Annotated in this window: 48 protein-coding genes and 1 riboswitch; of the genes, 25 read left to right on the top strand and 23 right to left on the bottom strand. The window is 63.1% G+C overall.

Features of this window, described 5'->3' with window-relative positions; translation table 11 throughout:
• Positions 1-130 precede the first annotated feature (130 nt).
• Both betT and CQ019_RS15545 read right to left on the bottom strand, forming a co-directional pair.
• Entirely contained in the window at positions 131-2,296 is a 2,166-nt protein-coding gene (gene betT, locus CQ019_RS15550) for a choline BCCT transporter BetT (RefSeq protein WP_105554136.1), read from the bottom strand.
• A gap of 219 nt (positions 2,297-2,515) precedes the next feature.
• On the bottom strand, positions 2,516-3,628 hold the full coding sequence (locus CQ019_RS15545; RefSeq protein WP_105570080.1) for a mannose-1-phosphate guanylyltransferase: 1,113 nt from the start codon (positions 3,626-3,628) through the stop codon (positions 2,516-2,518).
• A gap of 247 nt (positions 3,629-3,875) precedes the next feature.
• Here CQ019_RS15545 and sdhC point away from each other — a divergent pair, with 247 nt between their 5' ends.
• From sdhC to CQ019_RS15520, 6 genes are all read left to right on the top strand, one after another.
• Positions 3,876-4,289 (top strand): succinate dehydrogenase, cytochrome b556 subunit, encoded by a 414-nt coding sequence (gene sdhC, locus CQ019_RS15540; protein WP_170947871.1) that lies wholly within the window; start codon positions 3,876-3,878, stop codon positions 4,287-4,289.
• 3 nt (positions 4,290-4,292) lie between these two features.
• Positions 4,293-4,736: a succinate dehydrogenase hydrophobic membrane anchor subunit gene (locus CQ019_RS15535; RefSeq protein ID WP_096288996.1), complete on the top strand. Its 444-nt coding sequence runs from the start codon at positions 4,293-4,295 to the stop codon at positions 4,734-4,736.
• 48 nt (positions 4,737-4,784) lie between these two features.
• Positions 4,785-6,572 carry a succinate dehydrogenase flavoprotein subunit gene (gene sdhA / locus CQ019_RS15530; protein WP_105554137.1) on the top strand — a complete coding sequence of 596 codons (1,788 nt, stop codon included), beginning with the start codon at positions 4,785-4,787 and terminating at the stop codon, positions 6,570-6,572.
• On the top strand, positions 6,572-7,354 hold the full coding sequence (locus CQ019_RS15525) for a succinate dehydrogenase iron-sulfur subunit (RefSeq protein ID WP_096289000.1): 783 nt from the start codon (positions 6,572-6,574) through the stop codon (positions 7,352-7,354). Before sdhA ends, CQ019_RS15525 begins: the two co-directional genes overlap by 1 nt.
• Before the next feature lie 120 nt (positions 7,355-7,474).
• Complete coding sequence (locus CQ019_RS18590; RefSeq protein ID WP_176484302.1) at positions 7,475-7,636, top strand: hypothetical protein; 162 nt, start codon at positions 7,475-7,477, stop codon at positions 7,634-7,636.
• Positions 7,637-7,657: 21 nt separating this feature from the next.
• Positions 7,658-9,124 (top strand): catalase, encoded by a 1,467-nt coding sequence (locus CQ019_RS15520; protein ID WP_096289002.1) that lies wholly within the window; start codon positions 7,658-7,660, stop codon positions 9,122-9,124.
• A gap of 97 nt (positions 9,125-9,221) precedes the next feature.
• Here CQ019_RS15520 and dctA read toward each other — a convergent pair whose 3' ends face one another.
• The 8 genes from dctA to CQ019_RS15480 all read right to left on the bottom strand — a co-directional run bounded on the left by dctA (position 9,222) and on the right by CQ019_RS15480 (position 17,048).
• Positions 9,222-10,664: a C4-dicarboxylate transporter DctA gene (dctA, locus tag CQ019_RS15515; RefSeq protein WP_096289004.1), complete on the bottom strand. Its 1,443-nt coding sequence runs from the start codon at positions 10,662-10,664 to the stop codon at positions 9,222-9,224.
• A gap of 165 nt (positions 10,665-10,829) precedes the next feature.
• On the bottom strand, positions 10,830-11,927 hold the full coding sequence (locus CQ019_RS15510; protein ID WP_096289006.1) for a tartrate dehydrogenase: 1,098 nt from the start codon (positions 11,925-11,927) through the stop codon (positions 10,830-10,832).
• Positions 11,928-12,042: 115 nt separating this feature from the next.
• Complete coding sequence (locus tag CQ019_RS15505; RefSeq protein WP_096289008.1) at positions 12,043-12,948, bottom strand: LysR family transcriptional regulator; 906 nt, start codon at positions 12,946-12,948, stop codon at positions 12,043-12,045.
• Between the two features lie 192 nt (positions 12,949-13,140).
• On the bottom strand, positions 13,141-13,617 hold the full coding sequence (locus CQ019_RS15500) for a 2'-5' RNA ligase family protein (RefSeq protein WP_176484303.1): 477 nt from the start codon (positions 13,615-13,617) through the stop codon (positions 13,141-13,143).
• Between the two features lie 62 nt (positions 13,618-13,679).
• Positions 13,680-14,717 carry a tryptophan--tRNA ligase gene (trpS, locus tag CQ019_RS15495; protein WP_176484304.1) on the bottom strand — a complete coding sequence of 346 codons (1,038 nt, stop codon included), beginning with the start codon at positions 14,715-14,717 and terminating at the stop codon, positions 13,680-13,682.
• A gap of 16 nt (positions 14,718-14,733) precedes the next feature.
• Positions 14,734-15,579, bottom strand: a complete 846-nt coding sequence (locus tag CQ019_RS15490; protein WP_181148545.1) for an exodeoxyribonuclease III — start codon at positions 15,577-15,579, stop codon at positions 14,734-14,736.
• A gap of 68 nt (positions 15,580-15,647) precedes the next feature.
• Positions 15,648-16,151, bottom strand: coding sequence for a hypothetical protein (locus CQ019_RS15485; protein ID WP_105554139.1), 504 nt, complete (start codon positions 16,149-16,151; stop codon positions 15,648-15,650).
• A 78-nt stretch (positions 16,152-16,229) separates the two neighbouring features.
• The gene (locus tag CQ019_RS15480) at positions 16,230-17,048 is read right to left on the bottom strand and encodes a GAP family protein (RefSeq protein ID WP_105570072.1); all 819 of its coding nucleotides are present in this window, start codon (positions 17,046-17,048) and stop codon (positions 16,230-16,232) included.
• 109 nt (positions 17,049-17,157) lie between these two features.
• On the opposite strand from CQ019_RS15480, the gene CQ019_RS15475 reads away from it, so the two are divergent.
• Entirely contained in the window at positions 17,158-18,396 is a 1,239-nt protein-coding gene (locus tag CQ019_RS15475; RefSeq protein WP_146113383.1) for a sensor histidine kinase, read from the top strand.
• On the top strand, positions 18,393-19,034 hold the full coding sequence (locus tag CQ019_RS15470; RefSeq protein ID WP_105570070.1) for a response regulator transcription factor: 642 nt from the start codon (positions 18,393-18,395) through the stop codon (positions 19,032-19,034). Before CQ019_RS15475 ends, CQ019_RS15470 begins: the two co-directional genes overlap by 4 nt.
• A gap of 16 nt (positions 19,035-19,050) precedes the next feature.
• Here the strand turns inward: CQ019_RS15470 and CQ019_RS15465 are convergent, their stop codons facing one another.
• Both CQ019_RS15465 and CQ019_RS15460 read right to left on the bottom strand, forming a co-directional pair.
• Positions 19,051-19,407 carry a VOC family protein gene (locus CQ019_RS15465; RefSeq protein ID WP_096289022.1) on the bottom strand — a complete coding sequence of 119 codons (357 nt, stop codon included), beginning with the start codon at positions 19,405-19,407 and terminating at the stop codon, positions 19,051-19,053.
• A 156-nt stretch (positions 19,408-19,563) separates the two neighbouring features.
• Entirely contained in the window at positions 19,564-20,514 is a 951-nt protein-coding gene (locus CQ019_RS15460) for a LysR substrate-binding domain-containing protein (RefSeq protein ID WP_105570069.1), read from the bottom strand.
• Positions 20,515-20,647: 133 nt separating this feature from the next.
• Here CQ019_RS15460 and CQ019_RS15455 point away from each other — a divergent pair, with 133 nt between their 5' ends.
• Complete coding sequence (locus CQ019_RS15455) at positions 20,648-22,048, top strand: MFS transporter (protein WP_105554144.1); 1,401 nt, start codon at positions 20,648-20,650, stop codon at positions 22,046-22,048.
• Positions 22,049-22,126: 78 nt separating this feature from the next.
• Here CQ019_RS15455 and CQ019_RS15450 read toward each other — a convergent pair whose 3' ends face one another.
• Positions 22,127-23,023, bottom strand: a complete 897-nt coding sequence (locus tag CQ019_RS15450) for a LysR substrate-binding domain-containing protein (RefSeq protein WP_181148543.1) — start codon at positions 23,021-23,023, stop codon at positions 22,127-22,129.
• Between the two features lie 114 nt (positions 23,024-23,137).
• Here CQ019_RS15450 and CQ019_RS15445 point away from each other — a divergent pair, with 114 nt between their 5' ends.
• The 4 genes from CQ019_RS15445 to CQ019_RS15430 all read left to right on the top strand — a co-directional run bounded on the left by CQ019_RS15445 (position 23,138) and on the right by CQ019_RS15430 (position 27,499).
• On the top strand, positions 23,138-24,415 hold the full coding sequence (locus CQ019_RS15445; RefSeq protein ID WP_105554146.1) for a cytochrome P450: 1,278 nt from the start codon (positions 23,138-23,140) through the stop codon (positions 24,413-24,415).
• Positions 24,416-24,471: 56 nt separating this feature from the next.
• On the top strand, positions 24,472-24,795 hold the full coding sequence (locus tag CQ019_RS15440) for a 2Fe-2S iron-sulfur cluster-binding protein (RefSeq protein WP_258134029.1): 324 nt from the start codon (positions 24,472-24,474) through the stop codon (positions 24,793-24,795).
• 5 nt (positions 24,796-24,800) lie between these two features.
• Complete coding sequence (locus CQ019_RS15435) at positions 24,801-26,048, top strand: NAD(P)/FAD-dependent oxidoreductase (RefSeq protein WP_105570066.1); 1,248 nt, start codon at positions 24,801-24,803, stop codon at positions 26,046-26,048.
• Between the two features lie 119 nt (positions 26,049-26,167).
• Positions 26,168-27,499, top strand: a complete 1,332-nt coding sequence (locus CQ019_RS15430) for an MFS transporter (RefSeq protein WP_105570065.1) — start codon at positions 26,168-26,170, stop codon at positions 27,497-27,499.
• A 161-nt stretch (positions 27,500-27,660) separates the two neighbouring features.
• Here the strand turns inward: CQ019_RS15430 and CQ019_RS15425 are convergent, their stop codons facing one another.
• On the bottom strand, positions 27,661-28,545 hold the full coding sequence (locus CQ019_RS15425; protein ID WP_105570064.1) for a bifunctional methylenetetrahydrofolate dehydrogenase/methenyltetrahydrofolate cyclohydrolase: 885 nt from the start codon (positions 28,543-28,545) through the stop codon (positions 27,661-27,663).
• Positions 28,546-28,766: 221 nt separating this feature from the next.
• Here CQ019_RS15425 and CQ019_RS15420 point away from each other — a divergent pair, with 221 nt between their 5' ends.
• The 4 genes from CQ019_RS15420 (at position 28,767) to CQ019_RS15405 (ending at position 32,595) form a co-directional block, all read left to right on the top strand.
• Positions 28,767-29,987 (top strand): NAD(P)/FAD-dependent oxidoreductase, encoded by a 1,221-nt coding sequence (locus CQ019_RS15420; RefSeq protein WP_258134028.1) that lies wholly within the window; start codon positions 28,767-28,769, stop codon positions 29,985-29,987.
• Between the two features lie 61 nt (positions 29,988-30,048).
• Positions 30,049-30,894, top strand: coding sequence for a formyltetrahydrofolate deformylase (gene purU / locus CQ019_RS15415; RefSeq protein ID WP_096289032.1), 846 nt, complete (start codon positions 30,049-30,051; stop codon positions 30,892-30,894).
• A 78-nt stretch (positions 30,895-30,972) separates the two neighbouring features.
• Positions 30,973-31,494: a gamma carbonic anhydrase family protein gene (locus CQ019_RS15410; protein ID WP_105570062.1), complete on the top strand. Its 522-nt coding sequence runs from the start codon at positions 30,973-30,975 to the stop codon at positions 31,492-31,494.
• A 42-nt stretch (positions 31,495-31,536) separates the two neighbouring features.
• The gene (locus CQ019_RS15405; RefSeq protein WP_105570061.1) at positions 31,537-32,595 is read left to right on the top strand and encodes a Gfo/Idh/MocA family protein; all 1,059 of its coding nucleotides are present in this window, start codon (positions 31,537-31,539) and stop codon (positions 32,593-32,595) included.
• 96 nt (positions 32,596-32,691) lie between these two features.
• On the opposite strand, the gene CQ019_RS15400 is transcribed toward CQ019_RS15405, so the two are convergent.
• The 5 genes from CQ019_RS15400 to CQ019_RS15380 all read right to left on the bottom strand — a co-directional run bounded on the left by CQ019_RS15400 (position 32,692) and on the right by CQ019_RS15380 (position 39,616).
• A complete protein-coding gene (locus CQ019_RS15400; protein ID WP_105570060.1) occupies positions 32,692-33,693 on the bottom strand; it encodes a bile acid:sodium symporter family protein in 1,002 nt (333 codons plus the stop codon).
• Positions 33,694-33,760: 67 nt separating this feature from the next.
• Positions 33,761-35,677 carry an HNH endonuclease gene (locus tag CQ019_RS15395; RefSeq protein WP_105570059.1) on the bottom strand — a complete coding sequence of 639 codons (1,917 nt, stop codon included), beginning with the start codon at positions 35,675-35,677 and terminating at the stop codon, positions 33,761-33,763.
• Between the two features lie 20 nt (positions 35,678-35,697).
• Positions 35,698-36,918, bottom strand: coding sequence for a cystathionine gamma-synthase (locus tag CQ019_RS15390; protein ID WP_105570058.1), 1,221 nt, complete (start codon positions 36,916-36,918; stop codon positions 35,698-35,700).
• Positions 36,915-38,225, bottom strand: a complete 1,311-nt coding sequence (locus tag CQ019_RS15385; protein ID WP_105570057.1) for an O-acetylhomoserine aminocarboxypropyltransferase/cysteine synthase family protein — start codon at positions 38,223-38,225, stop codon at positions 36,915-36,917. The genes CQ019_RS15390 and CQ019_RS15385 overlap by 4 nt, the downstream gene beginning before the upstream one ends.
• A 120-nt stretch (positions 38,226-38,345) precedes the next feature.
• A riboswitch (SAM riboswitch) is annotated at positions 38,346-38,436 on the bottom strand.
• Between the two features lie 238 nt (positions 38,437-38,674).
• A complete protein-coding gene (locus tag CQ019_RS15380) occupies positions 38,675-39,616 on the bottom strand; it encodes a LysR family transcriptional regulator (RefSeq protein WP_105554158.1) in 942 nt (313 codons plus the stop codon).
• Between the two features lie 122 nt (positions 39,617-39,738).
• On the opposite strand from CQ019_RS15380, the gene CQ019_RS15375 reads away from it, so the two are divergent.
• From CQ019_RS15375 to CQ019_RS18645, 4 genes are all read left to right on the top strand, one after another.
• The gene (locus tag CQ019_RS15375) at positions 39,739-40,731 is read left to right on the top strand and encodes a DUF1852 domain-containing protein (protein WP_096289048.1); all 993 of its coding nucleotides are present in this window, start codon (positions 39,739-39,741) and stop codon (positions 40,729-40,731) included.
• A gap of 17 nt (positions 40,732-40,748) precedes the next feature.
• On the top strand, positions 40,749-41,789 hold the full coding sequence (locus tag CQ019_RS15370; protein WP_096289050.1) for a methionine synthase: 1,041 nt from the start codon (positions 40,749-40,751) through the stop codon (positions 41,787-41,789).
• Between the two features lie 297 nt (positions 41,790-42,086).
• Positions 42,087-42,659: a YdeI family protein gene (locus CQ019_RS15365; protein WP_096289052.1), complete on the top strand. Its 573-nt coding sequence runs from the start codon at positions 42,087-42,089 to the stop codon at positions 42,657-42,659.
• A gap of 186 nt (positions 42,660-42,845) precedes the next feature.
• Complete coding sequence (locus CQ019_RS18645) at positions 42,846-43,790, top strand: hypothetical protein (protein ID WP_219844267.1); 945 nt, start codon at positions 42,846-42,848, stop codon at positions 43,788-43,790.
• A gap of 106 nt (positions 43,791-43,896) precedes the next feature.
• Here CQ019_RS18645 and CQ019_RS15355 read toward each other — a convergent pair whose 3' ends face one another.
• Entirely contained in the window at positions 43,897-44,106 is a 210-nt protein-coding gene (locus tag CQ019_RS15355; protein WP_105570056.1) for a hypothetical protein, read from the bottom strand.
• A gap of 181 nt (positions 44,107-44,287) precedes the next feature.
• Between CQ019_RS15355 and CQ019_RS15350 the strand changes: the two genes are divergently transcribed.
• Together CQ019_RS15350 and CQ019_RS15345 are read left to right on the top strand one after the other, a co-directional pair.
• Entirely contained in the window at positions 44,288-45,223 is a 936-nt protein-coding gene (locus CQ019_RS15350; RefSeq protein ID WP_141393619.1) for a 2-hydroxyacid dehydrogenase, read from the top strand.
• A gap of 63 nt (positions 45,224-45,286) precedes the next feature.
• The gene (locus CQ019_RS15345; protein ID WP_105554163.1) at positions 45,287-46,819 is read left to right on the top strand and encodes a deoxyguanosinetriphosphate triphosphohydrolase family protein; all 1,533 of its coding nucleotides are present in this window, start codon (positions 45,287-45,289) and stop codon (positions 46,817-46,819) included.
• A 21-nt stretch (positions 46,820-46,840) separates the two neighbouring features.
• On the opposite strand, the gene CQ019_RS15340 is transcribed toward CQ019_RS15345, so the two are convergent.
• The gene (locus tag CQ019_RS15340; RefSeq protein WP_105570055.1) at positions 46,841-47,452 is read right to left on the bottom strand and encodes a maleylpyruvate isomerase family mycothiol-dependent enzyme; all 612 of its coding nucleotides are present in this window, start codon (positions 47,450-47,452) and stop codon (positions 46,841-46,843) included.
• Between the two features lie 283 nt (positions 47,453-47,735).
• On the opposite strand from CQ019_RS15340, the gene CQ019_RS15335 reads away from it, so the two are divergent.
• The gene (locus tag CQ019_RS15335) at positions 47,736-48,164 is read left to right on the top strand and encodes a hypothetical protein (RefSeq protein WP_146113382.1); all 429 of its coding nucleotides are present in this window, start codon (positions 47,736-47,738) and stop codon (positions 48,162-48,164) included.
• Positions 48,165-48,260: 96 nt separating this feature from the next.
• Here CQ019_RS15335 and CQ019_RS15330 read toward each other — a convergent pair whose 3' ends face one another.
• Both CQ019_RS15330 and CQ019_RS15325 read right to left on the bottom strand, forming a co-directional pair.
• Positions 48,261-50,483, bottom strand: a complete 2,223-nt coding sequence (locus tag CQ019_RS15330) for an NADP-dependent isocitrate dehydrogenase (RefSeq protein WP_096289064.1) — start codon at positions 50,481-50,483, stop codon at positions 48,261-48,263.
• A gap of 206 nt (positions 50,484-50,689) precedes the next feature.
• On the bottom strand, positions 50,690-51,301 hold the full coding sequence (locus CQ019_RS15325; protein WP_096289066.1) for a TetR/AcrR family transcriptional regulator: 612 nt from the start codon (positions 51,299-51,301) through the stop codon (positions 50,690-50,692).
• 150 nt (positions 51,302-51,451) lie between these two features.
• On the opposite strand from CQ019_RS15325, the gene CQ019_RS15320 reads away from it, so the two are divergent.
• Complete coding sequence (locus CQ019_RS15320; protein ID WP_258134025.1) at positions 51,452-52,909, top strand: MDR family MFS transporter; 1,458 nt, start codon at positions 51,452-51,454, stop codon at positions 52,907-52,909.
• The last annotated feature ends 119 nt before the right edge of the window (positions 52,910-53,028 follow it).

Below are 53,028 nucleotides of genomic sequence, written 5' to 3'. Positions count from 1 at the left end.
AGGGCTACCGGCTGACCATTGGCCGGGCAGAAGATCTGCCTGGTCGCGGCCGAGCTGGCCGGGCCAAAGCTGCCGTCAATATAAATCGTCGCGGCATTGAGCAGTAGCTCGTTTTGGTTCTGCGGAAAACTCATGACTCGTCCTTCGTCTTAGTTATCAGGGGAATAGAGGAAGTTTCAAAGTCCGACTCCCAGTCAGACTTTCCGGCTCCCGCCGCGTTGATCTGGCTGGGTCCATCGGATTCGATCTGTGCGTTCAGGAAGGTGAGGTGCGCTTCGTACTGGTCCAGCACATCGCAGATGAGCTGCTCTTTGCTCAGCCCCATCAGGTCGTATCCGTGGCTGCCTTCTTGGGAGAAGACTTCGATGCGGTAATAGATGTCGTCGCCCGCGGAGACTCTCGCGTAGCTCGGTACCGGAAGCTGGACCGGGTACACCTGGTATTTGAAGGGACGTTCCTGCCCGTTGCCGACTACCAGGTCCAGGGAGTCGAGGTTCAGGTTATGCACCGCTTCGGTCTCCAGCTGAACAGCTGCGCCGCGGGCGGTGAACTCCTCGCTCACCTCGCGCAGTGCAGGCTCGGCCACCTCAGCGAGGTAACGCTGCACCGCCCGGTGCCCGGGATAATTCATCGCCCGGGACAGGCGCTGCTTCCAGCTGCGCCGTTCGGAGCTGGGACCCATCCGGCTGCTCAGCACCTTGTGCATGGCCCCTTGATAGCTATCGGCCAGCGCAGATTCAACCCGCAGCGATTTAAACAGTCCCAGCATGATGAAGAGCAGCACGAAGGAGAAGGGAAGACCCATGATGACGGTCGCGCCTTGCAGGGTGGGCACGCCATCGACGAAGAGCATGCCCAAGGTCAGCAGGCCCGTGGCCAGCGACCAGAACAGGCGCACCGGCTTCGAACCGTCCGATTGCGCATCCTTCAGATGCGAGGTGAAGTTCGCCATCACCAGGGCACCGGAGTCGGCGCTGGTGACGTAGAACAGCAGGCCGGTGAAGGTGGCGATCGCCGCGGTGATGGGGGTACCCGGGTACTGCTCGAGCAGCGAATAGAAGGCCCGCTCGGGGGTGTTCATGGCGACCTCGCCGAAGGCCTCATTTCCGCCGCGCACCAGCGCCAGCGCGCTGTTGCCGAAGATCGAGATCCACAACAGGATGAAGGCGAAAGGAACTACCAGAACGCCGGTGACAAACTGGCGAATGGTTCGCCCACGCGAAATGCGGGCGAGGAACAGTCCGACGAAGGGCGCCCAGGCAATCCACCACGCCCAGAAGAAGAGCGTCCAGCCATTGAGCCACTCATCGGGTCGGTCATAGGCGAAGGTATCCAGCGCCATGCCAGGGAAGTTCGCGAGGCTGTCGCCGATGTTGATGATGATGCCGTCGAAGAGGTAGGCGGTACCGCCGACGATCAGCACAAAGAGCATCAGCGCAATGCACAGCAACACGTTGAGTTCGGATAGCCGGCGAATGCCTTTTTCCACACCGGTCAGTACCGAGATCGTGGCCATGAAGACGGCCGAGACGATCAGCACGATCTGCCAGCTCATGTTCTCGGGAATTCCGAACATGAAATTCAACCCATAGTTCAGCTGGGCCACGCCGATGCCCAGCGAGGTCGCGATGCCGAAAATCGTACCCAGCATGGCCGCGATATCCACGGAGTGGCCGATCCAGCCATTGATCCGGCGGCCCAGCAGCGGGTAGAGGGCGGAGCGGATCGACAGCGGAAGATTGTGCCGGTAGGCAAAATAGCCCAGCGCCAGTCCGATCAGCGCGTAGAGCCCCCATCCCAGCAGTCCGTAGTGGAAGAGCGTCCAGACCACCGCTTGGCGGGCCGCCTCAACGGTTGAGCCCTCTCCGGTAGGTGGCGCCAGGTACTGCGTGATCGGTTCGGCCACCGAGAAGAACATCAGGTCGATGCCGATGCCGGCCGCGAAAAGCATCGAAGCCCAGGTGAAAACGTTGAAGGTCGGCCGTGAATGATCCGGCCCCAGCCGGGTCTTGCCGACCTTCGAAATGGCGATGCTGATGACGAAGACGAGCACGGAGACGACGATGAGCGTGTAGTACCAGCCGAAGTTCTTGCCGATCCAGGCGACCGTGGCTCCGATCACCGCGTCGGCAGACTCCCTATCGAGAATGGCCCACAGGGCGATGCCGAGCACCAGCGAGGCCGAACCGAAAAAGACAACTCGATTGATTCGAGTTTCTTTCTGGACCGGTTCGGGCACCTTGGCTTGGTCGTTGGGTTTGCTTGGCGGTTCGGAATCATTCTTAGCCGTTGACATGCGTTCAAACCTACTCAAATTCGTGTCGAAAAGCACCCGAAACCGTGAATCCGAGGCACCGCGAGCATCCGAATTTGTGCCGCCGGGTCTAGTTATACCGGCTTGCTGGCGCGCCTGGCCGCCTTCGCCATCCGCTGCTTCGAGATAGTCCTCACAACCAACAAAAACGCCCGTGACCTATCCTTTCGAGTCGGCCGCGGGCGTCGGAAACTGCGTGCGCTAGAGCACGTCGGTAGCTCCGGAGGCCTTGAGCTTCTCCACCGTCTGCTTGACCTTCTGCGCGTGCTCCTTGGTCGTGACGAGCAAGGCGTCGGCCGTATCCACGACGATCACATCGTCGATTCCGATCAGCGCAACCACCCGGGGGCGATCCCCATAGACCACGCCGGTGGCATTATCCGAATACACCCGAACGTTCTCCCCCAGGGAGATCACCCCGGTGTCCTCGCTGGCCTTGTTCAGCCGACCGATGGCGGCGAAGTCCCCGACGTCATCCCAGTTGAAAACGCCGGGAATCACCGCGACGTCGCCGGCGGCCGCGGCGGGCTCGGCCACCGCGTAGTCGATCGCGATCTTGGGCAGGTCGGTCCAGACCTCGTTCATGACGGCTTCGCGCTCGTCGGTATCCCACGCCTCGGCGATGCGCATCAGGCCGGCATGCAGATCTGGCTCGTTCGACTTGAGGTGCTCGAGCATCAGCCCCACGGGGGCGACGAACATTCCGGCATTCCAGAGGAATCCGCCGCCGGCCAGGTAGCCGCGGGCCGTATCCTCATCCGGCTTCTCCACGAATTCCACGACGGCGCGGGCGGTGGGCGCGTTGGCAACTTTTAGCAAATCGCCGGCCTTGATGTAGCCAAAGGCCGTCGAGGCATGAGTCGGATGGATGCCGATCGTCACGATCTTGCCCGTGGCCGCGGTATGGATCGCTTCGCTCAGCGCCTTCTGGAAGATGTCCACCGGGCCAATGACCTGGTCGGCGGCGAAAGAACCCATGATGATATTCGGGTCACGGCGATACAGGATGGCTGCGGCGAGTCCGATCGCGGCCGCCGAATCACGTGGCTCGGGTTCGAGCACCAGGTTCTCGTCACACAGTTCGGGGAGCTGGTCCATGACCGCGCCGCGGTGGGCACGACCGGTGACGACCATAATCCGCTCACCGGCCAATGGCACCAACCTGTCGTACGTCGCACGGATCAGGGTAGAACCCGAGCCGGTGAGATCGTGCAGGAATTTGGGAGCCGAGGCTCGGGAGAGGGGCCACAGTCGGGTTCCGACGCCACCGGCCGGAATCACGCCATGGAATCGCGCTAAAAGGTCTGCATTCACGAGCACAACACTAATTCATTCGGTGGGCAAACCCGGTCATTGAAGCTCTCGGGCGATCAATAAATACGAAACGTGTCTATGCGTTATTACGCGCGTATTTCCGGCCTTCTGGCGCATATTTGCCACTATTCGGTGAACATACTCACAAGGGCGAGACTCAAGATAGAACCGAGGCTCATATGTGGTTTAGACTCGCACAAGGAACGCTCGCACAAGTGCGTCAAATCTCATTGTGTGCAATATACACATGCGCCGTTGCGAGCCTTGGAGGTTTAGTTCAGTGTCGAAGACTTCGTCAGGCACCCTATACCGCGGCCGTGAAGGCATGTGGTCCTGGGTGGGACACCGGGTCACCGGTGTCGTTATTTTCCTTTTTCTTTTAGTGCACGTGCTTGATACAGCACTTGTACGCGTCGATGCCAGTGCATACGACGCAGTGATTGCCACGTACAAAAACCCCCTGATGGCACTCGGTGAAACCGCTTTGGTCGCCGCCATCCTCTTCCACGCATTCAATGGACTGCGTCTGATCTTGGTTGACTTCTGGAAGCAGGGCACCAAGTACCAGCGCCAGCTGTTGTGGGGCGTCATCGGCGTTTGGGTCGTTGTATTCGCCGGCTTCGCAATCCGCCACCTCTCGCTTGCATTCGGAGGACACTAAACCATGAGCGCAGAAATTGCTGCCCCCCGTAGCCAGCGTATAGACCCGAAGTATGTTCGCGGACCAAAGTCCCGCAGCAGCTTCGAGATGCTCGCATGGCTGTTCATGCGCCTATCCGGCGTAGTACTGGTCGTTCTGATCTTCGGTCACCTGATCGCCAACCTGCTGACCGGCACGGGCATTAACGCCCTGTCCTTCGGCTTCGTTGCCGGCAAGTGGGCCTCACCAATCTGGCAGTTCTGGGATTTGGCGCTGCTTTGGTTGGCGATGCTGCACGGCACCAACGGTGTGCGTACCATCATCAACGACTACGCCGAGAAGCACGCAACCCGTGCCTGGCTCAAGGGCGTCCTCTATGTGTCGACGATCTTCATCATCGTGCTTGGCTCCCTGGTGATCTTCACCTTCGATCCTTGCGTTGTGAACAGCCCGTTGCCACAGTGCTAAAACCCCTTTTTTAGCCACACAGATTTTTCAGAAAAGAGAGCATCAAGAATGCAGGTACACAAGTACGACGTAGTCATCGTCGGTGCCGGTGGTGCAGGTATGCGTGCCGCGATCGAGTCCGGTCAGCGCGCGCACACCGCAGTGCTTACCAAGCTTTACCCAACCCGTTCGCACACCGGTGCGGCCCAGGGCGGCATGTGCGCAGCACTTGCCAACGTCGAGGAAGACAACTGGGAGTGGCACACCTTCGACACCGTCAAGGGTGGCGACTACCTGGTGGACCAGGACGCAGCGGAGGTCATGGCGAAGGAAGCCATCGACGCCGTGCTCGACCTGGAAAAAATGGGTCTTCCGTTCAACCGCACCCCGGATGGCAAGATCGATCAGCGCCGCTTCGGCGGCCACACTCGTGACCACGGCAAGGCCGCCGTGCGTCGCGCCTGCTACGCAGCTGACCGCACCGGTCACATGATTCTGCAGACCCTGTACCAAAACTGCGTCAAGCACAACGTTGAGTTCTACAACGAGTACTACGTGCTGGATATGCTCATGGTTGAGGAGGATGCCTACCGCGAGGACGGCACCGCCTACAAGCAGAAGCGCGTTGCCGGCGTCGTTTCCTACGATCTGGCTACCGGCGAGCTGCACATCTTCCAGGCCAAGTCGGTTGTCTTCGCAACCGGCGGCGCGGGCAAGGTCTTCAAGACCACCTCGAACGCACACACCCTGACCGGCGACGGCATGGGCATCGCCTTCCGCAAGGGCATCCCGCTGGAAGACATGGAATTCGTGCAGTTCCACCCGACCGGCCTGGCCGGCTTGGGCATCCTGCTTTCCGAAGCGGCCCGTGGCGAAGGCGCGATCCTGCGCAACTCCGAGGGTGAGCGCTTCATGGAGCGTTATGCTCCGACCATTAAGGACCTCGCTCCGCGTGACATCGTCGCACGTTCGATGGCCAATGAGGTGCGTGAAGGCCGCGGCTGCGGCCCGAACAAGGACTACGTGCTGCTCGACCTGACCCACCTGGAACCGGCGCATATCGATGCGAAGCTTCCAGACATCACCGAGTTCGCCCGCACCTACCTGGGCGTTGAGCCGTACACCGAGCCAGTTCCGGTCTTCCCGACCGCGCACTACGTGATGGGCGGCGTGCCAACCAACATCGAGGCCGAGGTCCTGCAGGACAACGACACCGTGATCCCGGGCCTCTTCGCCGCCGGCGAAGTTGCTTGCGTTTCGGTCCACGGCTCGAACCGTCTGGGCACCAACTCGCTGCTGGACATCAACGTGTTCGGCAAGCGCGCTGGCCTCTCCGCGGCCAAGTACGCGGCCACCGCGGACTTCGTGGAACTTCCGGAAGATCCAGAGAAGTTCACCAGCTCCCAGATCGACTCCATGCTGAACTCCACCGGCACCGAGCGCGTTTCGGTACTGCGCAAGGAACTTCAGGACATCATGGATGCGAACGTCCAGGTGTTCCGCGACAAGGATTCGCTGGATCGTGCACTGGTAGTCATCGAAGAACTGCGCGAGCGCTACAAGAATGTTTCGGTCCAGGACAAGGGCAAGCGTTTCAACCTTGACCTGCTTGAGGCCATCGAGCTCGGCTTCCTGCTGGACATGGCAGAGGTCATGACCGCTGCAGCCATGCACCGCAAGGAATCACGCGGCGGACACTACCGCGAAGATTACCCGAACCGCGACGACGAGAACTTCATGAAGCACTCGATGTCGTACCGCGACGCAACGGCTACCACCGAGGGCATTTCCGGCATTCGCATGGAAACCAAGCCCGTAATCTTCACCCGTTACCAGCCGATGGAGCGTAAGTACTAATGAGCACGGAACTTCCGGAACCAGCATCAAAGATTGAACTCAAGCCAGGTGTCGGCGGCGGCGGAGAGATCCCTACCTTCGACATCACCTTGCGTGTTCGCCGGTACACCCCGGAGAGCACCGCTGACGCTTACTGGGAAGACTTCAAGCTGACCATGTACGGCACGGACCGCGTGCTGGACGCCCTGCACAAGATCAAGTGGGAGCACGACGGTTCGCTGTCCTTCCGCCGCTCTTGCGCCCACGGCGTCTGCGGTTCCGATGCGATGCGCATCAACGGCCGCAACCGCCTGGCCTGCAAGTCCCTGCTCAAGGATCTGGACACCTCCAAGCCGATCACCGTTGAAGCCATCAAGGGCCTGCCCCTTGAAAAGGATCTCATCGTTGACATGGAACCGTTCTTCCAGTCCTACCGCGAGGTCATGCCGTTCCTGATCAACGAAGGCCATGAGCCTTCCGGCGAGCGTTACCAGTCGGCAGAAGACCACGCCAAGTTCGAGGACACTACCAAGTGCATTCTTTGCGCCGCGTGCACCTCGTCTTGCCCGGTCTTCTGGACCGACGGCCAGTACTTCGGCCCGGCAGCCATCGTCAACGCGCACCGCTTCATCTTCGACTCGCGCGATGATGCAGGCGACATGCGTCTGGAGATCCTGAACGACAAGGAAGGCGTGTGGCGTTGCCGCACCACCTTCAACTGCTCCGAAGCTTGCCCACGTGGCATCCAGGTGACCAAGGCTATCGCCGAGGTCAAGCAGGCGATCCTGTCGCGCACCATCTAAGGATTCATCCTTAACCCGCCAAGGGGCTCGAACCATCCGGTTCGGGCCCCTTCGCGTTAACTGCTGGCAACCAGCGGAGGAATTCCCTCCAGCGTATTTTGACCGATTCTGATTTGTGGCATGATGAGCAACAAGGGAGCTGGCGGCGACGCCAGCAGCCCTAAAAATTTCACAGACTTCCACGCACGCCACCCGTCCGTGGTTGAGGCCCATGCACAGGGCGTCCGCGTCGCAGCTGCCCGCGGAGCGCACGGGGTAAACCCGTTCCTGGCAAACATGTAATTTCCACGCAAAGGAGAAACAATGGCTGAGAACAAGAACGTGAACCCCTCTGGTTCGACCACCCAGGCTGGCATTCCGACGGTCAGCGATCGCAACTCGCTCACCGTAGGCGCCGACGGGCCAATCGTCCTGCACGACCACCACCTGGTCGAAACCCTGCAGCACTTCAACCGGATGAACGTTCCGGAACGCCGCCCGCATGCCAAGGGCTCCGGCGCTTTCGGCGAATTCGAAACCACCGAAGACGTTTCGCAGTACACCAAGGCGGCCCTGTTCCAGCCCGGCGTCAAAACCGAAACCCTGATGCGCTTCTCCACCGTCGCTGGCGAGCTCGGCTCCCCGGACACCTGGCGCGATGTGCGCGGCTTCTCGATGAAGTTCTACACCACCGAAGGCAACTTCGATCTGGTCGGCAACAACACCCCGGTATTCTTCGTGCGCGACCCGATGAAGTTCCCGCACTTCATCCGCTCGCAGAAGCGCCTGCCCGACTCTGGGCTGCGCGACGGCACCATGCAGTGGGACTTCTGGACGCAGAACCCCGAATCAGCCCACCAGGTCACCTACATCATGGGCCAGCGCGGCCTGCCGAAGACCTGGCGCGAAATGAACGGCTACGGATCGCACACCTACATGTGGGTCAACGCCAATGGCGAGAAGTTCTGGGTGAAGTACCACTTCCTGAACCAGCAGTCCGAGAAGTTCGAAACCATGGGCGGGGAGAGGGCCGAATCGCTGGCCGGCTCCGATGCCGAATTCCACCGCCGCGACCTGTTCGAGAACATCAAGGCCGGCAACTTCCCGAAGTGGGACCTGTACATCCAGGTCATGCCGTACGACGAGGCCAAGACCTACCGCTACAACCCATTCGATCTGACCAAGGTCTGGTCGAAGAAGGACTACCCGCGCATCAAGGTCGGCACGATGACGTTGAACCGCAACCCGGAGAACTTCTTCGCGCAGATCGAACAGGCGGCTTTCTCCCCGGGCAATATGGTTCCCGGCATGGGCATGAGCCCGGACAAGATGCTGCTGGGCCGCAACTTCGCCTACGCGGATGCCCAGCGCTACCGCATCGGCACCAACTTCCAGCAGCTGCCGGTGAACAAGCCGAAATGCCCGGTCACCTCGTACAACTTCGAGGGAAGCATGACCTACGAGCACACCTCGGATCGCAGCGTCTACGCCCCGAACTCCTTCGGCGACAGCTACAGCGACCAGACCGGTCCGGCGGAGAACTCCTTCGAGTCCGATGGCGAGCTGGTCCGCTCGGCCTACACCCTGCGTGAGGACGATGGCGACTTCGTCCAGCCAGGCATCCTGGTGCGCGAGGTGATGGACGACGCCCAGCGCGCCGAACTCGTGGAAACCGTCACCGGCGCGCTGGGCGGAGTGATCGAACCGGTGCTCACCAACGCCATCGAATACTGGAAGAATATCGACCCGGACGTCGGAGCCAAGATCGAAGCCAACGTGCGCGCCCAGTAGGCATTGCGCGGCGCTCTTCCGGGTGCAGGAGAGTGAGCTGAAACAGGTTGGTCCCCGCGAACATTCGCGGGGACCAACCTGTTTTTTTGCTTAACCGTTAGCGTGCTGTAGCTCCCGTTAGCGATTCTGACTGATTTTCGGGTTCATCGCACTTATGCGGATCGGGTTCCGATTCCAGGACTGCTTCCGTTTCATGCTCCGGGGAGACTTGCTCCCGGTTTGTGCCCGTTGCTCCAAGGGCGGGAACGTCTTCCCCGTTGAAAACCCGGCGGACCCGGTCGATATCCAGGGATTTGTCCCACCAGGCGATGAACAACGTAGCCACCGCATTGCCGCAGAAGTTCACCAGAGCACGGCACTCGGACATGAATTTGTCGATGCCGAAGATCAGCATAATGCCCGCTGCCGGAATGGTGCCCAATGTGCTCAGCGTTGCCGTCAGTGCGATGAATCCACCGCCGGCCACGCCTGCCGCGCCCTTCGAGGTCAGCAGCATCACCGCAAGCATTCCAATCTGCTGACCGACGGTAAGGTCCGTGTTGGTGGCCTGGGCTATATACACGGCAGCCAGCGACAGGTAGATCGCCGCCCCATCGAGGTTGAAGCTGTAGCCGGTAGGGACCACCAGGCCCACGGTTTCCTTCTTCACTCCTGCATGTTCCAGCTTCTTCATCAGCCCCGGAAGAGCCGGTTCGGCCGTTGAGGTACCCAGGATCAGCAGCAGTTCTTCGCGGAAGTGCTTAAACATCTTGAAAATGTTCAGTCCCAAGAAGGCCATGATTCCGCCAAGGAAGAAGACGACGAAGACGATAGAAGTGCCATAGAAGAGCAGGATCAGCCAGCCCAAGCTTGAGAGCGTTTCCACCCCGTATTTGCCCACGGCGAAGGCCATGGCGCCAAAGGCGCCCAGCGGGGCTGCTTTCATGATGAAGTTCAACACCTTGAAGATGACCGTTGTCAGACGCTGAACCATCTCCAGCACCGGGGCACCTATTTTACCGACCGCGTTGATCGCGATACCGAACACCACAGCCATGAAAATGATCTGCAGGATGTCGCCCTCGACGAATGGCGAAGCGACGGATCCCGGGATGATATGGGTGAGGAATTCCCACCACTGCTGGTTCTCGCCCTTGTCTATGAGTTCGGCCGCCTGGCCGGTGGTTTCGATCTTGCTCGCATCGGCGTTCACACCGTCACCCAAGCGGAAGATGTTGATCGCTACTAGTCCCAGGAGCATTGCGCAGATGGTGCCGATCTGGAAGTAGCCTAATGCCTTTAGCCCCGTGGCTCCGACCTTCTTCAGGTCGGCAACGCTGGCGATGCCGCCAACAATGGTCAAAAAGACGATGGGACCGATGAGCATTTTCATCGCTTCGACAAATGTCGTACCGATCGGTTGCATGGCTTGACCGGTCTTCGGCGCGAGCCAGCCCAGAATGATGCCGGCGACGATGGCGATCAGCACCCAGAAGTACAATTGCCGGTACCAGCGCTTGCGTACGGGAGGGTTGCTTTCGCTGTGCATGGTATTGCCCATGATTCCTACCTCAGTGTTGGAATAAGTCTTACTCCGTGGATCTCAGGCGTGCTTAGGAGCGAGACTAGAAAATATGTGGGGGGTCGAAGACTAAGTCGCTCCGTGGGCGGAGTGCGGACTCTCGGGTCGGGTCGAGCACCCGACCCGAGAGCGCCGTGGCGCAGCTTAGACGGCTGCCAGGGTGCTGCTCAGCGCGTGGACGATGGCTTCGGTGACTGCTTCCGTGTCGGCGTTGCCGCCGATGTCCCGGGTCAGGTTTCCGGAGCCGGTGGCGACCTCGATGGCCGCCTCCACTCGGCGCGCCTCCTGCTCAAGGCCAAAGTGCTCGAGCATCAGCGCGGCGCTGGCGATCGCACCAATCGGATTGCAGATCCCCTGGCCAGCGATATCCGGAGCGGTGCCGTGGACCGGTTCGAACATCGAGGGGAAACGGCGTTCCGGATTCAGGTTCGCGCTGGCCGCCAGGCCCAGGCTGCCGGCGAGAGCCGATCCGAGATCCGAAAGGATGTCCGCATTGAGATTTGAGGCCACGACCACCGAGAGTTCTTCCGGATTCAGGATGAACTTCGCGCTCATCGCGTCGACGAGCACGCTTTCAGTGCGCACCTCCGGGTAATCCAGGGCCACCCGGTTGAAGACCTCGTCCCAGAGCACCATGCCGTACTGCTGGGCATTCGATTTGGTGACTGAGGAGACCTTCTTCACCGTGCGAGTGCGAGCCAGATCGAAGGCGAAGCGGATGATGCGTTCGCAGCCCTTCTCGCTGAACAACGCGGTCTGCAACGCGATTTCGTTGCCCGGTCCACGGCCCGATAGGTTGCGCCCGCCCAGTCCCGCGTACTCGCCCTCGCTATTCTCGCGCACGACGATCCAATCAAGTTCGGTGTCGTCGGCCTTGCGCAGCGGCGAGGTGACACCGGGCAGGAACTTCACTGGTCGGATGTTGGCCCACTGGTCGAAGTTCTGCGTGATGTTCAGGCGCAGACCCCACAGGCTGACATGGTCGGGGACGTTTTCCCAACCGACGGCACCGAAATAGATCGAGTCGAAGTCCTTCAACGTTTCCAGTCCGTTCGGATCCATCATGACCCCGTGCTGGGCGTAGTATTCACAGCCCCAAGGAAATTCGGTCCAGTCGAAGGCGAATTTGCCCGAGGATTGCTCGGCGATGGTGTCAAGCACGCGGCGCCCCGCCGCAACAACTTCCTTGCCGACGCCGTCGGCCGGGATTGAAGCGATCTTGAATACCTTGGTCTGGCTCATAGCGTTCTCCTCTGGAGTGAAAGTGTTCCGCGTCACATGCGAACTTAGTTTCAATTAGACCGGCTCCGCTGAATTGCGTCCAAGACTGAAATTGCATATTCCGAATAGGAAAAACCTATGAGTGGTGGCCAAGACTCGACGCGGCATACGCTTCGGCGACGCTCAGAAACGCCCGGGCTGCCGGCGTCAGGTTCGACTGCCTGCTGATAATCGCCACATGCAATTCGGCCACAGGCTCCAGCCGCGTCACGCGAAGTCCCGAACGGCGCGCCAGCGGCGCCCACGAGACGGGGAGGATCGCGTGCCCCACGCCGGCCAACACCAGCGGAAGTATCGAGGTGCGATGTGCAACCTCCGCCACGATCTCAATGTTGACGCCACCGGCGAGAAGGTCGTCAACCAGGGCGCGCATCAGTGAGCCCCGCTGCGAGATGATGACGCGTTCCCCACCGAGATCCTGGCCACTGAGCACCTCGCGTGCCCCAAAATTATCGGCCGTCGGATTGATGATCAGCATCAGCGGCTGGCGTTCGAGTTGCACCACGTCGACCCCGGGGGCGGTGATGGGCCGATCCGCGCCAAGCAGTCCTATTTCATTGCTGCCGTTACGCACCGAGGAAACCACATCGTCGACGGTAAACGCCGCGGCGGTGCTCACGGAGATCTGCGGATAGCGTTCGGTGTAGCCGGCTATCAGCGTGGTCAGCGGTTCGATTGCGGGCGAGGGCATGGCGATCAGCTCCAGGCGCCCGCGGCGCACCCCCTTCAACGCTGACATGGCCGAATGCGCGGCATCCAGGTCCCGGACCACCAGTCGCGCGGGTCCCACAAGCTCCTTGCCGGCCTCGCTGAGCACGGCCCTGCGCCCGACCCTGTGGAATAGCGGCAGCCCGATTTCCCGTTCAAGGCTTTTGATAGTTTGCGACAGCGATGGTTGTGCGATCAGCAAATGCTCGGCCGCCCGATTGAACCCCTCATGGTCGACCACCGCTAGAAAATACCTCAGCTGCCGAACATCCATGTCTCTCCTCCGCCGCGTTGCCCTGGCCATCACCGTGGCCCACTGACTATTATGTGATGCACCCCACGGGTCGCGTCACATCGTGAGTCAGTATGTGTAGCGCTGTTGGGGTTCCGTGCAGCTGGCCGGACAGAGAAAAACCCCGTGGAACATTTTTGTTCCACGGGGTTTTTGCTTTCCGTTCGGTTAACGCTAGCATCGCAGCGCGAGTTCCTCGCTGAGATTCCACGCCCCGCCGCGGGTGTCGAACAGCTGCAAAGTCCGCACCTCGAAGCTCAGCTCCACCTCGCGCAGCTGTTCCTGCGCGGCATCCAGGTCCGCACTGGGCACGTTCTGCGCGATCGTCAGGTGCGGGTGGTACTCGAATTGCGATTCGTGGCGCAACTGGTCGGCCAGCAGCTGCCGATGCAGCTCCCAGCACCGCTCGGCCCCCGCCGCCAGCGGCAGGTAGACCACCTCGCTGGCCGGGCGGAAGGAGCCGACCGAGGCGAGCCGCACCTCAAAGCACGCACTGCCCTGGGCAACTCGGCGCACCTGCCTGGCCGCCTGCTCCCAGGACTCGCCGTAGGACCCGGAAATCAAGGTGATATGCGGGGCGATCGGCTCGGTCGCCGCTCCCCCATAAACCCGCCGCCATTCGCGCAGCACGCTGCGCTGTGGTTCGGGCACGGGAATGACGACCCCCAGCGTGAAGCGGGGCTCGAGCATTCCGGCCTGCGGCTCGATCACGGTTAGCCGTGGCTTCCCAGCGGCGGCAGGAAGCCGACCTTCTCGTAGACATCGGTTATCGTCGCCGAGGCCACCGTGCGCGCCTTGGCGGCCCCGGCCAGCAGCAGCCGGTCCAGTTCCGCCGGGTCATCGAGCAACGCCAGGGTGCGCTCGCGGATCGGGGTGAGCCGTTCCACCACGGCCTCGGCCACGGCCACCTTCAGGTGCCCGTACATCTTGCCCTCGAATTCGGCGACCAGCTCGGTCACCTGGCGCCCGGTCATCGCCGCCAGGATGTCCAGCAGGTTCGAGACCCCGGGCTGCTCCTGCCGGTCGTAGGCGACGACGCTGCCCGCATCGGTGACCGCGGACTTGATCCGCTTGGCGATCAGCTTCGGCTCGTCGAGCACGTTGATCAGCCCGGCCGGGGACTCTGCGGACTTGGACATCTTGGAGGTCGGGTTCGCCAGGTCGTAGATGCGCGCCCCTTCCTTCGGGATGAAGGCCTCGGGCACCACAAAGGTCTCGCCGAAGCGGTGGTTGAAGCGCTTGGCCAGGTCGCGGGCCAGCTCCACATGCTGGCGCTGGTCATCGCCCACCGGCACGCCTTGGGGCTGGTAGAGCAGGATGTCCGCGGCCATCAGCATCGGGTAGGTGAACAGCCCGACGCTGGACTGGTCGGACCCGCCCTTGGAGCTCTTGTCCTTGAACTGGGTCATCCGGCTCGCCTCGCCGAAACCGGTGAGGCAGTTCAGCACCCAGGCCAGCTGCGCGTGCTCGGGGACCTGGGACTGGACGAACAGCGTGGATTTCTCCAGATCGATGCCGCCGGCGATGTACTGGGCCGCGGTCACCCGGGTGCGCTTGCGCAGCTCGGCCGGGTCCTGCGGCACGGTGATCGCGTGCATATCGGGGATGAAGAAGAACGCCTCGTAGTCGTCCTGGGCCTTGACCCAGTTGACCAGCGCGCCGAGGTAGTTGCCCAGGTGCAGCGAGTCGGCCGAGGGCTGCATGCCCGACAGGACGCGGGGACGGGTGGTGGTGGCGAATGTTTCGCTCATGGGATGAAGTGGTCCTTTAGAACTGGTAGTCGACGACCAGCGGTGCATGGTCGGAGAAGCGCAGATCGTAGGCCGAGGCACGGTCTACGTGGGATTTGATGGCCTTCGCCGCGAGCTGCGGCGTGGCCATCTGGTAATCGATGCGCCAACCGGCATTATTGTCGAAGGCCTGCCCGCGGAAAGACCACCAGGTGTAGGGACCCTGGGCTTCGGGGCCGGCCAGTTCGCGGGCCACGTCCTTGTACCCGATCTCCGCGCCGAAGAACCCGTCGAAGTAGGCGATCTCCTCGTCCATCACGCCGGCGCGCTTATTGTGGTTCGGCTTCCAGTTCTTGATGTCCTTCTCGGTGTGCACGACGTTCAAATCGCCCACCACCAGCACGTGGTCCTTCTCGTTCTTCAGCTCGAGCAGGCGCACGTTCATGCGTTGAAGGAAACGGTACTTGTCCACCTGCTTCTGGGTGTTCAGCTCCCCGGAGTGCACATAGGCGGAGACCACGCACAGCGTGCTGCCGTCTTCCATGCTGAAGTCCGCTTCCACCCAGCGCCCGGATTCGGCGAAGTACTCCTCGCCGATATCCCCGCGCACCGCGGTCGGCTCGGCGCGCGAAAGCACCGCCACCCCGGCGCGGCCCTTGTCCTTGGCTTCGGCGTGCAGAATGTGCCAGCCCTCGCCGATCAGCTCGCGCACGATCGCATCCGGCGCGCGCACCTCCTGCAGGCACAGGATGTCCGCGTCGCGGGCGGCGATCCAGTCGGCCATATTGCGCTTGTAGGCCGCGCGAATGCCGTTGACGTTGACCGAGGCGACGCGCACGGCGCCCTGAAGCTTGCTCAAAATTTCCACGCTGGTAGGTATCACAGTTCCACCTTACAAAAAGACAGCGCAACGTTCGGCGTGAACGTTGCGCTGCGCGGTAACAAAATAATTTAGTTGACGATCTCGCCGTCGATAGCCTCGCCGGAGGGCTTCATCATGTCGCGCGCGTTGGTCGCGGTCATTTGGATGGTTTCCAGGGCACGGTCGATCATTTCCGCGGAGTTCTCCGCGTTCTGCTCGCGCTGCTCGGCGATCACCCGGGCCTGCACCTGGATGATCTTGAAGGAATGGTCCAGCTTCATATCGCGCTGGCTCGTGCCTTCGTCGACGACGACGGTGGAGCCACCCTGCGCGCGGCCGGTGGCTGCCGCGGTGGCTTCGCGCAGCGAGCTGTTGATCTTATCCGCCCCGCGCTTCAGGCCGAACATCATGAACGCCGCAAGCAGCAGCCAGCCGGCGGAGATCGCGACGATGAACCAGCCGACGACCTCGTTCGAGTTGGCGGCGAACACGACCGCCACCAGGAGGACGACGACCATCACTGCCATGGCCAGAGTCGATGCGTTCAGGGTGACTTTCTTGCCCTGCTTCGCGGTGCTGCCTAGAGGTTCCATAGCTGAAATTATCTCATTTTGGCTCCGCGCTGACCAATTTTCAGGCCACCGGTTCGCCCACAGCGTGCCCCCGTGGCGCTAGGAATTGAATACGCGACTCATGAAGTCCCCCAGAGACATCCCGTCCAGCGCCGCCCGGATGATCAGAAAGCCGGCGATGCCCACCACCCAACCGAGGGTTTCCTGCGCGTAGCCGCCCAGTTTTCTGCCCACCCGTTGCAGCCAGTTATCCAAGCGGTCTCCGGCCGCCGCGCGGATGGCCACGAAAATGAGGCCCGGGACGATCATCACCACGCAGTAGATCGCCAGCAAGGAGAGCTGCATCGGTTCGGACCAACCGCTCTGCTTGAGTATCGCCATGGCGCCGAGGTAGGGAAGCATCGTGGGCAGTTCCAGCAACCCCGCGACCAGCGCCAGCACCGCGATCCCGGACTTGCTATCCAGTGCCCGGGCCAGGAACCCGCGCAGGTTCTTCGGCACTTGCGGCCCGGCAGCCCCCGGCGTAGCTGGGTCCGTTGGCTCCGCGCGCTCTCGGGACGCGCCACCGACGGCCGATTTGCGCAGCGCAGCGGCCTTTTGCGCATCGGTTTTGTAGGTCAACGCCCAGATGATCATGCCCGCCCCGAGCAACAGGCTGAGCAGCCTGATCGTCGGGTGTTGGAAGAAGCCGGCCGGAACCAGTCCCGCACCAAGGTTCCAGCCCGAGCCGATCAGCACGCCAATCACCCAGTAGAACGCCGCGAGCAGCCCCAGATACACAATCACGCGCGGGATGGCTCGCCGGTAGTCGCGCCGCAGCAGCAACCAGATCGGGATGACCAGGGTGCCGATGCTTGTCGCATCGATGAGCGCGAGGATTAGCAGCATCAGGCCCGGGGACTGCATCAAGAAGTTCATGCTTCTCACTGTGCGGCTTCGCGGCGTGCTTGAAAATCGGGCAACGGGCCACCTGGCCTCCTACTTTAGGAGGACGCGAGGCGGCCGGAATAACGGGCATGCTTAATGGGTGAGAAGAAAACTAGCGCAGCTGCTGCGCCGCCTGGGCAGCGGGGATCAGGAACCCGAAACCGTAGGCATGTACTTGCTGCTCACCTCCGTGCTGCACTTGGCAAACCTGGTCAATCCGCCGCTGGCGGGTTTTGCTGCGCTGGCCGGATGGTGGTTCCCGGTGCTGGCCCTTGGCACGGCTCCGCTGTTTCTGCGCCGCCGGATGCCCACGCTCTGCGCCTTATGGTTGCTGCTGTTCGCGGCATTGCTGCTGGCGATGGGCAGCATCGGCGGGTATTTCCTGCTCTTCGAATCCGTATTCACCATCTACCTGCTGGCCGGCGCACCGGTGCGGCGCTGGACGCTGATCGTGTTGAGCCTGGTCACGCTCACCGTGGCCGGGTACATCTGGGCGAAGACCGGGTCCACCTCCGATGCGGTGCTGGCGATCTTCATCGCCGGGTTTGTCTTCTTCACCCCGATGCTCTGGGCCGAGAACGTGCGTACCGCCAAGGAGCTGGCGCACAGCGAATCGGCGCGGGCCGCCGCGGTAGGCGCCGCCGCGGCGGATCGCGAGGAACTGTTGGTGGCCGAGCATCGGGCGTCGAATATCGAGGAACGCACCGCGCTGGCCCGGGAGATGCACGACGTGCTTTCCGCACGGCTGTCCTCCATCGCGCTGCTCAGCGGCGCACTGCTCGAACGCGAGCCGGTGACCAGCCGGCCGGATCTGCGCGCCCCGCTGGAAAGCATCCGTGCCGAATCGGTAGCCGGGTTGCAGGAGATGACCTCGATGGTGCGGATGCTGCACGCGGGCAGCAGCTCGGCCCTGCGCGCGGACCTTAGCGGGCTGCCCGAACTGGTGCAGTCCTTCCAGCAGGCCGGGCAGCGAATCCGCTATGACACCGGCGTGGATTCGGACCTGGCCCTGGTAGCCGAGCAGACCCAGACGGCGATCTACCGGACGGTGCGCGAGCTGCTGGTCAATCACGCAAAGCATGCGCCGGGCAGCGCGCTGCACCTGGAGCTGCTCCAGGCGCCGGCGGCCCTGGTGGTGCAGTCCAGCAATCCGCTGCGCGACGCGCCCGATTCGGCCGGCGCCCCTAGCGCTGGCGGAGCAGGCAGCGGGCTGAATAATATCCGTGCCCGCGTGCAGGCCCTGGGCGGGCACTGCGAATTTGGCAGCGGCAGCACATTCTGGACGCGGTGCGAATTCCCCACCGTCCCGGAAATCCAGCAGGGGAGCCGCATGAGATGAGCGTCAAAATCTTGATCGTCGACGATCATTCCACGGTGCGCATGGGGATCCGGCTGGTTCTCGAGGCCGACTCGTCCATTGAAGTCCTCGGCGAGGCGGCCGACGGCCGGCAGGCGGTGAGCATGGCGCGGGCGCTGCGCCCCGACGTGGTGCTCATGGATCTGCGCATGCCGATCCTCGATGGGGTCGCGGCGACAGCCGAAATCAGCTCCGCCGGATTGGCCCGCGTGCTCGTGCTGACCACCTTCGACGATGACGCCTACCTCTTCGGTGCGCTGCAGGCCGGCGCGCACGGGTTCCTGTTGAAAAGTTCCACGCCGACGCAAATCCTCGACGGGGTGAAAACGACCGCGCGCGGCTGTTCGGTGCTGGACCCCGAGGTGACTTCCCGCGTCGTGGCGCAGGCGATGGCGGCACTGGACCCGCACCCGGTGCCGCCCCCGCTACCCGAGACCCTCACCGACCGGGAATTGGAGGTGCTGGCCGGCCTCGGTGCGGGATTGAGCAACCCGCAGATCGCCGCGCGCTTGGGCATCGGGGAAACGACGGTGAAAACCCACGTATCCCGGGTGATGGGCAAGTTGTCAGTCAGCTCCAGATTGCAGGCGGCAAAGATCGCCTTTGCGCACTGGGGCTAGGCAAAACCCGCGCGGCTTACCAGCTCACCAGGCAGAACGGATGCTGCTGCGGGTCCAAATACACGCGGAAGGTCTTCGAGCCTTCACCGGTGAGCGCGGCACCGAGGGCGAGTACCTGCTGCTCGGCGAGATCCAGATCCTTGACCTTGACATCGAGATGCGCCTGCTGCGGGTGCAGATGCCCCGGCCATTCGGGGGCCACATAGGGGCTGACCGCCTGGAAAGCCAGTCCGGGACGGTCCGGTGCGTCGCCGATGCTCACCCAGTCCGGCTCATCGTCGAGCCGGATCATGCCCAGCAGCTGCTCATAGAATGTGGCCAACGCGCTGGGATCCTCGCAGTCGATGACCATGGCCTGCCATGTGCCAATCATTTCCTTAGCCCTTCGCCTTGAAAAGTCGTGTGTGCTTCGGATGCTTCCCATTATGCCCAGCCGCAGGCCCCGGCGATAGTGCCCGTCGGGGCAAGAATCCACGCTCTGCGGCGGTTCGGCCGTTGGCTTGGTGCGATGGGTTTTTGCCGATTCGGGCTAATTGCCGGCAGAGCTCTGGTTCTCCGGTTGCGCACGCTGCCAGGACTCGTTCATCGCGGTAATGGCAAAGTCGATCAGGGCGAGCACCCGCGCCGAGAGCTGCGCCTTGCGCGGCCAGATCGCCACGACGGCGCTGGGATAATTCGGCGGGTTGAGCCGGCGAATTGCCAGTTTGCGCCCCTCGAGCGATAGCTCGGCATTGTTCGGCCGTGACATCAGCAGCCCGTAGCCCAACCCGCGGCCAACCATCGCGTTGACCAGAATCATCTGCGGCACCGAGGCGGTGATCTTCGGCACCAGCCCGCGCGCCGCAAAAAGCTGCATGGTGTATTCGGTGCTCGGCACCGACTGGTACATGATCAACGGTTCCGTCACGAGATCGCTTAATTCCAGTGGCCGCTCAAGGCGCGCCAGCGGGTGCTCGGGGTGCAGCACCACCTGCATCTCGGTCTCGTAGATGACCTGCTTATTCATCTCTTGCGGCAGCAACAGGTCGTAGACGAAGGCAACGTCGAGGTCCCCGGAGTTCAGCGCCGGGATCAGTTCCTCGTGGGTGCCCACGCGCACGCTGACGTCCAGCTCCGGGTGCACCCGGGGAAATCCCTCGAGCAGCGCGGGGACCACATGGGGTGAGAGCGAGGCGAAGCAGCCAAAACGCACCGGACCGCGCAGCTTTCCCTCCTGGTGCGGAAAGGTCGCCTGCAGCTCATCGACCTGGGCAATGATTTTTCGCGCCATCGATGCGAAGTACTCCCCCGAGGCGGTCATCGAAACGCCATGGGCCTTGCGGCGCAGGCACAACGGTTCGCCGGCGATTTTTTCGATTGCGGTAATCGATTGGGACAAGGCCGATTCGGAAATCCTCAGCTCGCTGGCGGCCGAGCCTAGGGTGGCATGTTCGGGCAATTCGGCAATGATTTCCAGATGGCGCAGGGTGAACTTCGGCATACAGTTAAGTCTACCTTCAATAGTTCTGCAGATCTTTGAAGTTTACCTAAGGTTTGTGCGGTGCGACACTGTAGTGACTTACAACTCACGCAGTACTGGTTTTTGGGGCCAGCGCAGCTCAGCGAGGAGCACCATGGGTAACACCGCAAACATCGCAGGACGGAGCGCCAAGTCCAATCAACGGCGCGTCGCTTTTGCCACCATCATCGGCACCACCGTTGAATGGTACGACTTCTTCATCTACGCCACCGCAGCCGGCCTGGTCTTCAGCCAGCTGTTCTTCGAACCGGCCGGCAAGGAAATTGGCCTGCTGATCTCCTTCGCCTCGGTGGGCCTGTCCTTCCTCTTCCGCCCGCTGGGTGCGTTCCTCGCCGGGCACTACGGCGACAAGATCGGCCGCCGGGCGATGCTGGTGCTTACGCTGAGCCTCATGGGCGCCGCGACGATGCTCATCGGCGTGCTGCCAACCTACGAGACCGCAGGCATCCTGGCGCCGATCCTGCTGCTGTCGCTGCGCATCCTGCAGGGCATCTCCGCCGGCGGCGAATGGGGCGGCGCGGTCCTGATGGCCGTCGAGCACGCACCCGATACCCATCGCGGACGTGCCGGTTCCTACCCGCAGATCGGCGTGCCGCTGGGCATGCTGCTCGCCTCGGGCACCATGGCGCTGATGACCGGCGTCATCTCCCCGGGCGAAGAATTCGTGCAGTGGGGTTGGCGCGTGCCGTTCCTGGCCTCCATCGTGCTGATCGCCGTGGGCTACTTCGTGCGCCGCGCGGTCGACGAGTCCCCGGTCTTCGAAGAGATCGCCGAGCAGAAGGCGCAGACCAAGGTGCCGATCCTCGAGCTGTTCCGCAAGCACTGGCGTCTGGTTGTCGTCGCGGCATTGGTATTCGCGGGCAACAACGCGGCCGGCTACATGACCACCGGCGGCTTTTTCCAGTCCTACACCACCGACCCGGATGGGCCAATCGGTCTGGAACGCACCGACGTGCTCATCGCGGTGGTCTTCGGGGCCGCAATCTGGCTGATCTTCACGATGATCGCCGGACTGCTGGCCGACGTGCTGGGCCGCGTGCGCACCTACCAGGTAGGCTTCGTGATTCTGGGACTGTCGATGTTCCCGGTCTTCGCGCTGGTCAACACCGGGTCGCTGGGCCTGCTCTACCTGGCCTTCGGCATCTTCGGCATCGGGCTGGGGCTGACCTACGGCGCCCAGTCGGCGCTGTACTCCGAAATGTTCCCCGCCTCGGTGCGCTTCTCCGGTGTGTCGATCTCCTACGCGATCGGCGCGATCGTCGGCGGCGCTTTCGCCCCGACCATCGCCCAGGCGCTGGTGCAAGCGACCGGCGGGACGAACGCGGTGGCCACCTACCTGCTGATCGTGGTGGCGATCTCGCTGATCGCAGTCTCGATGATCCGCGATCGGAAAGGCATCGACCTGTCCTTCCGCAATCAGGCCGAACAGGAAGTCGGCGCGCTGGTCTTCGACAAGCGCGTGGCAGAACCTGCCAAGGATCTGAGCAACCGCTAAACGGCACCTGGCATACAGCAATGCCCCGGCAAGAAACCAAATGGGTTTCCTGCCGGGGCATTGCCGTGCCCGTGGTGCTTAAAGTGCATGGATCTGCACGGCAAGATCCCGCATGGCAACGGCCGCGAGGGAGAGCCTGACCCCGGCTCCGTACACCATCGAGACCCCGACCCTTCGAACCGCCGGGTGAATTCGCTTGGTCACCAACCTCCGCCCTTCGTAGGTCAGATCAGAAGCGGGTCTCTGCACCAAAATCGCGTAGCCCATCCCCCGCCCCACCATCGAGCGGGTGACTTCGAAGTCGGTGGTGCGATACCTGATCCAGGGAGTCAGCCCCGCGGCTTTGAACACCATTTCTGTATGCTCTCGGCTAGGCGGCACGTCCAGCAGGATCATCGGCTCTGCGACGAGCTCCGCCAAGGCAACCTTCTGTTCACCGGCCAAAGCGTGGCCTGCCGGCAGCACCAGCGAGGGCTCGGTGGAAAAGAGCTTGGTCCGCTCCAGCCCGGCATCGAGCGAAAAATCGTAGACCAAGGCCAAATCCAGTTCGCCGGCCAACAACATCTCGTTGATGCGTTGCTGCGTTCCCGCATAGAAGTCCAGCTGCACCTGAGGGTGCAGCTGGCCATACACGTCCAAGAGCTCGGTGAGCACGGTGGGGGCCAAGGACGAGTAGCAGCCGATCTTTACCCGCCCACGCAGCACCTCTCCCACGCCACTGGCCATTAGCTCCAGATCTTCGGCGCCTTCGATGAGATTGCGCGCCTGTGACAGCACGTAGCTGCCGGCAGGAGTGAGCTGCACCCCATGGGCTTTGCGCCGGATCGTCAGCTGGGTATTGAAGATCTTCTCCAACTCGTTCAGTGACCCGGTCACCGCCGAAGCCGATAGCGATAAATTTTTCGCCGCGCCGGCTATCGATCCGGCCGCGCCGATCGCTACCAGGCATTCGAGCTGCCGCAGGGTAAAACGCATTTCAAAACCTCGCCTAAACCGTGGATACAGCTCACATAAAACCAGTTTACCGACGATTGTGGCTTGTCGCACACTGGAGGAAGCCAGGAACATAACACGTACAGGAGCCCAGCCATGAGCACTTCCACCGACGCACCTGCCAGCTGCCCATTCAGTGGGGCAGCCGCCGAGGCTTCCAGCATTTCACCTGCGAAGGCCCGGCCGTCCAGCGAGACCGGAGCGGAAGCGCCTAGCGCGGACTGGGTCACCATCGCCGACTTGCACGACGATCCGTTCCCCATCTACCAGAAGCTGCGGGCGCAGGCTCCGATCCACTGGGTGCCCGCCGTCAACAGGTATATGGTCACCTCTTACGCGGCCGCACATGAAATCGAACAGAACGAGGCAGATTTCACCGCCAATGAACGCGAATCCCTGATGAAGCGCTCCATGGGGCATTCGATGCTGCGCAAGGACAATCCAGAACACCAGATCGACCGTGACTCCTATGGCAAGACCCTGCGTCCGGCAACCATCAAGAACCACTGGAATGAGATCTTTGCCGCCAACAACGACAAGTATCTGAACGAGCTGCAGGCCAAGGGGCCCGGCGCCGACTTCGTCTGGGACTATGCGGCCCCGTACACCGCGGAAAACTTGCGTCTGATCTGCGGATTCCACAACGCCAGCCAGCAAGACATGCAGCGCTGGAGCCAGAGCATGATCGACGGCACCGGAAATTACGCGGACGACCCGGCGATCTGGGCTAAATCCGCCGAGTCCTCCGCCGAGGTCGACGCCGCCATCGCGGAAATGCTTCCCTACCTGGCGAAAAATCCGGATCATTCGCTGCTCTCCGGGCTCGCTTCGATGCCGATTCCATTGGAAGCGATCCGCGCAAACCTGAAAATGACCATCGGCGGCGGGCTGAACGAGCCACGCGACGTGCTGGCAACTACCGTCTGGGCCCTGCTGAATCACCCGGACCAGCGACACGCGGTGCAGAATGACGATGCGCTTTATTCCAAGGCTTTCGAGGAATCCGTGCGCTGGGTGGCACCGATCGGCATGTACCCCCGGGAAACCACACGTGATCTGGTGCTCGAGGGCATTGCTCTACCCCAGGGGGCCCGACTGGGGGTCGTGCTTGGTGCCGCGAACCGCGACCCGCAGGTGTTCGATGATCCGGAGTCCTTCAACATCTTCCGTCCGAAAAAAGCCCACTTGGCCTTCGGCGGTGGCGTGCACTTCTGCGCCGGCACTTGGATCGCCCGCGCACAGGTCGCCCAGATCGCCCTGCCAACTGTCTTCAGACGCCTGCCGAACCTGCGATTGGATCCGGCCAATGCGAGCGTCGACGCCGGATGGGTCTTCCGCGGCATGACCAAGATGCCGGTGCTCTGGGACAGCTAGTCCGCGCCGCATCTCCCGAATTTCCACCAACTATTCCAGTACGAAAGCGAGCCCCCGTGCCTACCATCATTTTTTCACAATCGGACCAGTCAGCTACCGAGATCGAGGTCTCCGAAGGCACCACCTTGATGCGCGCCGCGGTCAGCAATGGTGTGGCCGGAATCGTCGGCGAATGCGGCGGTCAAGCCATGTGCGCGACCTGCCACGTCTACGTCGACCCGGAATTCTCTGCCGAACTCGATGAGATCGGCGAGGACGAAGAGGAAATGCTCGACTGCACCACCGCAGCCCGCACCGAATACAGCCGGCTGGGCTGCCAGGTGAAGATGTCCGCCAAGCTCGCGCGGATTCGCGTAAGCGTACCGAACGAACAGGTCTAGGGCCCGTGGGTGCAATCAACGAACGCGTCGTGATCATCGGCGGCGGGCAAGCGGGAATCCAGCTCGCCGACTCGCTGCGCGCGCAGGGGTACCAGGGCGAGATCAGCATCGTGGACGATGACCGGGCACTGCCCTACCAGCGTCCGCCGCTGTCCAAGGACTTCCTCACCCAAGGCCCGGCCCCCGAGCCGCTGCCGCTGCGGGCGGCCAGCTTCTTCGCGGAGCAGAACATCGAGCTGCGCAGCGGTCTCACCGTGCTTAGCGTGGACACCGTACGACGCAGCGTGGCGCTCAGCGACGGAAGCACGCTGGGCTATGCGCATCTGGTGTTCGCCACCGGGGCACGCAACCGGCAGCTGGCCTGCCCGGGGGCGGAACTTCCCGGCGTGCTGGGGCTGCGGACCTTGGCTGACGCGCAACAGCTGCAACAGGCGTTGGGCCGCGCGCGGCAGGTGGTGGTGATCGGCGCCGGATTCATCGGCCTCGAATTCGCTGCGGCGGCGCGAGCCCGCGGGCTCGCCGTCACGGTGCTCGAATTCGCGCAGCGGCCGATGGGCCGCGCGGTGTCCACCTGCCTGTCGGACTGGTTTGCCCAGACCCACCGGGACAACGGCATCGATCTGCGGCTCGGCGAGGGTGTGCGCGAAATCCGTGCCACGGGCAATTCCCTGGTGGTCGGATCGAGCACCGGCGACGAATACGATGCTGATCTGGTGGTCTATGGCATCGGAGTGCTGCCCAATATCGAGCTGGCCCAAGCCTCCGGGATTCACACCGAAAACGGAATCACCGTGGACGCCGCGCTGCGCACCAGCGCCGCCGGGGTCTACGCCATCGGCGACTGCGCCTGGTTCCCCAACGCCTTCAGCGGATCGCGGACGCGCCTGGAATCGGTGCAGAACGCCACCGACCAGGCCAAAGCACTGGCCGAAGTGATCGCGACCGGATCCGGCGAGTACGCCGCGCTGCCCTGGTTCTGGAGCACGCAGGGAGCGTTGCGGCTCCAGATCGCAGGGCTTGCGCACCCGGAGGATACTCCGCTCGTGCTCGGCGAAATGCGGGCCGGCAAGTATTCGGTCGCGCTCTTCCGCAAGGGAGTGCTCACCGCGGTGGAGTCGGTTAATTCACCGGCGGACCACATCGCCGCGCGCAAGCTGCTCGCCTCCCGCACCGAAATTACCCCGGCGATGCTCCGCGAACCGGGGAGCACGCTGAAGGAATTGGCCAAGCGCGCGGTTCTCATCGGCGCCTGAGCCCGAACCTCGGAATCAGCTCAGCCATCAACGTCCAGTCAGGAACTCCATGAACACCGCCACCAGCCCCCCCAGGCCGCCGCGGCACCAATCAGCGCCGCGTCGCCTTCGCCACGGTCATCGGCACCACCATCGAATGGTACGACTTCTTCATCTACGCCACCGCCGCCGGACTCATCTTCGCGCAGCTGTTCTTTGAACCGGCCGGCGCCCAAATCGGGCTGCTGCTGGCGTTCGCCTCGGTGGGCATCTCCTTCCTCTTCCGCCCGTTGGGTGCCTTCCTCGCCGGACACTACGGGGACAAGATCGGCCGCCGAGCCATGCTGGTGCTCACCTTGACACTCATGGGGGCCTCCACCACGCTGATCGGCGTGCTGCCCACCTACGACACCGCCGGGGTGCTGGCACCAATTCTGCTGTTGTCCCTGCGCATCCTGCAGGGCATCTCGGCCGGCGGCGAGTGGGGAGGCGCGGTGCTGATGGCCGTGGAACACGCTCCGGCGGACCGCCGCGGCCGGGCCGGGGCCTACCCGCAGCTCGGTGTGCCGCTGGGCATGCTGCTGGCTTCCGGGGTCACTGCCCTGATGACCGGAGTGATCTCGCCCGGCGAAGCATTCCTCGCCTGGGGCTGGCGGGTCCCGTTCCTGCTGAGCATCGTGCTGGTCCTGGTCGGATACTTCATTCGCCGTGCGGTGGATGAATCACCGATCTCCGAGGAGATCGCCGCCAAGAAGGCGCAAACGAAGGTCCCCGTAGTCCTGCTCTTCCGCAAGCACTGGCCGCTGGTGCTCATTGCCGCACTGGTCTTCGCTGGGAACAACGCCGCAGGTTACATGACCACCGGCGGATTCCTGCAGGCTTATATGACCAACCCGGAGGGTCCGGTCGGCTTCAGCCGCACCGCGGTGCTGATCGCGGTGTCCTTTGGCGCGGTCATGTGGTTCATCTTCACCGCGCTGTCCGGATTGGTCGCCGACAAGCTAGGGCGCAAACGAACCTACCAAATCGGTTTCATCTCGCAGCTGCTGTGCATATTCCCGCTCTTCTGGTTGGTCGATACCGGGAATCTAGGTCTGCTCTATCTGGCGTTCGCCTTCTTTGCCGTCGGGCTCGGATTCTCTTATGGTCCGCAGGCGGCGCTGTATTCCGAGCTGTTCCCGGCGTCGGTGCGCTTTTCCGGTGTGTCGATCTCCTACGCCCTCGGTGCGATCCTGGGTGGGGCCTTCGCCCCGATGATCGCCACCGCCCTGGTGAACGCCACCGGAGGGACCAATGCGGTGGCGCTGTACCTGATCAGCATCACCACGGTGTCGCTGATCGCCGTGTCGCTGTTGCGTGATCGCAGTGGGATCAACCTGTCCATCGAGAACCAAGCCGAGCAGGAAGTCGGGGCCACCATCTTCGACAAGCGCGTTGCCGTCGCGGTTCCGGAACAAGCAGGCATCCGCTAGACCACTTTGAGCATGTTTCAGGCTCGATAACCTGGCTCTTCGGCGGTCGTGCCCGGGTCAGCGCCGGAGGCATCACCAGCCGGCGTTCCGGGTACGAAAAAGGCCCGTGGGCCATCCCCGCCGCGGCGGGATGGCCCACGGGCCTTCGGGTTGCGTTTCGCCTAGCTGGCGACGCTGGCGGCGTGGGCGGCGTTGCGTTCGGCCGCCTCGACCACATTGTTCAGCAGCATCGCCCGGGTCATCGGGCCCACGCCGCCCGGGTTCGGGCTGATCCACGAAGCGACCTCGGCGGCCGCCGGATCCACATCCCCGGTGACCTTGCCGTCAACCCGGGAGACCCCCACGTCGAGCACGATCGCGCCGGGCTTGATCGCATCGGCCTTGATGATATGCGGCACGCCGGCGGCGGCGATGATGACATCGGCCTGGGCCAGCAGCTCGGGCAGGTTGGTGGTGCCGGTGTGCGCCAGGGTGACGGTCGCGTTGACCGACCGGCGGGTGAGCAGCAGTCCGACCGGACGTCCGATGGTCACGCCGCGGCCCAGGACCAGCACGTGCTTGCCGTTCAGATCGATATCGTGCCGGGCCAGCAGGTCCACGCAGCCCAGTGGGGTGCATGGCAGCGGGGAGGCCATCGGGCGGTTCACGTTGGCGACCAGGCGGCCCAGGTTCATCGGGTGCAGCCCGTCGGCGTCCTTCTGCGGATCCATCGCCTCCAGGATCGTGTCCTGGTCGATATGCTTGGGCAGCGGCAGCTGCACGATGTAGCCGGTGCAATCCGGGTTCTCGTTCAGCTCGCGCACCTTGGCCAGCAGCTCCTCCTGGGTGGTTTCCTCCGGCAGATCCACGCGGATCGACTCGATGCCGACCTCGGCGCAGTCCTTGTGCTTGCCGCCGACGTACCAGGCCGAGCCCGGGTCGTTGCCCACCAGGATGGTGCCCAGCCCGGTGGCGTAACCCTGTTCCTTGAGCTTGGCGACGCGTTCGGCCAGCTCCGCCTTGATGGTTGCCGCGGTGGCCTTGCCGTCGAGAATACGTGCGCTCACACTGTTCCTTCCGTTGTGGCCTGCGCAGCTGCTGCGCGGCTCACGATGCTGTTCGGTACCAGACCCAGGCGCGCGGTCCGTATTCACTGCAGGTTGCTCGCTCCCCGGTGGTTATCCACCTCACGCCAGTCACGATGCTTCTGCGCACAAGTCTAACGAACTTCGCGGTGCGCACACCGGTGGATGACGGGCGAAAAATGTGATTTCCTCGGCCGAAGGCTGTGCGCCATGTAGCAGGTGCGGCGGGAATGCGCACCGCTCCGGGGTTGTTGTACCCGTTGAGCGCAACGTGGAGAAAGCAGGTTCGGGTGAGCTACCAGAGCATCGTGATCGGCGCCGGCCAGGCGGGGCTTTCGGCGGCCTATCAATTGCACCGGCGCGGGCTGGTACCCGGCGAGGATTTCCTGGTGCTCGACGCGAACGAGCGCCCCGGCGGCGCGTGGCAGCACCGCTGGGACACCCTCACCCTGGGCAAGACGCACCGGATCCACCCGCTGCCGGACTTCCCCTTCGAAAATCAGGACCCCACGCGGCCAGCCTCCGCGGTGGTCTCCGACTACTATGCGCAGTTCGAAGCGCTGCATCGCTTGGCGGTGCGCCGGCCCGCGAAGGTAGCGGCGGTCAGCCACGACGGAACCTGGTTCAGCGTTCGGCTTTCCAGCGGCGAGGAGCTCGCGACGCGCACGCTGATCAACGCCAGCGGCACCTGGACCAACCCCTTCTGGCCGGTCTACCCCGGCAGCCAAGAATTCACCGGGCCGCAGGTGCACACCTCCGGATTTGTGGCGCCGGAGCAGTTTGCCGGGCAGCGGGTGCTGGTGGTCGGCGGCGGGGCGAGCGCCACCCAGTTCATCGTGCAGCTGCGGGCCGCCGGGATCGACACCCTCTGGTCCACCCGGCGCGCCCCGGACTGGCGGGAGGTGGGCAACGATCCCGAATGGGGCGTGGCCGTGGAGCGCGAGGTCAACGCGCGGACCGCCGCCGGGCTGCCGCCGAAATCCGTGGTCGGCACCACCGGGCTGATTCTCACCGAGGCGATGCGGGCGGGCATCGACTCCGGCGCGCTGATCTCCCGCGGGGCCATCTCCTCGCTGGGTGCACGGTCGGTGCGCTTTGCCGACGGCACGAGCGAAAAGATCGACGCGATCCTGTGGGCCACGGGGTTCCGCCATGCCCATCGGCACCTGCGCGGGCTGAAGCTGCACACCAGCGCCGGCGGGATCCGGGTGCTTGCCGATTCGGTGAGCGCGGCGGCGCTGCCGGGAATGTTCTTCGTCGGGTACGGCGCCTCGGCCTCCACGATCGGGGCGACCCGGGCCGGGCGGAAAGCCGCGGTGGCGGCGGTGCGCCGGCTGGCCGAGCTCGGGGTGGCGGCTGGTTCCGCGGACGCGAGCGAAGCGGAGGCCGAAAATCGCCCGCCGCAGATGACAACGGCCAGGTAAATATCGCGCTGGCAAGACGCCGGATTCGGCGCCGGGGGCTTGCGGAGGTTAACCTCGATCCATGAGCAACCAGTACATCGTGACCCTTTCCTGCCTGGACCGACCGGGCATCGTGCATGCAATTTCCGGCGGGCTGCTGGGCGCTGGTTGCAATATCACCGAGTCCCAGCAGTATGAATCGCCGGATTCGAACACCTTTTTCATGCGCATCGAGGTGGCCACCGAACAGTCCCTGGTCCAGGTGCGCGCGGCGCTCGCGCCGATCCGCGAGGAATTTGTGATGTCGCTGCGCGTGGACGACGCGGCCAAGCGCACCCGCACCATGATCATGTGCTCCAAGGCGGGGCACGCGCTCAACGACCTGCTCTTCGCCCAGCGCGCCGGAAATCTGGCCATCGAGGTGCCGGTGATCGTCTCCAACCACCTGGATCTGAAGCCGATGGCCGAGTTCTACGGGGTGGACTTCGTGCACCTGCCGGTGACCCCGGCGAACAAGTTCCAGGCCGAGGCGGAGCTGCTGGCCCTGGCCGATGAGTACGATATCGAACTGGTGGTGCTCGCCCGCTACATGCAGATCCTCTCCGACGCCTTGTGCGAGCGGATGGCCGGACGGGTCATCAACATCCACCACTCCTTCCTGCCCTCCTTCAAGGGGGCGAAGCCGTACCACCAGGCCCACGCCCGCGGGGTGAAGCTGATCGGCGCGACCGCGCACTATGTGACCGCGGACCTGGATGAGGGGCCGATTATCGACCAGGAGGTCACCCAGGTTTCCCATGCGCGCACCCCCGCCCAGCTGGTCGCGCTCGGGCGCAGCGTCGAGGGCCGCACGCTGACCCGTGCGGTGCAGTGGCACTCCGAGCACCGGGTTATGCTCGATGGGCAGCGCACCATCGTCTTCTCCTAGTTTCGCGGCAGTGCCCGGCGGCGCGCACCGCGCAGCGCTTCGCCGAGCCGGACCCCGGCTGCGGATAGGATGGGTGCCATGGCTCACATCATTACCATTGACGGCGTTACCCCTACCGTGGGCGCCGAAGTTTTCCTTGCCCCGACCGCGACGCTGAGCGCCGACGTGCACCTGGCAGATCGCGCCAGCGCCTTCTACGGTGTCTCGGTGCGCGGCGATTCGGCCCCGATCCGGGTGGGCACGGGCACCAATCTGCAGGACAACGTCGTATTGCATGCCGATGCGGGGTTCCCCTGCACGCTCGGGGACGCGGTATCCGTCGGCCACAGCGCGGTGGTGCACGGCGCCACCGTGGGCGATGGCTGCCTGGTCGGGATGAGCGCGACGATCATGAACGGCGCGGTCATCGGCGAGCAGTCGCTGGTGGCGGCCGGGGCCCTGGTGCTTGAGGGCACGCAGGTGCCGCCGCGCTCGCTGGTGGCCGGGGTTCCGGCGAAGGTGCGCCGCGAACTGACCGCGGAAGAGGTCGCCAGCCTGAACGTGAACGCCGAGCACTACCTGGTGCTCGCCGCCAAGCACCTGGCCGCCAACGGTTCCTGACCGCCCCGCCGATTCTCGACTCCCAGTACAAGGACACCGCCGATGACCTCGCATATCCGCACGCCGCCCACCGCGCAGCCCTCGGCCCCGCCGGCCGCCGAGGCCACCGGACGGACGTTGAACTGGGGCGTGGTGTCCACCGGGCGGATCGTCTCCAAGGTCCTGGGCGACCTGCAGGCGCTGGCCGACGCCAAGGTGTGCGCGGTGTCCTCGCGGAATACGGCCAAGGCGCGGGAATTCGCCGACGAGCACGGCATTGATCGGGCCTACGGGTCCTATCAGGAGCTGTTCGCGGACGAGCAGGTGGAGGTCGTCTACATCGCGACCCCGCATGGGCAGCATTATGAGATCGCCATGGCCGCGCTAGCGGCCGGCAAGCATGTGGTCTGCGAGAAGTCGCTGACCATCAACGCATCCGAGGCGCGCACGCTGGTGGAATTCGCGGCCGAACGTTCGCTGTTCCTGATGGAAGCGCTCTGGGCACGCTTCACTCCGGCATTCGCCCGGGCCCTGGCGATCCTCGCATCGGGGGAACTGGGCGAGGTCACCTGGGTGCAGGCGGATCTGGGGTTCCACGCCGCCTATGATCCGGCCTCGCGCCTCTTCGACCCGAAGGCCGGCGGCGGGGCCCTGCTGGATCTGGGCGTGTACCCGCTGACCTGGGCCATCGGCGCGCTCGGCTTCCCCGAGTCGGTGCACGCGGTAGCTCAGCTCAATCAGGACGGCGTGGATACGCAGACCGCGATGAACCTCTCATACGCCGGTGGCAAGCATGCCCAGTTGCTGCTGACGCTCAACGGGGGCGCCCCGCAGCAGGCGCGAGTCACCGGCACCGGCGGATGGCTGGCCACGAACGCGCCGCTGTACAACGCGAGCAAATTATTCATCCACCCCACCGATGGCCCGCCCCGCGTAGAAGAGTTCGAGGCGGTAGGCGAGAACTACGGATACGAATTCCGCGAGGCGACCCGCTGCATCCAGCAGGGGCTCACCCAGTCGCCCACGATGCCCTGGGAGCACTCGGTGAAAACCATGGAGCTCTTCGATACGATCCGCGAGTCTGCAGGGGTCGTCTACCCGAACGATCTGGTGACGCGCTGAGCACCTGTCGCGTCAAAGCTCTGCGGCACAAAAGCGCCGGCCCCACGCTGAATTTCAACGTGAGGCCGGCGCTTTTTGCGTGGTGCAGCCGTGCGGCTAGTTGACGGGCTGTTCCGCGGTGGCCAGCTGGTCATTTTTGGCGCTGCTGCGCCGCCAGTAGGCGGCAATGAGCGCGCCGGAGAGGTTGTGCCAGACGGAGAAGACCGCGCCGGGAAGCGCCGCCTCGGGGGTGAAGAAGTCCTTGGCCAGCCCCGAGGCGAGGCCGGAGTTCTGCATGCCGATCTCCACGGCCATGGTGCGGCGGCTCGCGATCGGCTGCTTGAACAGCTTCGCGGTGCCATAGCCCAGGGCGATGCCCCCGGCGTTGTGCAGGATCACCGCGAGCAGGATCAGCAGGCCCGCGCTGAAGATGGCCGCCGAGCTGCCGGCCACCACGATGACCACCACAAAGGTGATCGCGATGACCGAAACCCACGGCAGGGCCGGCAGCACCATGTTGACCAGGCGCGGCAGGATCGTGCGCAAGACGAGGCCCAGGACCACCGGAATGAGCACGATCTGCACGATGGACAGCGCCATGGTTCCCGCGGCCACCGGCAGGTATTGCCCGGCGAGCCACAGGGCCAGCAGCGGGGTGAAGATCGGCGCGAGCAGCGTCGAGACCGAGGTCATCGTCACCGAGAGGGCCACGTCGCCCTTGGCCAGGTAGGTGACCACATTCGAGGCGGTGCCGCCCGGGGCGCAACCGACCAGGATGACGCCGGCTGCCAGCGCCGGAGGCAGCGCCAACGCCATGGCGATGCCCAGGCCCAGCAGCGGCATGATGACGAATTGGGCGATGACTCCGAGGAGCACCGGCAGTGGCCTGCGCACCACGAGGGCAAAATCGGGCAAGGTGAGCGTGAGCCCCATGCCGAACATGATGACCATCAGCAGCGGATTGATCAGCTTGGAGAAGCCGGAGAAGGTTTCGGGGGTGAGCAGTGCGAGCGCGCCGCCGGCCAGCACCAGCAGCGGGAAGAGGGTGACCGCAACTTTGGCGCTGCGTTCCTCGCCGGCCTTTTCGGGCGCGGAGTGAACAGGAAGATCAGAAGGCATGGGATAATCTTGGCAAATCGATCATCGTTGCGCCAATTGTGACGGCAATTCGATCAAGCGCAGACGGTCAGGGATCGACGATTTCCACGTCCAGCTGCCCCGCGCGCCACAACCGCGTCATCCGCTGCGCCAGCTCCTCGGCTTCCAAGGCCTCCGAAGGCGTCATGAAAAACGTATTGACCCGCAGGCGCTGTTGTGGATCCAGCTCCTTGGAGAGCAGCACCATTGGCCGGCACCCCTTGATCTTCACCGCGTGGAACAATCCGCAGTGCCGCTCGATATGGTGCACCGAGCAGCCCAACTCCGAGGATTCCACATCCGTGGCTCCGCCCTTCTCCCAGGCGTCCAGATGATCCAGCTCGCACCGCTCGGCGGGCATGCTGCATCCAGGATAGGCGCACCCCCGATAGGCGGCGCGTATCGCCCGGCCCTGGGCCTTGGAAAACAACCGCTGGGTGCGTCCCAAGTCCAATGGCAGGCTCTTGCCGTTGAGCACCAACGGGTACACTCCCGCGTTGCATAACGCCGCCCGCGTTTCGCCTGCCGACAACTCGATGCCCGAGGAGGTTACGGCGAAATCCTTGCCGCGCTCGCGCATCTTCTCGTAGTCCAAGATGATGCTCACCTGCGGGGCGACCAGTCCCGGCCGCTTCCCTTTCGAACCACCCAAACCGGTGCGGTCGGCCATCAGCAGCGCCATGAAGCCGATCAGATACCGGCGTTCGGGCCGCAGCTCTTCCCACGGCGCCTGCGCCTCAGGGCCGGCACGGGCAAGATCTGGCGGGTCAACCGCGGATTCGGGAAGGTCCTCGGCATCGCGGCTCTGCGCCACCGCGGTCGAGAGCCGCGGCGCATCGGTGCCCGGGAGCGCCGGCGCTGCAGGACAGCCGCCGGGCAGATCCGCTGGGCGGCTTTCGGCTTCCGCCGCCGGAGCCGCCGGTTCTTCATCCTGGGCTGCGCTGCCGCGCTCCACGGCGTTGCCTGGCTCGTCGTTTTCCGCGGGCTCGGTGGCGTCGTTGCCGGGCTCGGCATGCGCTGGGCGGTTTTCGACGTTCTCGGCATCCGCGTCGCCTTTGGCCCAGCCGGGCATCGAATCCGAGTCGTCCCACGAGCTGCCTGGCTCCCCGGTCAGCTCGGCATCCAAATCCTTCAACGCCTCCCGGTTGCCCGCGATCGTCTTCGGATTGTTCAGCGCCTGCTGGAACGCTTCGATCTGCGCCGCCTGCGCAGGCAGCACGCGCAGCAAGTACTCCACCAGCCCGTTGCGCACCCCGAGCTTGAAAAAGCCGATTTCCGCCAGCAGCGCCTTCATCGGCCGCTTCCCGGCCTTCACCTGCGCGACCAGATCCGCCACATGCTTGCGCGCGGTTTCCGGTTCGTTCTTGATGAAGCTAACCGCTTCGGCCTGCAGCCGCGCTTTGGCGGCCTCGCCCTCGGCTCCTTGGCCCAGATCGTTGCGGGCCGCGTGGATCTTCTTCGCCGTCCCCACGACCAGGCGCGGATCTGCGGCGGGATCGGCGAACTGCTCTGCCAATTGCGGCAGCCAGGGGTCGAGGCGTTGCCCGGCTTCGTCGACCCCGGCGATCAGGCAATCGGCCTGCACCAGGCGTTCCCGCGCGGTGGTTGCGGGCACGCCCAGCCAGCCGTGCAGCAGCTCCGCGGTCGCCTTGAACTGCGTCCGGCCGGTGGTGGTCTGCCCGTGCAGTGCGTCGAGCTCTTCGGGTGCCGTCTGCGAGCCGGCGTCGGAAATCTTCTGGAGGGACTGCTGGTCCAGCTTGTGCGCTCCGCTGCGGCGCAGTGCGTCGGCCGCATGGATCTGCGCGTGGGCCACGGCCGCGGCGGCCCGCTCGGTGAGCCAGGCGAAGTAGGCGGCGTGCCCCGGGGCGGGCGTCTCGGCGGCGATGGCCTGCGTCGCGGCGGTCATCAGCGCCAGGCCCCGGGCCAGCTGGCCCAGGGCCTCTGCGGTGCTGCGGGAGTTGTCCATGGCCCCAGTGTGCGCGGCGGCTAAAGCTGCAGTGCGGGTTCCCTCGCCGGCTGTGGACAAGTGGTGCGTGCCGGGCCGGCGACGTTACGCGCGGCGGCCAACCCGAGGGAAAGATCCGCGATGAGGTCCTCGGGTTCCTCGATGCCCACCGAAAGGCGGACCAGGTTGGCCGGGATTTCCAGCTCGGTGCCGATCAGCGAGGCATGGGTCATTTCGCGCGGGTAGCAGACCAGGGATTCCACCCCGCCCAGGGAAACCGAGAGCTGGAAGTACTCCATGGATTCGGCGAAAGCGCGCGCGGCGGGTTCGCCGGTGAGCTGCAACGAGACGATGCCGCCAAAACCACGCTGCTGGCGCGCCGCAAGCTCATGGCCGGGATGGGATTCCAACCCGGGGTAATAGACCCGCGTCACCTCAGGCTGGTCATCAAGCCAGCGTGCCAGCTTAGCTGCGGAGGCGCAGTGGCGTTCCATGCGCAGTCCCAAGGTCTTCAGGCCGCGTGCGGCCAGGTAGGAATCCTGCGGGCCGGCCACCGCGCCGCCGGCGAATTGCTGGAAGCCGACGGCTTCGGCCAGCGGCTGGCCACGGAAGAGGTGATCGGCGACGATCACCGCGCCGCCGAGCACATCCGAGTGTCCCCCGATGTACTTGGTGGTGGAGTGGACCACCGCGTGGGCCCCGAAGTCCAAAGGCCGCTGCAGGTAGGGAGTGGCGAAGGTGTTGTCCACCACCAGCAGGGCGCCGTGCTCGCGGGCGATGTCCGCCCAGCCGGCAAGATCGGCGATGCCCAGCAGCGGGTTGGAGGGAGTCTCCACCCAAAGCAGCGCGGTGTTCGGGCGCACCGCTGCGCGCACCGAGTCCAGGTTGGTGATATCCACCGCGGAAGAGGTGATGCCCCATTTGCTGTGCAATTTGGAGATCAGCCGGTTGGTGCCGCCGTAGCCGTCGGCGCCCAGGATGATGTGGTCGCCCGGTTCAAGCACCGCACGCAGCAGCGCGTCTTCGGCGGCGATGCCCGAGGCGAAGGCGAACCCCGCGGCTCCGCCTTCCAGGGCGGTGAGCTGCGCTTCGAAGCCATCGCGGGTCGGGTTCGAGCCGCGGGAGTATTCGTGTCCGGAGCGCAAGACGTTGATTCCGTCCTGGATGAACGTGCTGGTTTGGTAGATCGGTGGGACCACGGCTCCGGTGTGCGGGTCTTTATGCTGGCCGGCGTGGACGGCGAGGGTGTTGAAGCCGCTCATGATGCTCCTTGGGTTTGCGGGGCCAGGGCCCGGTTTAGTGCGCTGTCCAGCGCTTGGGTGAGGTCGGCGAGCAGATCGGCGGGGTCTTCAAGCCCCACCGAAAGGCGCAGGGTGGAGGTGTTCAGGCCCGCGGCGAGAAGTTGCTCCGCGGAGAGCCGGCAGTGCGTCATGGTGGCCGGGTGGGCGACCATGGTGCGGGTATCGCCCACATTTGCGGCCAGGGAAATCAGCTGCAGCCCGTCGATCACCGGGGACACCAGCGAGGGGCGGGCCAGTTCGATGGCCAGCACGCAACCGGTGCCCTTGGGCGTGAGCTTTTTGGCCAGCTCGTGGCTCGGGTGGGCCGGCAGCGAAGGGTGGTGGATGGCCGCAATGCCCGGGTGATCTGCAAGTTCCTGGATCAGGGTGCTCACGCTGCGCTGCACGTGTGCGGCACGTACCGGCAAGGTTTCGATGCCGGTCAGAATGCCTTGGGCGCTGGCCGGGGCCAAGGCCGGCCCCAAGTCGTGCAGGAATTTGGAGCGGACCAGCATGGCGTAGGCGGCCGATCCGTGGCGTTCAAGCAGCGAGGCATTGTTCAGCCGCACTCGCGGGGCGGCGATTTGCGGCCAGCGGGTGGAATCGGAGAAATCGAACTTCCCCGAATCCACGACCACGCCGCCGAGCACCGAGCCGTGTCCGGCTAGTCCCTTGGTGGCCGAGTGCACCACAATGTCGGCGCCAAAATCCAGCGGGCGAATATTCAGCGGGGTGGCCAGCGTATTGTCGACGACCACCGGAATGTTGTGCTCGTGCCCGATCGCCGAGATGGCGGGCAGGTCCGCCACGGTGCACAGCGGGTTGGAGACGGACTCCAGGAAGAACGCCCGGGTGTCTTCTTCGATGGCCCCGGCCCAAGCTGCGGGGTCGGCCTGGTCGACAAAGCTGACCCGGATGCCGAAGTCGGAAAAGGTGTCGGTGAACAGGTCCACGGTGCCGCCGTACAGCGAGGAGGAAACCACGATGTGCTTAGGACCCTGGGTCAGGGCAAGCAGCGAGAGCGCAACGGCCGACTGCCCCGAGGCGGTGGCTACCGCTTGGGCTCCGCCTTCAAGGGCGGCCACCCGCTGTTCCAGGATGGCCACGGTGGGGTTGCCGGTGCGTGAATAGGTGAAGCCGGCCTGGCGCAACGCGAATTTTTCGATCGCTTCTGCGTGCGATTCGAACTGGTACGCTGCGCAATTGTGCAGTGGCGGCAGCATCGGGCGGAAATCTCCGCTCGGACGATACCCTGCATGGACCGCGTCGGTTCCTTGGCGTTGGCTCATAGCTCCTTCTCGTTTCTGATCCACGAGAGAGTGCACCGAACACCCGGCGTCGTACCGCCCCTCGGCCGCCCTGAGGCCACAACGGTACGAAGCATGGCGCCTTATGGCACGTTCGGAACTGCTCCATCGTTCCTGGCATTAGCACCTTTCGGTTTCCCGATGGTTGCTGCGACGTCTACGAGCCAGATCTCTCGGTCGCTCTTGATGGGTTGTTGTTCTTCCATGGTTGGACATCGGCATCCGGCGGCGCAAACGACGCCCACGCCCGCGCTTCATACAGGGGCACCTAGCTTCACATCCCGCGCCAGTCCCGTAATGGGGCCCGGCCCGCAGTCCCTTTGTGACGCGCGGCAACCGCCAGAATCCTTGAAGAACCAGGGTTTTGCGCAACTATTATGTCGCCGACGGTCCGCCAAATGACACGGTGTTACGTCTTGGGGGCCGGGGATTCAGTCCAGGACCTCAACTCCGAAGCTTGAGACGACCGAGCGCACCTCGTCCAGATAGCGCCGCGCTTGCTCGGTCAGCGGAATCGCTGCATGGTCGATCCAGCCGATCTCGATGCGCTCATCGACATCCAGCGGGATGGCGACGATGGACGGGTCCAGCTCGTCGCTGATGATGCCCGTGGAGATGGTGTACCCGCCCAGGCCGATCATGAGGTTGAAGATGGTCGCGCGGTCCGAAACCTGGATTTCGCGCTTGCTGGAGCTGGTGGAGAGCACTTCCTCGGCGAAGTAGAACGAGTTGTTCGCACCCTGGTCGAAGGTCAAGCGCGGCAGGTCTTCGAGGTCCTCGAGCGTCACCCGCGCCCGGGAGGCCAGCGGGTTGCTGCGCGAAATGAAGATGTGCGGATCGGCGAGGAACAGGGGGTGGAATACGAGCCGGGACTCGCGCAGCAGCTTGTCGATGACCTTCCGGTTGAAGTCGTTGCGATAGAGGATGCCGATGTCGCTGCGCAGGGTGCGCACGTCCTCGATGATCTGTTCGGTGCGGGTCTCGCGCAGCGAGAATTGATATTCCTCGGCCCCGCTGGCCTGAACCATCCTGACAAACGCATCCACCGAGAAGGAATAGTGCTGCGTGGAGACGCCGAGCAGGCGACGGACCGAGGGACGGCCGAGGTAGCGATGCTCAAGCAGCTCCACCTGCTCCAGAACCTGCCGGGCATAACCGAGGAATTCTGCTCCCTCGGCGGTGAGCGTCACTCCCCTGGCCGAGCGGACCAGCAAGGTGCGTCCCACGCGGGCTTCGAGCTCCTTCATCGCCGCCGACATGCTCGGCTGTGCGACGTAAATCAGGTCAGCCGCCGCGGAGATCGACCCCTCGCTGGCGACCGCGATGAAATAGCGCAACTGCTGCAGTGTCAAACCACTCGTCCCCTGAACCATAGTGCGAGTCTATATGAATCCATAGTTATATCGAGTTACCTGATATCCGCGATCTCACTGCATGATGGACGCATCGACTTACTTTCGGCCGGCCCAGGCCACTGAGCACCAGATAGGCCACCATGGCAGACGCGTTCACCTTCAGCATCAGCACCACCAAATTCGACGAAGACTACACCCCCTGTGCGAGCTCACGAGTCACGACAAACTTCGCCAACCTGGCCCGCGGGGAAAACCGCCAGGAGAACCTGCGCAACGCTCTGACGATGATCAACCGCCGCTTTAATTCCCTGGCTCACTGGGACAATCCTCAGGGCGATCGCTATGAACTCGAGCTGGAGATCATCTCCGCCAATGTGCACTTCGACTCGGCGAACGCAGCGGAGCAGTTCCCGCTGCTTGAAGTCTTAGACACCACCATCGTGGACCGAGCCACCAGCACCCGCAGCCACGGCATGGTGGGCAATAATTTCTCTTCCTATGTGCGCGATTACGACTTCAGCGTGGTGCTTCCGGCGGCCGGCAACGGCTCCGGTGCCCCTAAATTGCCTGAAGATTTTGGCGAACTTCATGGCCAGCTCTTCCAGCACTTCCTGGATTCGCAGGCTTATCGTCAGCGCTTTGCGCAACTACCCGTGGTCTGCATCAGCGTCTCCACTTCCAAAACCTACTACCGCACGGGCAACAGCCACCCGGTCCTCGGCTTGGAATACCAGCAGGATGAGAACTCCCTGACCGATGCGTACTTCGGCAAGATGGGGCTGCGCGTGCGCTATTTCATGCCACCGGGCGCCGTCGCTCCGCTGGCGTTCTACTTCCGTGGCGACTTGCTCAACGATTACACCAATCTGCAGCTGATCAGCACCATCGCCACCATGGAGACCTTCCAGAAGATCTACCGCCCCGAGATTTACAACGCAAGCTCCGCTGCACCGGCCGTCTATCGCCCAAGCTTGGGGGCACAGGATTTCGCCCCGACCAGGATCTCCTACGACCGCGAAGAGCGCACCCGGCTCGGCGCAGTGCAGGGCAAGTACACCGCGGAGCACTTCATCACCCCGAACCGCGAATTGCTGGACCAGTGGGCCGCCACTTGCCCCGCTCCCGTCGCCTGAGAACCGAAAGACACACGATGACATCAAAGCTACTTCCCACCTCCATTGTCGGCAGCCTGCCCAAGCCTTCCTGGCTGGCGAAGCCCGAAACCCTCTGGTCTGATTGGAAGCTGGAAGGCGCGCAGCTGCGCGAAGGCAAGCAGGACGCCATGCGCGCAGCGGTGCTGGAGCAGACCCGGCGCGGCATCGACATCATCAGCGACGGCGAGCAGACCCGCCAGCACTTCGTCACCACCTTCATCGAGCACCTGACCGGGGTCGATTTTGAAAAGCGCGAAACGGTGCGCATCCGCAACCGCTACGACGCGAGCGTGCCGACCGTGGTCGGTGCGGTGCGGCGTGAGAAGCCGGTGTTCGTTGAGGACGCGAAGTTCCTGCGCTCGTGCACCGACCGCCAGATCAAGTGGACCCTTCCCGGCCCGATGACCATGGTCGACACGCTGTATGACGCGCACTACCGAAGCCGCGAGAAACTGGCCTGGGAGTTCGCGGCCATCCTCAACCAGGAGGCCAGAGAACTCGAAGCAGCCGGGGTGGACATCATCCAATTCGACGAACCGGCGTTCAACGTGTTCTTCGACGAGGTCGCGGACTGGGGCGTCGCCGCGCTGGAGCGCGCCTGCCAGGGGCTGAAAGCTGAGACCGTGGCGCACATCTGCTTCGGCTACGGGATCAAGGCGAACAACGATTGGAAGGCAACTCTCGGCGCCCAGTGGCGCCACTACGAGAAGTCTTTCCCACTGCTGCAGGCCTCCTCCATCAACACCATCTCCCTGGAGTCCCACCACTCCAATGTCCCGCTCGAGGTCGTTGAGCTGGTGCGCGGCAAAAAGGTCATGCTCGGCGCCATCGATGTGGCCAGTGAAACGGTGGAAACCCCCGAAGAGGTCGCGCAGACGCTGCGCAATGCACTTGAATTCGTCGACGCGGACAAGCTGGTGCCCAGCACGAACTGCGGCATGGCACCGTTCCCCCGCGACGTCTCGCTGGCCAAGCTGAGCGCGCTCAGCGCAGGAGCCGGCATCCTGCGCGAGGAGCTGGTTGCCGCACGCGTCTGAGCTGGCGACGGCCAATTCACGGATCGGGTTAAAGGTGCATGCTGGGTCTCAGCGCCCGGCTGCGGAAGGTCCTAGCAAAGTTCTTGCATGAAGGCCGAAAACCCATCAGCCCCGGCACCAGCCGGAGGCTGATGGGTCTCGCCGTTCCAGAGCCGGGAAATAGGGCCAATCTCTGACCCGCGTGTCGGCCACCACTGGACGGAAACAATCACCATTGCAGGGACCGGTCCAGAGCAATCGTCCCGGCGCCGGATGCATCCCTAGCGGCAATCAGCAACTAGGGGCAGGATAGGTGCCATGGATCCTGACGATGCTTTGATTCTTCCCGACGTTGCCGCTTGGCGCGCATGGCTCGACGAGCACGAAGAAACCAGTGATGGGATTTGGCTGGTAGTTGCCAAAAAAGGTACAACTACTCCGACAACGCTGACTGTCACCCAAGCCCTGCCCGAGGCGCTATGCAGCGGATGGATTGATGCCATTCGTCGCAAGCGCGATGAGACGACCTTCCTCCAGCGCTACACCCCTCGGCGCAAGGCCTCTGTCTGGTCGGAGAAGAATACTGGATATGCCCAGGAGCTGATCGACCAAGGCCGCATGCGCCCGCGAGGGTATGCGGAGATCCAAAAGGCGAAGGACGATGGACGGTGGGAACGCGCGTACCAAGGCCAAGCCACCGCCCAGGTGCCGCAAGATCTCCAAGATGCGCTGGACCGCGCCCCGCTTGCTGCCAAGAATTTCGCCGCGTTGAAGTCACAGCCGCGCTATCACATCCTGCACCAGCTGATGATTGCCCGGACCGAGAAGACCCGGAGCGCGCGGCTTGCCAAGTTCCTGGCCGAGCTGGAAGCCACCGACACCGAAGGCTGAGGGGCCAGCTCCCTGTCCACGATGCGCAAAACGGTCAACGATGCTACTTCGTGCGGTTCCGCCGCCTAGGCTGATTCTCCGGGTTCTCAAGTAATCGAGCCGATGCGACCTTGCGCAAACTACGTTGATCCTAACTGTCGGTCGGACATGTCAGCATTGAGTCAGACCACTATCGAAGGATATTAATTGGACTCTCAGCTGCCTCTGCGAATACTTGAAGCCGTTGGACTGCTGCACCGCTTGGGCTATTACGGTCTGCGTGTTTTGCCCGGAATGAATGCCTCAGGTACGGCCTGGCGGATTGTTATTTTCAACGTCACGGAATGGAATTTCGAGGATGAGTTCGGCGACCCCTATAACGCGGAAGAGCGTTGCCTCTACTCCACCGCTGGCCAGAACGTCTTCAACAATGACATCCAATTTCCCGAAGACGTCAGCCATGTGAGCGTTGCGGAAGCAATTCTTGAGGCGATGCCGTCGCTCCAGCGCGGTATGCGCCAAGAGAGCGGAAACAAGCAATATACCGACTGGTACGCGATGCTTTTGTCCCAAGTTCATAGCCTGGCTGATCTCCCCGTTGCCTACGCCGACTACTTCGACGATTCACTCGGCTGGGAGCTGGGGTGGTGCAGCAGGCACCGTGTGCCGGCGCCGCCGAAGCATCTGCCTGCACCCACGCTCAGCAAACGCGCTGACAGCGACGAGCACTACGTGCTCGAGCTCTGCGATCAGGTGCTGGAGGCAAAGCGGACAGGCCAGCAAACGTTCCCCTGGCTCGTCGGCGATCCGTCAGCCAAGTATGGAAAAGTTAAGCCGCTACCGGTGGACGGTTATTGGGCTGAACTAGGAGTAGTCGTGGAATATCACGAAAGGCAGCACACCGAATCGGTGCCGTTCTTCGACGACAAAATCACGGCGAGCGGACGACGACGCGGCGAACAGCGCAGAATCTACGATGCCCGCAAAGCAGAACTCATTCCGGAGCACGACTTGAAGCTTGTCATCATTGATTTCAAGGACTTCAGCAACAAGCGCGGCAAGATCGTTCGAAAGCCTGCTGAAGATTTGAGAATCGTCGAATCGATACTCGCACAGGCTATGGAAGATCCCGCAGGAAATATCACAAGATAAAGATCGCAGAGCTACCTGCGGCACCCATCGGAACTGCAAGGCCAGGATGGCACATCCGGATCTGCGGCAACACCTTGGCACCGAGGTGCCAACGCGGCCGGCGAGGCTATTTGGTGCGGATTGCCTCGGTGATGGTGGTTCCCACGTAGAGCACGGCACCGGAGAGCAGCAGCAATCCACCGCTGATTCCACCACCTAGGATGAGGCTGGCGAGGCCAAGAACCATCACCGTGCATCCCAAATACATGAAGATCGACGAGCTGGTATTCGCCTGGGACTTGTTGGATGTTTTCACGTATTCTTCCGGCTGCGGCATGCCTAAACTCTAACATCTTGACAATCAGAAGGGTTTCATGAAGCGCCTGACTCGCCTACTCAGCGCGCGCTTCACACAAGGACAAGGCACTTGCACGGTGTGGCAAAGATGCGCAGAATAAGCTCCGAGGCTCGCACCAAAAACTTACGTCACCGGTGTGACCAGTTCGGGAGGGAACCCTTTGACTTTACGTGTGCTCGTGCCCAATGGCCGGCTGGCAATGAAACTGGATCTGCCTGGCATCACTCCGATCTACTGGCACCTCAACGACTCGAACGAAGAAGCGCCGGAAGCAGAGGTGCTGATCACCGAGCGTCCGCTGCTGGTCGAACGGCGTGCACGGGTCGCGCAGATTCCAGGGTTGCGCCACGTGCACCTGCTCTCCCTTGGCTATGAATGGGTCCTGGAACACCTGAACCCCGACGTCAGCTTGAGCAATTCCCGCGGGGCGGTGGAAGACGCCACCGCCGAGCACACGCTGGCTCTGGTTCTGGCTTCGCTGCGTGAGCTTCCGGAGGCCGGGGCTCAACAGCTCAAGCGGGATTGGAATCCGCTCTGGGGTGGCACGCTCCACGGAGCCACCGTCTTGCTCTTGGGATTCGGCGGCGTCGGACAGGAAATCCGCGACCGTCTGCTGCCCTTCAAGCCCAAGGAAGTGATCGCGGTAGCCAGCCGTGCTCGGCAACTGCCCGATGGCACACCGGTCCATGGGATCGATGAGCTGCCAGCGCTATTGCCCCAAGTACAGGTCGTGATCGTGGCTCTGCCCGATGCCCCGTCGACACGCGGACTCGTCGATGCCGAGTTCTTGGCCCATATGCCGGACCAGTCCCTGCTGGTAAATGTGGGACGTGGTCCAGTGGTCGATACCGACGCGCTGCTTGCCGAATTGCAGTCCGAGCGGCTGCGCGCGGCATTGGATGTCACCGATCCGGAACCATTGCCCGAATCCCACACCTTGTGGGCGGCCCCGAATTGCCTGATCACCCCGCATATTGCCGGAAACACGTGGATGTTCATCGATCTGTCCATGAATCTGGCCGTTGAACAGATCCAACGCATCGCCGCGGGAGTCGAGCCACTGCATGTGGTCCGCCATGCGGAGAAGCAAAATTAGCATCACCAAATTTTCCTAGCTTGCCTGCTCCCCGGGGTCCGATCACCTAGGCTGGTTCCTACGATGGATATCAGGCAGAAAACCCATGACACCGGCGGCCGGGAACGCGCGATCGACGAGGCTAACCGTACAGGTGAGGACGAGTTCCGCATCGATATCGAGCGCATTCGATTCTCCCCGTACTTCTCGCGCCTCTCGGCGGTGACCCAGGTGATTCCGCAGGCCGGTTCGGGCACCACCGTGCACAACCGGTTGACGCACTCCTTGAAGGTCTCCGCGGTGGCCCGCACCATCGCGATCCGCTTGCGCACCGCAGATGAGCCAACCCGAAAACTCGTCGCCGAGCTCGGCGGCTGCGACCCCGTGGTCGTGCAGGCGGCGGCCGCGGCCCACGATTTGGGCCACCCGCCATTCGGGCATTTGGGTGAGCAGGAATTGGATCGTGTTGCCCGCAATACCTTGGGGTTGCCCGACGGCTTCGAAGGCAACGCGCAGACCTTCCGCATCCTCACCGCGCTGGATAGCTGCGATGCCACCCCACGCGGGATGAATCTGACCCGTGCCGTACGCGGCGCGGTGCTGAAATACCCGTGGACTCGCAACGAATGGCGCACCATGGCTCCGCTCGCCCCGGAAATGCTGCCCCGCGGGGTGGGGACCGACCCGGCGGCGGGAGCCTTGAAGTACTCCGCCTACGACATCGAGGCCGCCGAAATGCGCGACGTGCTCTCGGTGTTCCCCGCCATCGGCAAATTCCAGCAGACCCTGGAAAGCTCCGTGATGGATATCGCCGACGATATCGCCTACGCGGTCCACGACCTCGACGATTTCTACCGTGCAGGGATCTTGCAGTACACCACCGTTTCGGCCGAGTTCCGTGCCTGGCTCGATCAAACGGTGCAGCTAGCTGCCATGCGCCAGGCCGACCTCGACCTGCGCAAGCCGGGCCACGCCTTGGAATCCACCTGGCGGCGCGCCTTTGCAAAAGACCCGTGGATCGCCGACGCGGAGGCCTTCCGCGCCTCGGTGCAACGCGTGGGCCATGACCTGGTCGAGGGGCTGCTGGCGGTTCCTTATGATGGCGGTCTGGAGGCGGATCGGGCGGTCACCGCTTTCACCCGACGCTGGATCGACCGGCTGCAGGAATCCGTCACGGTGGAACGCAATCCGACGATCCGCAGCGGACACGTCCGCCTCACCAAGGAGGCCTGGCACGATGTGGGCGTGCTGAAGTTCGTGCACTCGCGCTTTGTGCTGGACCGCTCGGATTTGGCCGTGTACCAGCGTGGCCAGACGCGCATCGTCAGGTCTTTGGCCGAGGGCTTCCACAGTTGGCTCAACGACGCGGAGGATGCCGCCCGTGCCCCGCGCCGGCTGCTTGATTCGGTGGAAGCCGCCACCGACGAATACCGTCAATTGCGCGCGCACTCCCCCGAGCTTTTCTTGCAGGCCGGACCGGATGAGGTGCAGCGTTTGGGCCAGGCCCGAGCGATCGTGGATTACATTGCCTCGTTCACCGATGCCCAGGCGGTCTCGCTGAATGCCTTGCTGGCAGGTACGGCGGATAACCTCTGGGAGGCCGGGCGCGGGCTGTAGCTCGCCGAAGCCATTGCCCGACTAAAGCAACTCGATGCCGGGTCCGGAGAGGCTGCCCTCGCGCGCCTCGCGGGCGGTGGCGATCATCAGCAGCTCTAGCGCCGGGCCGCGGACTTCGGGTCCGGTGCCAAAGATGACGCCCGCATCTTCGGCCACGAGGCTGACGCGTTGGGCCAGTTCCTTCGCGCCGCCAAAGGACTGGCTCGTCCGGGTCTGGTAGCGAATAGCCGCGGTGACGGCCTGCGCCGGATAGCTGCGGGTGATCCCCAAGGGCCTGCGGATATCTTCGCCATGGGCGACTTCTTCGACGAGTCGGCTGGCGAGCGGGGCCGGCGGCCCGCTCTTGCGCACAGCTACCTCGCGCAGCCGCTGCAAGGTCAGTTGCGGAGTCGCGCCCTTTTCCGCGGCGACTCCATTTGAGTTTTGCCGGTCGAAATCAAAGCGCGCCCGGAGCATGGCGAGCAGCAGCCCAGGGGTGGTGGTGCGCGCGTTGTTCACGAGATGAGCGGCGACGTCGTGAATCGTCCACCCCGAGCACATCGATGGACGCTCCCACTGCTCCGGGCTCAGGACGGACAGGTCATCGATCAGTGCCTTGCGCTCGGCATGTACTAGTTCCCAGACTTCTTGCATAGGTAGAGTCTGGCAGTTGGAGCCACGCGAAACAACACGCGTGGTGTGCCACAGCGTCGGCCAACACCTTGGAGGAAGCGTTCACTCGCCATGTGCCAGCGGGCAATCATCCCGTGCGCTCGGAGGCACAGACCATCACTTTCTTGGACAACGTATGTTCGCCGCTCAATCGGTCGGACACCGCCGGAGCTCTCTACCGTAGTTTTACTTTTAGTGGCTAGGCTAATAAGCGGCCCCTCGTGGGCTTGCTCCGAAACCAACTCAGCGAGGAATGAAATTGAAGTTGAGACCTCTCGCAGTCGTGGCTGCGGCACTTGCCGTGGCGACGCAGCTGGCTGCTTGCGATGCCACAGGTGACATACGGCGAGCTGGATCGAACGACGATGCCCCGCCGTCCTTGCAGGGCCATGAGATCGCCGTATTATCTACGGTTGTTCAGAACAATAATCAAGAAATTTCCATCGGCCGCGCTATCGCCGGCGGTCGCTATTCGATTGCGGTCCGGTGCAACGGTCAGGACCAAGCAACACACATCCCCTGGGCTGGCGGCACCGAGAACAATCGAGGCCAGCTGGAGATTCTTTGCTCGCCAGAGAGCCCGGTCAGGTACGCAGAGATCGAGCTTCCTGACTACGCCGAGGCCGTCTCATTCCAGCTTCAGCAGCTGCGCGCCAGCGAAGTGACCATCTCGATTGCCGCGGTCGAAGGCTGATCCTGGAAACTCTATGCACGAGTTCAGATACTTCAGGTTAAAACCGTGGGCACCAACTCTTTCGAGTTGGCGCCCACGGTTTTTGGCCGGCTAAGACTACTTGGTCAGCAGTTCCAGCGTCTTGTTCAGGGTGGCGCTTGGACGCATTACGGTTGAGGTCTTGGCCTCGTCCGGACGATAGTAACCAGCGATATCCACTGCCTTGCCCTGGACCTCGGCAAGCTCGGAAACGATTGCTTCCTCATTCTCGCCCAGTGCCTTGGCAACTGCGGAGAAGGCCTCAGCAAGTTGAGCGTCCTTGTCCTGCTTGGCCAGTTCTTCTGCCCAGAACTTAGCCAGGTAGAAGTGGCTGCCACGGTTGTCCAGCTGGCCAACCTTGCGCTTTGGCGACTTGTCTTCCAACAGGAAGGTGCCGGTCGCGGCATCAAGGGTGTCAGCCAGCACCTGAGCGCGGGCGTTGTCATTGGTGGTGGCCAGGTGCTCGAAGGAAGCGGCCAGGGCCAAGAACTCGCCGAGCGAATCCCAACGCAGGTGGTTTTCGTTCACCAGCTGCTGGACGTGCTTTGGAGCCGAACCACCGGCACCGGTCTCGAACAGCCCGCCGCCGGCAAGCAGCGGAACGATCGAGAGCATCTTTGCCGAGGTGCCCAGTTCCAGAATTGGGAACAGGTCGGTCAGGTAGTCGCGAAGCACGTTGCCGGTCACCGAAATGGTGTCCTCGCCACGGCGGATACGTTCGATGGTGTACTTGGTGGCCGCAATCGGATCCAGGATCTCGAGGGTCAGGCCGGCGGTATCCAGATCCTTGAGGTACTCGTTGACCTTGGTGATCAGCACCGCGTCGTGCGCGCGCTTTTCATCCAGCCAGAATACGGCCGGGGTGGCCGAGGCGCGGGCACGGTTCACGGCAAGCTTGACCCAGTCGCGGATGGCAACGTCCTTGGTCTGGCAGGCACGCCAGATGTCACCGGCGAAGACCTGGTGCTCGATGAGGACCGCGTCGTTCTCGTCCAGGATCTGGACGTGGCCGTTGGCCGCCAGTTCGAAGGTCTTGTCGTGGGAGCCGTACTCTTCGGCCTTCTGAGCCATCAGGCCAACGTTTGGCACGGTGCCCATGGTGGTTGGGTCAAAGGCGCCGTTTGCACGGCAATCCTCGATCACGGTCTGGAAGACGCCCGAGTAGGAGGAATCTGGCAGGACTGCCAAAGTCTCGGCTTCCTTGCCATCTGGGCCCCACATCTTGCCGCCGAGGCGGATCATTGCTGGCATCGAAGCATCAACGATCACATCCGAAGGGACATGCAGGTTGGTGATGCCCTTGTCGGAATCGACCATGGCAACCGCTGGGCCCTCTTCAAGTCCCTTGGCGATCAGCTTCTCCACACCGGCGCGCACGTCGTCGGAGAGCTCGTCCAGTCCGGCGATGATGGCCGCCAGGCCGTTGTTCGGGTTCAGGCCGGCTGCTGCCAGCTCGTCGCCGTAGGTCTCGAAGAGTTCGGCGAAGTACGCCTTGACGACGTGTCCGAAGATGATTGGGTCCGAAACCTTCATCATGGTGGCTTTCAGGTGTGCCGAGAAGAGCACTCCTTCTTCCTTGGCGCGGGCCACTGCGTTCTTCAGGAATTCGGACAGTGCCGCCACGTGCAGGACGGTGCCGTCGATGACTTCGCCTTCGAGGACCTTGAATGGCTTCTTCAGAACCTTGACTTCTCCGTCTTCGCCCACGAAGCGGATGGAGATGCTCTTGTCCTTGTCGATGACGACGGACTTCTCGTTCGAGGCGAAGTCATCGGCGGACATGGTGGCGACATTGGTCTTCGAGTCGGCTGCCCAGGCACCCATGGAGTGCGGGTACTTGCGTGCGTAGTTCTTCACGCTCAACGGCGCACGGCGGTCCGAGTTGCCTTCGCGCAGCACAGGGTTCACTGCCGAGCCCTTGAGCTTGTCGTAGCGTGCGCGGACGTCGGTGTCCTCATCCGAGGATGGGTTTTCCGGGTAATCCGGAAGCGCGTAGCCGGCTGCCTGGAGCTCGGCGATGGCGACCTTCAGCTGCGGGATGGAAGCCGAGATGTTCGGCAGCTTGATGATGTTTGCCTCTGGGGTCTTGGCCAAATCGCCAAGCTCTGCCAGGGCATCGGAGATGCGCTGTTCCTCGGCGAGGTAGTCCGGGAAGGTGGCGATGATGCGTCCTGCCAGCGAAATGTCGCGGGTCTCAAGTTCAACACCGGCGGTCGACGCGAAGGCCTCCACGATCGGCAGGAACGAGTGGGTTGCCAGCATCGGGGCTTCGTCGGTGTGGGTGTAAATAATCTTGGCCATAGGTGTGGCGTCTCCCTGAACGTCGTGCGGAAGCGGGCTAACCGCCCTAAACTCAACGTTCCAAACTTACCTGATTTTAGCCTGCACCACACTTTTGGGTGCCCAGATTTCCCCGGGCAGCACAGCGTTTAGCCCCGAAATGCCGGGATGAATGGCGGTAGAGCAGTTCGTCACATTTAAGTTAATGCGCAATAACTCAAAGCGGGCTATGGCGTCTTTTCGGCGCTCGGAGCGGGCAATGAAGCGATTTGCGCCAGACCCAGTACCGCCTTCTCAAAAAGTTCAGCAGGCTTTGAATCAATTCCCGCCCGTTCTTCATGGGCGAAACATTGCCACGCAACGCGCCAGGTAGTCGCCAGCATTTCGGCAAGCAGCAGGGCTTGGATCGAATCCAGCAGCTCGCGGTCAATCAACGATTGGCTCAGCGCTACGACCAGTTCCTGCTCACGCCGCGTGGCGATCATGAGCAGCTTCGGATCCTGCAGCATGAGCCTTGAGATCCTGCGGAATTCATGGTGCCTGACTTCAACGCTGAAGTGCCCGCGGCACACTTCGAGCAGTGCGTGAAAAATTTCTGCGGCGGAGCTTCCCGGGGTCATTTCGGCGGCGACGAGCGCGTTGATCAGTTCTCGCTGGCCCGGAACTATAGCGGATTCCTTGGAATCGAAATAGCGGAAGAAGGTGCGGTCCGAGATCCCTACGCGTTCGGAGATCCGCGCCACCGTGATGGCCTCTAGCCCCAAGCTTTCGACAAGGTCGAGGGTCGCGGCCTGAATCTCCCGTTTGGTCGCGGCTTTGCGTTCGTCACGAATTCCCATTGAGCTCCCCCTGTCATTCTGCGTGCATTTATCGTCCCATGACCGCACGGCGAAAACTTATTTCCTGTCACAGTCTGCCAGTTCTTCTTACGAAATTCTGTCACTCTGTGACAGAATTTGAAAGTTGACATCACCTAGAAAGAGGAATCCGTGACTTCCGAGCGCACCGAAATCAAGGCCGAGTCCGCCCCTCCGCGGCCTGAGAAACCCGAACTGACCACGAAACAGCTCACCGGAATCATCGGCGCACTGGCACTTGCCGCCTTCCTGATGATCCTCAATGAGACCGTGCTGACCGTGGCGTTGCCCGGAATCATGTCCGACATGAATATTTCGGCGGCGGCCGGCCAATGGCTCACCACCGGATTCCTGCTCACCATGTCCGTGGTCATTCCCACCACCGGCTTCCTGCTGCAGCGTTTCAGCACCCGCTCGCTGTTCATCTTCGCGCTGTCCAGCTTCTTCATCGGCACGCTGCTCGCCATCTTCGCCCCGAGCTTTGCCGTCTTGCTTGCCGCCCGAATCATCCAGGCTATTGGTACCGCGATCGTTTTGCCGTTGCTGATGACCACCACCTTGACGCTGATTCCAATGCACAAGCGCGGCGCGGTGATGGGCCTGAACTCCATCGTGATCTCCGTCGGCCCGGCAGTCGGCCCAACCGTATCCGGCGCGATCGTCCATGCTTGGGGATGGCACTACATCTTCGTCCTGATGGCCCCGCTATCGGTGATCATCCTGGCCTTGGGCATCATCTTCCTCAAGCTTCCCTCGAATACGCGCAAACTTCCCGTTGACGTGATCTCCGTGATTCTTTCCGCGCTTGCATTCGGTCTGCTGGTTTACGGAATCTCCACCATCGACAAGGCCAGCGAAAACATGCTGCTCACCGTGGCAACCTTCGCCATCGGCTTGGTCTCCCTGGCCCTATTTATCAGGCGCCAGATTCGCTTGACCCGCGAGGGCAAGGAATTGCTGAACCTCACCCCGTTCACCTCGCGAACCTTCACCTTCGCGATTCTGATGATCATGATCGCCTTCGGCACCTTGCTCGGCTCGATCATGATGGTTCCGATCATCCTCGAATCCGGCAAGGGCATCAACTCCCTGGCAATCGGCATGATGCTGCTGCCGGGCGGCCTGGCCCAGGCCATCGTTTCGCCCATCTTTGGTCGCATCTACGACAGGCACGGACCACGCCCGGTGCTGATCCCCGGTGCCATCATGCTCGCGCTGGGACAGTGGATGTACGTTTCGGTCACCACCGAGACCGAGCTATGGATGTTCATGCTCAGTCACATCGTCTTCTCGATTGGCCTGGCACTGCTCATGACCGGCTTGATGTCTTCGGCCATGGCCTCGGTGAATCCACGCCTCTACGGCCACGGCTCGGCCATCTTCAACACCGGCCAGCAGCTCGGCGGTGCCATCGGCACCACCATCTTCATCACCGTGCTGACGGCGCTCTCAAACGCCAAGCTCCAAGAGGGCGCCGAGCTTGCCGAAGCCTTGTTTGCCGGCGCCCACGCTGCCTTCATCGTTGGTGCGTTGCTCGGCACGGCCGGCGTGGTGCTTTCCTTCTTCGTGAAGGTTGAAAAGCGCGGCTAGCCACGATTGCCCGAAGCGCGGGCAAAATTACGCGGGGTTCAGCAGCCAGTGGCTGCGGAACCCCGCGCTCTTTTAACGATTGCCTTCACTTCGGCCGCACCCCGCCCCGCACAGCAAAT

This window comes from Arthrobacter sp. MYb229 (genome assembly GCF_002975405.1).
Classification (GTDB): Bacteria; Actinomycetota; Actinomycetes; order Actinomycetales; family Micrococcaceae; genus Glutamicibacter.
This window is presented reverse-complemented; position numbering and strand designations above follow the sequence as displayed.

Bases quoted from the DNA above. Each gene is read 5' to 3' on its own strand.
- CQ019_RS15465 (WP_096289022.1), bottom strand. From the start codon at position 19,407: ATGATTGGCACATGGCAGGCCATGGTCATCGACTGCGAGGATCCCAGC.
- CQ019_RS15385 (WP_105570057.1), bottom strand. From the start codon at position 38,225: ATGAGCCAACGCCAAGGAACCGACGCGGTCCATGCAGGGTATCGTCCG.
- CQ019_RS15470 (WP_105570070.1), top strand. From the start codon at position 18,393: ATGAGCGTCAAAATCTTGATCGTCGACGATCATTCCACGGTGCGCATG.
- CQ019_RS15400 (WP_105570060.1), bottom strand. From the start codon at position 33,693: ATGCCTTCTGATCTTCCTGTTCACTCCGCGCCCGAAAAGGCCGGCGAG.
- CQ019_RS15330 (WP_096289064.1), bottom strand. From the start codon at position 50,483: ATGGCCAAGATTATTTACACCCACACCGACGAAGCCCCGATGCTGGCA.
- CQ019_RS15520 (WP_096289002.1), top strand. From the start codon at position 7,658: ATGGCTGAGAACAAGAACGTGAACCCCTCTGGTTCGACCACCCAGGCT.
- dctA (WP_096289004.1), bottom strand. From the start codon at position 10,664: ATGGGCAATACCATGCACAGCGAAAGCAACCCTCCCGTACGCAAGCGC.
- CQ019_RS15505 (WP_096289008.1), bottom strand. From the start codon at position 12,948: ATGGATGTTCGGCAGCTGAGGTATTTTCTAGCGGTGGTCGACCATGAG.
- CQ019_RS15345 (WP_105554163.1), top strand. From the start codon at position 45,287: ATGGATATCAGGCAGAAAACCCATGACACCGGCGGCCGGGAACGCGCG.
- CQ019_RS15455 (WP_105554144.1), top strand. From the start codon at position 20,648: ATGGGTAACACCGCAAACATCGCAGGACGGAGCGCCAAGTCCAATCAA.
- CQ019_RS18590 (WP_176484302.1), top strand. From the start codon at position 7,475: ATGATGAGCAACAAGGGAGCTGGCGGCGACGCCAGCAGCCCTAAAAAT.
- CQ019_RS15510 (WP_096289006.1), bottom strand. From the start codon at position 11,927: ATGAGCCAGACCAAGGTATTCAAGATCGCTTCAATCCCGGCCGACGGC.
- CQ019_RS15445 (WP_105554146.1), top strand. From the start codon at position 23,138: ATGAGCACTTCCACCGACGCACCTGCCAGCTGCCCATTCAGTGGGGCA.
- CQ019_RS15340 (WP_105570055.1), bottom strand. From the start codon at position 47,452: ATGCAAGAAGTCTGGGAACTAGTACATGCCGAGCGCAAGGCACTGATC.
- CQ019_RS15460 (WP_105570069.1), bottom strand. From the start codon at position 20,514: ATGCCGAAGTTCACCCTGCGCCATCTGGAAATCATTGCCGAATTGCCC.
- sdhA (WP_105554137.1), top strand. From the start codon at position 4,785: ATGCAGGTACACAAGTACGACGTAGTCATCGTCGGTGCCGGTGGTGCA.
- CQ019_RS15405 (WP_105570061.1), top strand. From the start codon at position 31,537: ATGACCTCGCATATCCGCACGCCGCCCACCGCGCAGCCCTCGGCCCCG.
- CQ019_RS15380 (WP_105554158.1), bottom strand. From the start codon at position 39,616: ATGGTTCAGGGGACGAGTGGTTTGACACTGCAGCAGTTGCGCTATTTC.
- sdhC (WP_170947871.1), top strand. From the start codon at position 3,876: ATGCGCCGTTGCGAGCCTTGGAGGTTTAGTTCAGTGTCGAAGACTTCG.
- CQ019_RS15370 (WP_096289050.1), top strand. From the start codon at position 40,749: ATGACATCAAAGCTACTTCCCACCTCCATTGTCGGCAGCCTGCCCAAG.
- CQ019_RS15355 (WP_105570056.1), bottom strand. From the start codon at position 44,106: ATGCCGCAGCCGGAAGAATACGTGAAAACATCCAACAAGTCCCAGGCG.
- CQ019_RS15450 (WP_181148543.1), bottom strand. From the start codon at position 23,023: ATGCGTTTTACCCTGCGGCAGCTCGAATGCCTGGTAGCGATCGGCGCG.
- CQ019_RS15375 (WP_096289048.1), top strand. From the start codon at position 39,739: ATGGCAGACGCGTTCACCTTCAGCATCAGCACCACCAAATTCGACGAA.
- CQ019_RS15410 (WP_105570062.1), top strand. From the start codon at position 30,973: ATGGCTCACATCATTACCATTGACGGCGTTACCCCTACCGTGGGCGCC.
- CQ019_RS15395 (WP_105570059.1), bottom strand. From the start codon at position 35,677: ATGGACAACTCCCGCAGCACCGCAGAGGCCCTGGGCCAGCTGGCCCGG.
- trpS (WP_176484304.1), bottom strand. From the start codon at position 14,717: ATGAGCGAAACATTCGCCACCACCACCCGTCCCCGCGTCCTGTCGGGC.
- betT (WP_105554136.1), bottom strand. From the start codon at position 2,296: ATGTCAACGGCTAAGAATGATTCCGAACCGCCAAGCAAACCCAACGAC.
- CQ019_RS15365 (WP_096289052.1), top strand. From the start codon at position 42,087: ATGGATCCTGACGATGCTTTGATTCTTCCCGACGTTGCCGCTTGGCGC.
- CQ019_RS15485 (WP_105554139.1), bottom strand. From the start codon at position 16,151: ATGGAACCTCTAGGCAGCACCGCGAAGCAGGGCAAGAAAGTCACCCTG.
- CQ019_RS15535 (WP_096288996.1), top strand. From the start codon at position 4,293: ATGAGCGCAGAAATTGCTGCCCCCCGTAGCCAGCGTATAGACCCGAAG.
- purU (WP_096289032.1), top strand. From the start codon at position 30,049: ATGAGCAACCAGTACATCGTGACCCTTTCCTGCCTGGACCGACCGGGC.
- CQ019_RS15325 (WP_096289066.1), bottom strand. From the start codon at position 51,301: ATGGGAATTCGTGACGAACGCAAAGCCGCGACCAAACGGGAGATTCAG.
- CQ019_RS15390 (WP_105570058.1), bottom strand. From the start codon at position 36,918: ATGAGCGGCTTCAACACCCTCGCCGTCCACGCCGGCCAGCATAAAGAC.
- CQ019_RS15525 (WP_096289000.1), top strand. From the start codon at position 6,572: ATGAGCACGGAACTTCCGGAACCAGCATCAAAGATTGAACTCAAGCCA.
- CQ019_RS15480 (WP_105570072.1), bottom strand. From the start codon at position 17,048: ATGAACTTCTTGATGCAGTCCCCGGGCCTGATGCTGCTAATCCTCGCG.